56 protein-coding genes and 1 pseudogene (2 of these 57 running past the window's edge) are annotated in these 56,526 nt (G+C 59.6%); 24 read left to right on the top strand and 33 right to left on the bottom strand.

All coding sequences use genetic code 11. The features are described from left to right. The 3 genes in view from HU739_RS00635 to HU739_RS00625 are tightly spaced (at most 3 nt apart) and all read right to left on the bottom strand, a layout consistent with a single transcriptional unit that may run on beyond the window. On the bottom strand, positions 1-189 hold the 5' end (the start) of the coding sequence (locus HU739_RS00635) for a response regulator transcription factor (RefSeq protein ID WP_186552606.1). The gene continues 480 nt to the left of window position 1, outside the view; 189 of the gene's 669 nt are visible here — the first part of the coding sequence; it begins with the start codon at positions 187-189; the stop codon falls past the left edge of the window. A gap of 3 nt (positions 190-192) precedes the next feature. Then, positions 193-504, bottom strand: a complete 312-nt coding sequence (locus HU739_RS00630) for a PepSY domain-containing protein (protein ID WP_186552605.1) — start codon at positions 502-504, stop codon at positions 193-195. Beyond that, the gene (locus HU739_RS00625) at positions 504-812 is read right to left on the bottom strand and encodes a PepSY domain-containing protein (RefSeq protein WP_186552604.1); all 309 of its coding nucleotides are present in this window, start codon (positions 810-812) and stop codon (positions 504-506) included. The genes HU739_RS00630 and HU739_RS00625 overlap by 1 nt, the downstream gene beginning before the upstream one ends. Positions 813-1,076: 264 nt before the next feature. Between HU739_RS00625 and HU739_RS00620 the strand changes: the two genes are divergently transcribed. The 5 genes and pseudogenes from HU739_RS00620 to codA all read left to right on the top strand — a co-directional run bounded on the left by HU739_RS00620 (position 1,077) and on the right by codA (position 5,791). Beyond that, positions 1,077-2,156: a patatin-like phospholipase family protein gene (locus HU739_RS00620; RefSeq protein WP_186552603.1), complete on the top strand. Its 1,080-nt coding sequence runs from the start codon at positions 1,077-1,079 to the stop codon at positions 2,154-2,156. Between the two features lie 85 nt (positions 2,157-2,241). After that, the gene (gene queD, locus HU739_RS00615) at positions 2,242-2,598 is read left to right on the top strand and encodes a 6-carboxytetrahydropterin synthase QueD (protein WP_123451058.1); all 357 of its coding nucleotides are present in this window, start codon (positions 2,242-2,244) and stop codon (positions 2,596-2,598) included. A gap of 211 nt (positions 2,599-2,809) precedes the next feature. Further along, positions 2,810-2,926, top strand: a pseudogene (locus tag HU739_RS00610) (alpha/beta fold hydrolase); the annotation flags it as partial. A 331-nt stretch (positions 2,927-3,257) separates the two neighbouring features. Continuing rightward, positions 3,258-4,529: a cytosine permease gene (gene codB, locus HU739_RS00605; RefSeq protein WP_186552602.1), complete on the top strand. Its 1,272-nt coding sequence runs from the start codon at positions 3,258-3,260 to the stop codon at positions 4,527-4,529. Between the two features lie 14 nt (positions 4,530-4,543). Continuing rightward, a complete protein-coding gene (codA, locus tag HU739_RS00600) occupies positions 4,544-5,791 on the top strand; it encodes a cytosine deaminase (protein WP_186552601.1) in 1,248 nt (415 codons plus the stop codon). Positions 5,792-5,936: 145 nt separating this feature from the next. Here the strand turns inward: codA and HU739_RS00595 are convergent, their stop codons facing one another. After that, complete coding sequence (locus HU739_RS00595; protein ID WP_186552600.1) at positions 5,937-6,917, bottom strand: diaminopimelate epimerase; 981 nt, start codon at positions 6,915-6,917, stop codon at positions 5,937-5,939. Between the two features lie 245 nt (positions 6,918-7,162). Between HU739_RS00595 and HU739_RS00590 the strand changes: the two genes are divergently transcribed. Continuing rightward, positions 7,163-8,314, top strand: a complete 1,152-nt coding sequence (locus HU739_RS00590) for an MFS transporter (protein ID WP_130909827.1) — start codon at positions 7,163-7,165, stop codon at positions 8,312-8,314. Positions 8,315-8,419: 105 nt separating this feature from the next. Here the strand turns inward: HU739_RS00590 and HU739_RS00585 are convergent, their stop codons facing one another. The 4 genes from HU739_RS00585 to HU739_RS00570 all read right to left on the bottom strand — a co-directional run bounded on the left by HU739_RS00585 (position 8,420) and on the right by HU739_RS00570 (position 13,139). Next, positions 8,420-10,846, bottom strand: a complete 2,427-nt coding sequence (locus HU739_RS00585) for a TonB-dependent siderophore receptor (RefSeq protein ID WP_186550503.1) — start codon at positions 10,844-10,846, stop codon at positions 8,420-8,422. 98 nt (positions 10,847-10,944) lie between these two features. Beyond that, positions 10,945-11,928 (bottom strand): FecR family protein, encoded by a 984-nt coding sequence (locus tag HU739_RS00580; RefSeq protein WP_186550501.1) that lies wholly within the window; start codon positions 11,926-11,928, stop codon positions 10,945-10,947. A 40-nt stretch (positions 11,929-11,968) separates the two neighbouring features. Then, a complete protein-coding gene (locus HU739_RS00575; protein WP_186550499.1) occupies positions 11,969-12,460 on the bottom strand; it encodes a sigma-70 family RNA polymerase sigma factor in 492 nt (163 codons plus the stop codon). A 238-nt stretch (positions 12,461-12,698) separates the two neighbouring features. Beyond that, positions 12,699-13,139 (bottom strand): carboxymuconolactone decarboxylase family protein, encoded by a 441-nt coding sequence (locus tag HU739_RS00570; protein ID WP_186550497.1) that lies wholly within the window; start codon positions 13,137-13,139, stop codon positions 12,699-12,701. Positions 13,140-13,332: 193 nt separating this feature from the next. Between HU739_RS00570 and HU739_RS00565 the strand changes: the two genes are divergently transcribed. Beyond that, positions 13,333-13,674, top strand: a complete 342-nt coding sequence (locus HU739_RS00565; RefSeq protein ID WP_186550495.1) for a hypothetical protein — start codon at positions 13,333-13,335, stop codon at positions 13,672-13,674. Between the two features lie 157 nt (positions 13,675-13,831). On the opposite strand, the gene HU739_RS00560 is transcribed toward HU739_RS00565, so the two are convergent. From HU739_RS00560 to HU739_RS00550, 3 genes are all read right to left on the bottom strand, one after another. Further along, entirely contained in the window at positions 13,832-15,400 is a 1,569-nt protein-coding gene (locus tag HU739_RS00560; RefSeq protein ID WP_186550493.1) for a sensor domain-containing diguanylate cyclase, read from the bottom strand. 182 nt (positions 15,401-15,582) lie between these two features. After that, positions 15,583-16,350, bottom strand: coding sequence for an aldolase (locus HU739_RS00555; RefSeq protein ID WP_186550490.1), 768 nt, complete (start codon positions 16,348-16,350; stop codon positions 15,583-15,585). 11 nt (positions 16,351-16,361) lie between these two features. Beyond that, positions 16,362-17,069, bottom strand: a complete 708-nt coding sequence (locus HU739_RS00550; protein WP_186550488.1) for a haloacid dehalogenase type II — start codon at positions 17,067-17,069, stop codon at positions 16,362-16,364. A 109-nt stretch (positions 17,070-17,178) separates the two neighbouring features. On the opposite strand from HU739_RS00550, the gene HU739_RS00545 reads away from it, so the two are divergent. Beyond that, positions 17,179-18,036 carry a LysR substrate-binding domain-containing protein gene (locus HU739_RS00545; RefSeq protein WP_186550486.1) on the top strand — a complete coding sequence of 286 codons (858 nt, stop codon included), beginning with the start codon at positions 17,179-17,181 and terminating at the stop codon, positions 18,034-18,036. 16 nt (positions 18,037-18,052) lie between these two features. Here the strand turns inward: HU739_RS00545 and HU739_RS00540 are convergent, their stop codons facing one another. Both HU739_RS00540 and HU739_RS00535 read right to left on the bottom strand, forming a co-directional pair. Next, a complete protein-coding gene (locus HU739_RS00540) occupies positions 18,053-18,379 on the bottom strand; it encodes a hypothetical protein (protein WP_186550484.1) in 327 nt (108 codons plus the stop codon). A 406-nt stretch (positions 18,380-18,785) separates the two neighbouring features. Then, positions 18,786-19,448, bottom strand: a complete 663-nt coding sequence (locus HU739_RS00535) for a ribonuclease T2 (RefSeq protein ID WP_186550482.1) — start codon at positions 19,446-19,448, stop codon at positions 18,786-18,788. A gap of 164 nt (positions 19,449-19,612) precedes the next feature. Here HU739_RS00535 and HU739_RS00530 point away from each other — a divergent pair, with 164 nt between their 5' ends. From HU739_RS00530 to HU739_RS00505, 6 genes are all read left to right on the top strand, one after another. Continuing rightward, positions 19,613-20,095 carry a hypothetical protein gene (locus tag HU739_RS00530; protein WP_186550480.1) on the top strand — a complete coding sequence of 161 codons (483 nt, stop codon included), beginning with the start codon at positions 19,613-19,615 and terminating at the stop codon, positions 20,093-20,095. Positions 20,096-20,197: 102 nt separating this feature from the next. After that, a complete protein-coding gene (locus tag HU739_RS00525) occupies positions 20,198-21,910 on the top strand; it encodes a copper resistance system multicopper oxidase (RefSeq protein ID WP_186550478.1) in 1,713 nt (570 codons plus the stop codon). Between the two features lie 11 nt (positions 21,911-21,921). Further along, entirely contained in the window at positions 21,922-22,791 is an 870-nt protein-coding gene (locus HU739_RS00520) for a copper resistance protein B (RefSeq protein WP_186550476.1), read from the top strand. A gap of 30 nt (positions 22,792-22,821) precedes the next feature. Further along, on the top strand, positions 22,822-23,196 hold the full coding sequence (copC, locus tag HU739_RS00515; protein WP_186550474.1) for a copper homeostasis periplasmic binding protein CopC: 375 nt from the start codon (positions 22,822-22,824) through the stop codon (positions 23,194-23,196). 3 nt (positions 23,197-23,199) lie between these two features. Then, positions 23,200-24,057 (top strand): copper homeostasis membrane protein CopD, encoded by an 858-nt coding sequence (gene copD, locus HU739_RS00510; protein ID WP_186550472.1) that lies wholly within the window; start codon positions 23,200-23,202, stop codon positions 24,055-24,057. Between the two features lie 58 nt (positions 24,058-24,115). Next, entirely contained in the window at positions 24,116-24,907 is a 792-nt protein-coding gene (locus HU739_RS00505) for a transporter substrate-binding domain-containing protein (protein ID WP_186550470.1), read from the top strand. Positions 24,908-24,910: 3 nt separating this feature from the next. Here HU739_RS00505 and HU739_RS00500 read toward each other — a convergent pair whose 3' ends face one another. Continuing rightward, positions 24,911-25,123 carry a hypothetical protein gene (locus HU739_RS00500; protein WP_186550468.1) on the bottom strand — a complete coding sequence of 71 codons (213 nt, stop codon included), beginning with the start codon at positions 25,121-25,123 and terminating at the stop codon, positions 24,911-24,913. 226 nt (positions 25,124-25,349) lie between these two features. Between HU739_RS00500 and dusA the strand changes: the two genes are divergently transcribed. Continuing rightward, on the top strand, positions 25,350-26,336 hold the full coding sequence (gene dusA / locus HU739_RS00495; protein ID WP_186550466.1) for a tRNA dihydrouridine(20/20a) synthase DusA: 987 nt from the start codon (positions 25,350-25,352) through the stop codon (positions 26,334-26,336). Positions 26,337-26,384: 48 nt separating this feature from the next. On the opposite strand, the gene HU739_RS00490 is transcribed toward dusA, so the two are convergent. Further along, positions 26,385-27,218: an undecaprenyl-diphosphate phosphatase gene (locus tag HU739_RS00490; RefSeq protein ID WP_186550464.1), complete on the bottom strand. Its 834-nt coding sequence runs from the start codon at positions 27,216-27,218 to the stop codon at positions 26,385-26,387. A gap of 488 nt (positions 27,219-27,706) precedes the next feature. Between HU739_RS00490 and HU739_RS00485 the strand changes: the two genes are divergently transcribed. The 3 genes from HU739_RS00485 to HU739_RS00475 all read left to right on the top strand — a co-directional run bounded on the left by HU739_RS00485 (position 27,707) and on the right by HU739_RS00475 (position 31,170). Further along, positions 27,707-28,447, top strand: coding sequence for a winged helix-turn-helix domain-containing protein (locus tag HU739_RS00485; protein ID WP_186550462.1), 741 nt, complete (start codon positions 27,707-27,709; stop codon positions 28,445-28,447). Between the two features lie 279 nt (positions 28,448-28,726). Beyond that, entirely contained in the window at positions 28,727-29,386 is a 660-nt protein-coding gene (locus HU739_RS00480) for a winged helix-turn-helix domain-containing protein (RefSeq protein ID WP_186550460.1), read from the top strand. Positions 29,387-29,775: 389 nt separating this feature from the next. Beyond that, entirely contained in the window at positions 29,776-31,170 is a 1,395-nt protein-coding gene (locus HU739_RS00475) for an undecaprenyl-phosphate glucose phosphotransferase (RefSeq protein WP_186550458.1), read from the top strand. Between the two features lie 612 nt (positions 31,171-31,782). On the opposite strand, the gene HU739_RS00470 is transcribed toward HU739_RS00475, so the two are convergent. The 6 genes from HU739_RS00470 to galE form a co-directional block, all read right to left on the bottom strand. Further along, positions 31,783-33,861 (bottom strand): YjbH domain-containing protein, encoded by a 2,079-nt coding sequence (locus tag HU739_RS00470; protein ID WP_186550456.1) that lies wholly within the window; start codon positions 33,859-33,861, stop codon positions 31,783-31,785. Continuing rightward, complete coding sequence (locus tag HU739_RS00465; RefSeq protein WP_407681939.1) at positions 33,858-34,619, bottom strand: capsule biosynthesis GfcC family protein; 762 nt, start codon at positions 34,617-34,619, stop codon at positions 33,858-33,860. The genes HU739_RS00470 and HU739_RS00465 overlap by 4 nt, the downstream gene beginning before the upstream one ends. Then, positions 34,616-35,281, bottom strand: a complete 666-nt coding sequence (locus tag HU739_RS00460) for a YjbF family lipoprotein (protein ID WP_186550454.1) — start codon at positions 35,279-35,281, stop codon at positions 34,616-34,618. The genes HU739_RS00465 and HU739_RS00460 overlap by 4 nt, the downstream gene beginning before the upstream one ends. Before the next feature lie 12 nt (positions 35,282-35,293). Beyond that, positions 35,294-36,409, bottom strand: a complete 1,116-nt coding sequence (locus HU739_RS00455; RefSeq protein WP_186550452.1) for a polysaccharide biosynthesis/export family protein — start codon at positions 36,407-36,409, stop codon at positions 35,294-35,296. A 90-nt stretch (positions 36,410-36,499) separates the two neighbouring features. Further along, positions 36,500-36,736: a hypothetical protein gene (locus HU739_RS00450; RefSeq protein ID WP_016775457.1), complete on the bottom strand. Its 237-nt coding sequence runs from the start codon at positions 36,734-36,736 to the stop codon at positions 36,500-36,502. Between the two features lie 231 nt (positions 36,737-36,967). Next, the gene (galE, locus tag HU739_RS00445) at positions 36,968-37,984 is read right to left on the bottom strand and encodes a UDP-glucose 4-epimerase GalE (RefSeq protein WP_186550450.1); all 1,017 of its coding nucleotides are present in this window, start codon (positions 37,982-37,984) and stop codon (positions 36,968-36,970) included. A 390-nt stretch (positions 37,985-38,374) separates the two neighbouring features. Between galE and galU the strand changes: the two genes are divergently transcribed. Next, the gene (gene galU, locus HU739_RS00440; protein ID WP_042560129.1) at positions 38,375-39,208 is read left to right on the top strand and encodes a UTP--glucose-1-phosphate uridylyltransferase GalU; all 834 of its coding nucleotides are present in this window, start codon (positions 38,375-38,377) and stop codon (positions 39,206-39,208) included. 31 nt (positions 39,209-39,239) lie between these two features. Then, positions 39,240-39,653 (top strand): phosphohexomutase domain-containing protein, encoded by a 414-nt coding sequence (locus tag HU739_RS00435; protein WP_186550447.1) that lies wholly within the window; start codon positions 39,240-39,242, stop codon positions 39,651-39,653. Between the two features lie 122 nt (positions 39,654-39,775). On the opposite strand, the gene HU739_RS00430 is transcribed toward HU739_RS00435, so the two are convergent. From HU739_RS00430 to HU739_RS00395, 8 genes are all read right to left on the bottom strand, one after another. Then, positions 39,776-40,906 carry an SGNH/GDSL hydrolase family protein gene (locus HU739_RS00430; protein WP_186550445.1) on the bottom strand — a complete coding sequence of 377 codons (1,131 nt, stop codon included), beginning with the start codon at positions 40,904-40,906 and terminating at the stop codon, positions 39,776-39,778. Positions 40,907-41,083: 177 nt separating this feature from the next. After that, positions 41,084-42,130, bottom strand: a complete 1,047-nt coding sequence (locus HU739_RS00425) for an acyltransferase family protein (protein WP_186550442.1) — start codon at positions 42,128-42,130, stop codon at positions 41,084-41,086. A gap of 12 nt (positions 42,131-42,142) precedes the next feature. Further along, the gene (locus tag HU739_RS00420; protein WP_186550440.1) at positions 42,143-43,246 is read right to left on the bottom strand and encodes a hypothetical protein; all 1,104 of its coding nucleotides are present in this window, start codon (positions 43,244-43,246) and stop codon (positions 42,143-42,145) included. Next, positions 43,237-44,469 (bottom strand): MATE family efflux transporter, encoded by a 1,233-nt coding sequence (locus HU739_RS00415; protein ID WP_186550438.1) that lies wholly within the window; start codon positions 44,467-44,469, stop codon positions 43,237-43,239. Before HU739_RS00415 ends, HU739_RS00420 begins: the two co-directional genes overlap by 10 nt. Further along, positions 44,466-45,578, bottom strand: coding sequence for a polysaccharide pyruvyl transferase family protein (locus HU739_RS00410; protein WP_186550436.1), 1,113 nt, complete (start codon positions 45,576-45,578; stop codon positions 44,466-44,468). Before HU739_RS00410 ends, HU739_RS00415 begins: the two co-directional genes overlap by 4 nt. Before the next feature lie 15 nt (positions 45,579-45,593). Then, positions 45,594-46,676 (bottom strand): glycosyltransferase, encoded by a 1,083-nt coding sequence (locus tag HU739_RS00405; protein WP_186550434.1) that lies wholly within the window; start codon positions 46,674-46,676, stop codon positions 45,594-45,596. 42 nt (positions 46,677-46,718) lie between these two features. Next, the gene (locus HU739_RS00400; RefSeq protein ID WP_186550432.1) at positions 46,719-48,941 is read right to left on the bottom strand and encodes a polysaccharide biosynthesis tyrosine autokinase; all 2,223 of its coding nucleotides are present in this window, start codon (positions 48,939-48,941) and stop codon (positions 46,719-46,721) included. A gap of 39 nt (positions 48,942-48,980) precedes the next feature. Then, positions 48,981-49,421, bottom strand: coding sequence for a low molecular weight protein-tyrosine-phosphatase (locus tag HU739_RS00395; protein WP_186550430.1), 441 nt, complete (start codon positions 49,419-49,421; stop codon positions 48,981-48,983). 288 nt (positions 49,422-49,709) lie between these two features. Here HU739_RS00395 and HU739_RS00390 point away from each other — a divergent pair, with 288 nt between their 5' ends. Together HU739_RS00390 and tal are read left to right on the top strand one after the other, a co-directional pair. Then, positions 49,710-50,666, top strand: coding sequence for a cellulase family glycosylhydrolase (locus HU739_RS00390; RefSeq protein WP_186550428.1), 957 nt, complete (start codon positions 49,710-49,712; stop codon positions 50,664-50,666). A gap of 203 nt (positions 50,667-50,869) precedes the next feature. Further along, positions 50,870-51,796 (top strand): transaldolase, encoded by a 927-nt coding sequence (tal, locus tag HU739_RS00385; protein WP_186550426.1) that lies wholly within the window; start codon positions 50,870-50,872, stop codon positions 51,794-51,796. Positions 51,797-52,005: 209 nt separating this feature from the next. On the opposite strand, the gene rssC is transcribed toward tal, so the two are convergent. The 3 genes from rssC to HU739_RS00370 all read right to left on the bottom strand — a co-directional run bounded on the left by rssC (position 52,006) and on the right by HU739_RS00370 (position 54,704). Further along, positions 52,006-52,488 carry an anti-sigma factor antagonist RssC gene (gene rssC / locus HU739_RS00380; RefSeq protein WP_003226553.1) on the bottom strand — a complete coding sequence of 161 codons (483 nt, stop codon included), beginning with the start codon at positions 52,486-52,488 and terminating at the stop codon, positions 52,006-52,008. Then, positions 52,488-53,669: a two-component system response regulator RssB gene (rssB, locus tag HU739_RS00375; RefSeq protein ID WP_186550424.1), complete on the bottom strand. Its 1,182-nt coding sequence runs from the start codon at positions 53,667-53,669 to the stop codon at positions 52,488-52,490. Before rssB ends, rssC begins: the two co-directional genes overlap by 1 nt. Positions 53,670-54,014: 345 nt before the next feature. Beyond that, positions 54,015-54,704 carry an MlaA family lipoprotein gene (locus HU739_RS00370; RefSeq protein WP_186550422.1) on the bottom strand — a complete coding sequence of 230 codons (690 nt, stop codon included), beginning with the start codon at positions 54,702-54,704 and terminating at the stop codon, positions 54,015-54,017. A 199-nt stretch (positions 54,705-54,903) separates the two neighbouring features. Between HU739_RS00370 and HU739_RS00365 the strand changes: the two genes are divergently transcribed. Together HU739_RS00365 and HU739_RS00360 are read left to right on the top strand one after the other, a co-directional pair. Beyond that, positions 54,904-55,524, top strand: coding sequence for an HAD family phosphatase (locus HU739_RS00365; protein ID WP_186550420.1), 621 nt, complete (start codon positions 54,904-54,906; stop codon positions 55,522-55,524). 108 nt (positions 55,525-55,632) lie between these two features. Continuing rightward, positions 55,633-55,896, top strand: coding sequence for a DUF4404 family protein (locus HU739_RS00360; protein ID WP_186550418.1), 264 nt, complete (start codon positions 55,633-55,635; stop codon positions 55,894-55,896). A gap of 164 nt (positions 55,897-56,060) precedes the next feature. Here the strand turns inward: HU739_RS00360 and queF are convergent, their stop codons facing one another. Next, a protein-coding gene (queF, locus tag HU739_RS00355; RefSeq protein ID WP_186550416.1) for an NADPH-dependent 7-cyano-7-deazaguanine reductase QueF crosses the window boundary here: on the bottom strand, positions 56,061-56,526 show its 3' portion. 365 nt of this gene lie beyond the right edge of the window; the window shows 466 of its 831 coding nt (coding positions 366-831); its start codon lies off the right edge, out of view; the stop codon is at positions 56,061-56,063.

Below are 56,526 nucleotides of genomic sequence, written 5' to 3'. Positions count from 1 at the left end.
GAGCACGTCGAGACCCGGCACCCCGGGCAGACCGAGGTCGAGGATGATCAGATCATAGGGTTCAGTGCTGCCCTGATACACCGCGTCACGGCCGTCCGCCAGCCAGTCCACTGCGTAGCCTTGGCGTTGCAGGCCGGCGAGCAATTCGTCGGCCAGCGGTACGTGGTCTTCCACCAGAAGCAAACGCATCGATCAATCTTCCTTGTCTTTGACTAATTCGCCGGTATCGGCCTTCAGGTGCAGTTCGCGGGCCACGCCTTCGAGCGTCAGCAATTCGACTTCGTAAATGTACACGTCGTGTTTTTCTTCCAGCTCGACTTCCAGCAGTTTGGCGCCGGGGTAGCGGTCCATGGCCTGTTGCAGCACTTGCTCCAGCGGCAGGATTACGCCCTGACGGCGAAGGTCCAGCGCCTCGTCCTGGTCGAGGTCGCGGGCCATGGCTGTGGTGCAAAACAACACCAGCGCCAACGCCGTCAGGCGGGTGGCGCGCATATTAAGCTTCATTACGTATCCTGATGATCCTTGAGCACTTCACCATCGGCGGCGTTCAATTCCAGGTCCCACTTGACCTCTTTCGGATCAAGTAACTCGATTTGGTAGATGTACTTGCCGTACTGTTTTTCCAGTTCGGTATCGGTGATTCGGGATTCCGGGTGTTTGGCCAGCGCGGCGGCGTTGAGCTTCTCGAAGGGCAGGATAATACCAGCGTCTTGCAGGCGCCGGGCTTCATCAGGCCCCAGATCGCGCGCGTGAACCAGGCTGGCGGTGAAGCCGATGATCGAGGCAGTGGTCAGGGCAGTCAGGGTGTTCATGGGTGTCTCCGAATTCTTATATGTTGCTTACGGTAAGCACCTTAGCGGGAGCAACTTAACTGAAACTGAATGGCCATCATTGTGCCCTCTTCACCACCAGTCCACAGCCTGAAGCAAAACCCTGTAGGAGTGAGCCTGCTCGCGATAGCGGAGTGTCAGCCAACACATATGGCGCTGATACACCGCTATCGCGAGCAGGCTCACTCCTACAAGGGTTTGCAACATCAGCTTATAATCGCCAGCTTGCTAACGATCGAGACCGGTATGACCGCCATCCATATCAAGTTCCCAGCCCTCACCCTCAAGGCCGGCCCGCGGGCCATGGCGCGGATTCGTGCCCAAGGTTTGAACGCCGCGGATGTCGGCACCCTGCCCGGCGCCGCTGGTGGACCGAAGGCGTTGGGGATTCAGGGGCTGGACCTGGCGCTGTTCGGCGAATGGCTGCCGAGCGCGCCACGCGAGCGGTCGCTGATTGGTGCGTCGGTCGGCTCCTGGCGCTTCGCCAGTGCCTGCCTGCCGGACGCCGCCGAAGGTCTGCGCCGGCTCGGTCATCTTTACGCCGAGCAGCATTTCAACAAGGGCCTGACCATGGCCGAGATCAGCCAGAGCTCGCAGCGCATGCTCAACGATCTGCTCGACGGCCGCGATGCGAGCATCCTCGAAAACATCCATTACCGCTTGAACATCATGGTGGTGAAAAGCCAGGGGCGACTGGCCGAGGATCATCGCGGCCGGCTCGGTCTGGCGCTGGGTTCGGTGATCGCCGACAACCTGCGTGGGCGCGCCCGCCTGTCGCGCCACTTCGAACGGCTGATCATCCACGATCCGCGCCTGGCGCCACCGCTTGATGCGTTGACCGATTTTCCGTCGCGCTTCGTTACCCTCAATGCCGGCAACCTGCGTCAGGCCCTGCTGGCGTCGGGGTCGATTCCGATGGTCATGGAAGGTGTGCGTGACTTGCCCGGCGCTGGCGCGGGCACGTTCCGTGACGGCGGCCTGCTCGACTATCACCTCGACCTGCCCTACAGCGGCGACGGCATCGTGCTCTATCCGCACTTCACCGACCGGGTGATTCCTGGCTGGTTCGACAAGACCCTGCCGTGGCGCCGCGCTTCGGTGCAGCGCTTGCAAGACGTGCTGCTGCTTGCGCCGTCGAAGGAATATCTGGCGCGTCTGCCCTACGGCAAACTGCCGGATCGCAACGACTTCAAACGTTTCATGGGCGATGCCCCGAGCCGGCAGAAATACTGGCACACGGCAATGGACGAAAGCCGCCGGCTGGGTGACGAGTTTCTCGAACTGACAGCCAACGGTCGCCTCGCCGATCGGTTGCTGACCCTTTAGTCAGCACGGCCAGATACAAGCTGATAAACTCGCCGCCTGCCCGAATCGCTGCGGCGAACGCCATCTGAACAGAGCCGAAAATACTGTGGAAATCTTCAAGGAATTTACTTTCGAATCCGCCCACCGCCTGCCGCACGTCCCGGACGGCCACAAGTGCGGGCGCCTGCACGGTCACTCGTTCAAGGTGGCCATCCACCTGAGCGGCGACCTTGATCCGCACACTGGCTGGATTCGTGACTTCTCCGAGATCAAGGCGATTTTCAAGCCACTGTACGAGCGTCTCGACCACAACTACCTCAATGACATCCCCGGTCTGGAAAACCCGACCAGTGAAGTGCTGGCCAAATTCATCTGGAAAGAACTGAAGCCGCTGCTGCCGGAACTCAGCGCGATCCGCATTCATGAGACCTGTACCAGCGGCTGCATTTATCGCGGGGAATAAGCCGATCCGCAGCCCCATACAAAACCTTGTGGGAGCGGGCTTGCTCGCGAAGGCAATGCATCAGTCGACATTTTTTTCCTGACACACCGCCTTCGCGAGCAAGCCCGCTCCCACAGGGACAGGCGGCGTGTCAGCCAACGAACAAACAGCCTTCACGGCTGTTTTTTTACGCCTATGCTTCTTGGCTCAAACCCGCCAAGAGGACAGGCCCATGACGGACTGGCTGATGGATCAGGTCTTTGACTTCAACGGGCATCAGGTGCGCTATGCCGTGCGCGGCGACGGCCCGCCGCTGGTGTTCGTGCATGGCACACCGTTTTCGTCTTACAACAATTCCACGCCATCCCGAATGCCGGCCACCTCGTCCAAGGAGGACGCCCCCGAAGCGATCGTCGCCGCATTGCTGCGCTTTCTTTAAACCAACACAAACCTCCTGTGGGAGCGGGCTTGCTCGCGAAGGCATTCTTTCAAACAGTACATCTGTTGACTGACACACTGCTTTCGCGAGCAAGCCCGCTCCCACATTGGGCTTCGGTGAAGTCAGGTGCACCATTTCGCGCCGAGGATCACAGCCTTTTCTATCCATACCGCGCATTGCCGTTGTTTGGCACGACCGCTGCAACCCTCCCGCGTCTTCTCCCTTCCAGCAAGGACTCCCCATGACGCAGAACGCCCCCGGCAACGATTACCCCCTCAGCGAAGTCCCGATGCACGCACGCAAAGGCCTGGCCTCGACGGCGATGGTGTTACTGGGCTTCACGTTTTTCACCGCGACCATGTTTGCCGGCGGCAAGCTCGGGGTCGCCTTCGGTTTTGCCGAGATGATGGCGGTGATCATCGTCGGCAACCTGCTGCTCGGCCTGTACGCCGCGGGCCTGGGTTACATCGCGTTCAAGAGTGGCCTCAACTCGGTGTTGATGGGGCGCTTTTGCTTTGGCGAAGTCGGCAGCAAGCTCAGCGACCTGATCCTCGGTTTCACCCAGATCGGCTGGTACGCCTGGGGCACGGCAACGGCTGCCGTGGTCATTGGCAAATACTTTGATTTGAATGAAGCCACGGTGCTGGGCCTGATGGTGCTGTTCGGTCTGGGCTTCTGTGCCACCGCCTACATCGGTTATCGCGGGCTGGAGATTCTGTCGTACATCGCGGTGCCGGCGATGATGTTGTTGCTGATGCTGTCGATGTGGGTGGCGACGGCGAAGGTCGGCGGCTTCGAAGGCTTGCTCAGCGTGGTGCCAACGGGTTCGCTGGATTGGTCGACCGCGATCACCCTGGTGTTCGGCACCTTCGTCAGCGGCGCGACGCAAGCGACCAACTGGACGCGATTCTCGCGTTCGGCGCGGGTGGCGGTGCTGGCCAGCCTGATCGGCTTTTTCATCGGCAACGGCCTGATGGTGCTGATCGGCGCGTACGGCGCGATCGTTTATCAGCAACCGGACGTGGTTGAAGTGCTGCTGTTGCAGGGTTTCGCCATGGCCGCGATGGCCATGCTCTTGCTGAACATCTGGAGCACTCAGGACAACACCATCTACAACTTCGCCGTCGCCGGCTGCAACCTGCTGCGTACCGGTCGGCGCAAGACCGTGACCCTCGGCGGCGCGGTGATCGGCACACTGCTCGCGCTGCTGGGCATGTACGACATGCTGGTGCCGTATCTGATTCTGCTCGGCACGGTGATTCCGCCGATTGGCGGGGTGATCATGGCTGACTTCTTCTATCGCTGGCGCGGGCACTATCCGCGTCTGGCCGACGCACGGTTGCCCGCGTTCAACTGGCCGGGGCTGGCGGCCTACGGCGTGGGCACTGTCGCTGCGTTCAGCTCGCCGTGGGTCGCGCCGCTGGTAGGGATTGCCGCTGCCGCGCTAACGTATGTCATCGTCACCGGTATGCTCGGCGCCCGTCGCGTCAGCGCACCACTACAAGACTTATAAAAAGGATTCGCCTGATGCACATCATCAACGCCCGACTGCGCAACCAGGAAGGCCTGCACGAATTGCACCTGCAAGACGGCCTGATTCACAGCATCGCCCGCCAGACCGAAGCGCCCACCCTCGGCCCGAATGACCTCGACGCCGGCGGCAACCTGGTGGTGCCGCCCTTCGTCGAACCGCATATCCACCTCGACGCCACCCTGACTGCCGGCGAGCCGCGCTGGAACATGAGCGGCACGCTGTTCGAAGGCATCGAGTGCTGGGGTGAACGCAAGGTCACCATCACCGAGGAAGACACCAAGACGCGCGCCAAGAAGACCATTCAGGCGCTGGCTGCCCACGGCATTCAGCATGTGCGCACCCACGTCGACGTCACCGACCCGCAACTGACCGCACTCAAGGCCATGCTCGAAGTGCGCGAGGAAAGCCGTCACCTGATCGACCTGCAAATCGTCGCGTTCCCGCAGGAAGGCATCGAGTCGTTCCGCAACGGTCGCGAGCTGATGGAAGAAGCGATCCGCATGGGCGCCGACGTGGTCGGCGGCATTCCGCATTTCGAGTACACCCGCGATCAGGGCGTCAGCTCGGTGAAGTTTCTGATGGACCTGGCCGAGCGCACCGGATGCCTGGTCGACGTGCACTGCGACGAGACCGACGACCCGCATTCGCGCTTTCTCGAAGTGCTCGCCGAAGAAGCGCGCAGCCGCGACATGGGCGCGCGCGTCACCGCCAGCCACACCACGGCGATGGGCTCTTACGACAACGCCTACTGCGCCAAACTGTTCCGCCTGCTCGGCCACTCCGGCATCAGTTTTGTCTCCTGCCCGACCGAGAGCATTCACTTGCAGGGGCGCTTTGACAACTTCCCGAAACGCCGGGGCGTCACCCGCGTCAACGAGTTGCTGGAGGCCGGCATGAACGTGTGTTTCGGCCAGGATTCAATCGTTGACCCGTGGTATCCGCTGGGCAACGGCAACATCCTGCGCGTACTCGAAGCCGGCTTGCACATTTGCCACATGCTCGGTTATCGCAACCTGCAAAGTGCGCTCGATCTGGTCACCGACAACAGCGCCAAGGCCATGCACCTGGGCGAACGTTATGGACTGGAACAGGGCCGCCCGGCAAATCTGCTGATTCTCTCGGCGGACAGCGATTACGAAGTGATCCGCAGCCAGGGCTTGCCGTTGTATTCGATTCGTGACGGTAAAGTGCTGATGAAGCGGCAGATGCCGGTGGTGGAGTTCAGTGGCGGCTTGAGCTGAGTCGAACGCAATATTGCGTACACCACAAAGCCCCCTGTAGGAGCGAGCCTGCTCGCGATAGCGTTCTATCAGTCAACAGTAATGTGGCTGACACACCGCCATCGCGAGCAGGCTCACTCCTACATTTGGATCGATGGTGGACGATTCAACCCATCAGCCGCGCCGTGCCGAACAATCTGACGCGCAGCAACTCCCCTTCCGAAACCTCAAGCAAAATCGGTGCGGTGCCACCGGGCATGACCACTTGCACTTCCCCCATCTCGACCCAGCCAACCCGCCACGCCGCACACGCCACCGCACTGGCACTGGTGCCGGATGACGCGGTCGGCCCTTCGCCGCGCTCGAATACCCGGGCGAGGATTTTCTGCGGCGACGCCAGCGCGGCCCATTGCAGATTGACACCCGCCGGGCAGGGATTACCGGCACCGGTGGGCACGGCATAGGCAATCTCGGTCAGCCTGTCGTTCAGAGGTGATTCAAGCATCTGCTCGTTGCTCGGCAAAGCGCCGGCATCGCTGAGCAGCGTTACGCAGTGAGGATTGCCGATGCGTACGAATTGACTATGCGTCCAGTCGGGATCGAGTTGTGCCAAGGGCTGAACATGGCTGACGTTCCGACTATTGAACTGAATGCTCCCAACCGCCCGCGCACCGACGGCATCCGGCCCGAATCCGGGTTGGCCGAGATCCAGCCAGAAGCCCTGCACGCCTTCTACATCAGCCGGTTTCACCGAGGTCTCCACTGCTGCGCCTTTGTCATGATTAACGCACAACACTGCGCCTCCCTCCGGCATCAACCCCTGCTCGGCCAACGCCTGAGAGAAAATCGTCAAGCCGTTGCCACTGCGCTCGGCGAGGGAGCCGTCGGTGTTGACGATCAGCACATCGAATGGCGCCGATGTCTGGAACGGGCCGATCAGCAGGCCATCGCTGCGGTGAGGTTTGCTGTTCGCCGGGCGTTGGCCTTGGGGCCAGTGGCAGCACAGGGCGATCGCTGCTGCGCTCCACTTCTGCCGAGACGAGGCGCACTGGGCAGCGCTTGTCGGCAGATCAATGCCGGCCTGGCGCAAGGCTTCGGGAGAAACCACTGCGTAGATATTGCCGCGTGCGTCGTAGAACCTTGTCATGCCCTATTCCCGTCTTTCATGCTGGCGAAAATCCCACTGTAAACCGCAATCTCCTGTAGGAGTGAGCCTGCTCGCGATGGCGGCGTGTCAGGTTTATAAAATATCGACTGGAATACCGCCATCGCGAGCAGGCTCACTCCTACAGGTTACGATGTCGGCTGCACGCCCTCGAACAGACTGCGATCGAACCTCGACGCAGTCAGAATGTCACTCGGGATGCCGTTGTTTTTTTGCCAAGGATCGATATGACCAGCCTCAACCCCCAAGACACTTTTGTCCCCGGACGCCTGCAACAGATGTCCACGCGCATCGCCTTTTTCATCGCCGGCCTCGGTATCGCCGCGTGGGCGCCGCTGGTGCCGTACGCCAAGGCACGCGCCGGGCTGGATGAAGGCACGCTGGGGTTATTGCTGCTGTGCCTGGGCGTCGGTTCGATTCTGGCGATGCCGCTGGCGGGGATTCTTGCCACGCGCTTCGGTTGCCGGCGCGTGGCCACCGGCGGCACGTTGCTGATCTGCGCCGCGTTGCCCTTGCTGGCGACGGTGTCGTCGATTCCGGCGCTGATCGCCACGCTGTTCATGTTTGGCGCAGGCCTGGGCACGGTGGATTCGACGGTGAACTTGCAAGCGGTCATCGTCGAGCGCGCCAGTGGCAAGCACATGATGTCGGGTTTTCACGGTCTGTTCAGCCTGGGCGGAATCGTCGGCGCGGCCGGCGTCAGCGCCCTGCTCGGCCTCGGCCTGACACCGCTTGCGGCGATGCTGGTGGTGGTCGTATTGCTGATCGGCGCCCTGCTCAAGTGCGTGCCGCACATGTTGCCTTACGGCAGCGAAAGCTCCGGCCCGGCCTTCGCCATTCCCCACGGCATCGTGCTGTTTATCGGTGGCATGTGCTTTATCGTCTTCCTCACCGAAGGCGCGGCGCTGGACTGGAGCGCGGTGTTTCTGGCACAGGAGCGCGGGATCGACACGGCGTATGCAGGATTGGGTTACGCAGCGTTTGCCTTGACCATGACGGTCGGGCGTCTGCTCGGTGATCGCATCGTGCGCAAGCTCGGTGCTACGCGGATCATTCTGTTTGGCGGCCTGCTGGCAGCGGCGGGATTGTTTCTGGCGACGTTCGCGCCGAGCTGGCAAGCGGCGCTGGTCGGCTACGCGCTGGTCGGTGCCGGCTGTTCGAACATCGTGCCGGTGCTGTACACGGCGGTGGGCAAGCAGACGGTGATGCCGGAAAGCATCGCAGTGCCGGCGATTACCACACTGGGGTATGCCGGGATTCTCGCGGGGCCAGCGGTGATCGGTTTTGTCGCCCATGCCAGCAGCCTGAGTTTTGCCTTTGGGCTGATGGCGGTGTTGCTGGTGGCTGTCGCGATTGGCGGCAAAGTCCTTAAAGTCTGATCTGTGGCGAGGGAGCTTGCTCCCGCTGGGTTGCGCAGCGCCCCCCGCTTTGGGGCCTGCTGCGCAGTCCAGCGGGAGCAAGCTCCCTCGCCACAGTGGCAGCGGCTAGAAACCGACGCTGGCCTGCACAAAGAACGTGCGCGGCGCACCGACATACATCCCCGAGTTGTTGTCACTGGAGCGAGTGAAGTACTGCTTGTCGAAGACGTTCTTCACCCCGGCACCGAGCTTGAGGTTCGACAGCTGCGCGCCGAAGTCATAGCCGCCGCGCACGTTCCAGGTCACGTAGCCTGGAATGTCACCGTACTGCCCGTCCGCCGTGCCTTCGGTGATGTAATTGCCGTTGAAGCTGCCGTCGGCGTTCACGCCGGTGCCGGGTGAGCGCTGTTTCGATTGGGCAAAACCATCAATGTTGTAGGTCCAGCGGTTGATGTCGTAACGCAGGCCCACGGTCGCCACCTGCCGCGAGTAGAACGGCAGATCGCGGCCCTTGAAGCCGGGAATCTCGCCTTCATAGGTGGCGCGGGTGTAGGTGAATCCGGCGTTGGCGGTCAGGCCATCGAGGCGTGGATCGAGCGCGGCCATGTCGTAATGCACCGATGCTTCGAGGCCCTGGTGCTTGGTCGCGCCGAGGTTGGTCCAGCCGACATCGTTACTGATGTATTGCAGCTCGTCATCGAAGTCGATGTAGAACAGCGTCACTTCCCCGCCCCAGACGTCATCGTTATAGCGCGTACCGATTTCGTAGGTCTTGGCCTTCTCCGGCTGCAGACCGTTGGCGGTGCTGTCACCCGAACCGCCCTGGCCGAGCTGGAAATACTGCAGGCTGCCAAACGAAGTTTCGTAGTTGGCGAACAGTTTCCAGGCATCGGACAGGTGATACATCACGCTCAGCGCCGGCAGCGGCTCGTTGCTTTCGATGCTGCGGTTTTTCTCCGGCACCGGCCGCCCGGCGGTGTCGAGCACGGCGCGGTCATGCCAGTCGGTGCTGATGTGTTCGAAGCGGATACCCGGAGTGATCGTCCACTGGCCGACGTCGATCTTGTTGTCGACATACACCGAATTGGCCTCGGTGCCGCCGGTGCGGTCCTGGAACACATGACCGTCGGACGTCGGCCTGACCACCGGCTGATTGTTGACCAGCGCCAGACGGCTCGATTCTTCGTGCATCGCCTCTTTCAGATAACGATAACCAACGCTGACTTCTTGAGTGGTCGGGCCGACATCGAACACCCGCGATACCCGAGGTTCGATGCCCAGGGTGTAATACGAACGCGGGTACGAGCTGAGGGTTTTCTGATCGCGCGCAGCGATGGTGCTGCCACGGAAGCTGTCGGTGTAATAGGTGAGGATCTCTGCCTGGGTGCGCTCGTCGATCTGCCGAATCCACTTGAACGACACGTCTTTGCGCCGACCCGTGAACTGGTCATAGTCGCGCACCGATTCATACGGTTTGTCGTCGTACTGCTTCTGCGTCAGACCGCCGGGCATGTCGGCGCTGGCGTCGTAGTAGTGGAAGTTGAGGCTGAAGTCGTCCTGATCGGTCGGCGCCCAGTGGGTCTTGAGCAGCACGTCGTCGATGTCATTGCCGTTATTGCGCTCGCGATAACCGTGACCGTTGACGCCCGAATACAGCAACGCCACGCCCATGCCGTTGTCGGCCGTGCCGCCGAGGAACGCGGTGTCGATGTGCTTCCAGCCGCCGTACTGGGTGGTCTCCAGAGTCGTGCCGATTTCACCGGTGGTTTTTTCCGGAATCGCGCGGGTCACGAAGTTGATCACGCCCCCGACGTTTTGCGGCCCGTAACGCACCGAGCCGGCGCCGCGCACGACATCGATGCTGTCGAGGTTGCCCGATGAAATCGGCGCCATCGACAGCTGCGGCTGGCCGTACGGGGCGAAAGCGGCCGGTACGCCGTCGATCAGCACGGTGGAGCGCGGCGACAGTCGCGAGGTCAGGCCGCGCACGCCGACATTGAGGGAAATGTCACTGCCACCAGTGCCGTTAGAGTCTTGCACCTGCACGCCGGGTACACGCTTGAGCACGTCACTGACGTTCATCGCGCCTTGCTCGACCATCGCTTCGCGGCGAATCACGGTACGGGCGCCAGGGTGGTTCTGCACCACGGCGGCGTCGGCGTCACCGAGCCAGTCACCGACGACCTTGATGTCGGTCACGCCCAGTTCCAGCGGGCCATTGCTGGCGGCGGACGGCGCTGCAGGGGCGAGCGTCACCGAGCCTTCGTTGATCTGATAATCGAGGCCGCTGCCCTGCAACAGCTGACGCAGCGCCTGCTCCGGCGAGACATTCCCCTCGACCGCCGGGGCCTGCTTGCCGGCCACCAGCTCCGGGCTGAAAAACACTTGCAGCGACGTCTGCTGACCGAGTTCGCTGAGCGCCTGGCCCAGCGGCTGGGCGCGGATATGGATGGCCTCGGCGGCAACGGCCAGCGGCATCGCAGCATTGACCGCCAGCGCGAGGGCGAGCGGCAACCAGGGAGATTTTTTATTGTGGGTTGTGGTGTTTTTCACGTCGTACGGAGTCCTGTGGATCGCAAGAGTGTGCGGCTGTTAATGCAAACCAGTTGCAGTTGAACAGGAAGACGATGAACTCGAAAAAAACCTGAATGCTATTTTGAAATTATTTCCTGGCTGCCATCAGCGAGGGTCCGAACGGCCACTGGCAGGATGCTCGGCAAGACTTTGAGCAAGGCGTCGGTGTCGTCGGATCTGAACACACTGGTCAGGCGCAGGCTGGCCACGTTCGGGTTGGCGACCGTCAGCGGCTTTTCGCGATAACGCGACACTTCGGCGGCCACTTCGCTGAGGCTGGCGTTGTTGAACACCAGTTTGCCGTTGCGCCATGCCGTCAGTTCTGCCGGGTTGACCGCATAGGCTGCAGCGACTTTGCCTTGGCCGTCGACGTAGGTGCCCAAGCCGGCGGTCAGGCTGATGAACGCTCCGTCCGGGGCATTGCGCCCCTGCACTTCCACCGTGCCCTGCTCTACCGCCACGCGGGTTTGCGCAGCATCGCGGCGCACATCGAAGCGCGTGCCGGTGACCGTGACCTTGCCACTGCCGGCCTCGACCACAAACGGACGGGCGCTGTCATGCTCGACGCTGAACATCGCCTCGCCTGCGCTCAACTCGATAAGCCGACGATTGTGCTCGTAACGCACCTGCACTCGGCTGCGGCTGTTCAAGTCGATCACCGAGCCATCCGGCAATACCACGTGTTTGCGCTCGCCCAGTGCCGTGGCGAACTCGGCGCGGTAACCGCCCGGATCATGCAAACCACTGAACAGGCCAAGCCCCAGCGCAACGGCCAACACACTCGCAGCGACGGCATAACGCAGCAGCGGTCGCCGCTGACGGCGGGGTGGCGGGGTTTCGGCAAGCGCGTTGAGGCGTGAGGCCGGCAGCAGATCCGCCGCCGTCCACAGGCCCTGTAACAACTGGAATTCTTCGCGGTGTTGCGGGTGCTCATTCAGCCAGGCGTCGAAGCGTTGCTGTTCTTCGGCGCTGACCGCCGGCTCCTGCAATCGCACGAACCAGCTCGCTGCCTCGTCGCGTACCGTCGCTTGCCCACAGGCGCAATCACCCGTCTCCCTCATGGAATGTCCTGTCCGGCTGAAGATGAAAAGGTCCGAGCGTTCATGACTGCAACCCGTCGAGACGCTCGCGCAGATGCCGCAGGGTGCGGATCATATACTTTTCGACCATGTTCTTGGACAGCCCCAGGCGCTCGGCGATTTCCGCCTGCGTCAGGCCCTCGATCTTCTGCCAGACAAAAATCTTCCGGCAGTTGAGCGGCAGCTCGCTGAGCGCGCGCTCGATGGAATCGGCCAGCTGGATCGCGTGCATGTAATGCTCCGGGTCGCCCGCTGACGACGCATTTTCATCCACCACGCCCGATTCCATGGCACCACGTCGATCCTCCCGCCGATAACCGTCAACCGCTATATTGCGCGCGGTCTGGTGCAGATACGCCCGAGGTTGTTGCACCGCCGCCGAATCCGACTCAAGCACCCGCACAAAGGTGTCGTGCGCCAGATCCTCGGCTTGCGCGCGATTGCGCAGGCGGCGAGTCCAGGTGCCGATCAACTCTTCGTAATGCTCGAAAAAGCCGGGGCTGCGGGGACGCATGGGGTATGAGCGGCAAGCTGAGGAAAGGGGCGTGAATAGTAATGCTTCGTATTAATACAAAGCAATGCACGCTGCGACGGTGTACTGATGCGCAAGGCGCAACCACCGACGACGCCGAGTGCACAAGCACCCTGAAGATCTCTCTGTAGGAGCTGCCGAAGGCTGCGATCTTTGACTTTTAAAAGACAAGATCAAAAGATCGCAGCCTTCGGCAGCTCCTACAGGGGATGTAGGCAGCTTAGGCCTGGGGCAGTTTACGGAAGCCCACCGCCAGACGATTCCAGCCGTTAATGGTGTTGATCGCCACGGTCAGATCGACCATTTCCCTGGGCGTGAACTGCGCGGCGACGACGGCGTAATCTTCGTCCGGGGCATGGGTCAGGCTCAGTTGCGTCAGCGATTCGGTCCACAGCAGCGCGGCGCGTTCACGATCGCTGAAAAACGGCGCTTCGCGCCATGCCGTGACCGCGAACAAGCGGCGCGGGGTTTCGCCGTCCTTGAGCGCATCGCTGGTGTGCATGTCGATGCAAAATGCGCAGCCGTTGATTTGCGAGGCGCGCAGCTTGACCAGCTCGATCAGGCTTTTTTCCAGTGGCAATTTCGAGACAGCGGTTTCCAGCGCCATCATCGCTTTCAGGGCATCAGGGGACGCGGTGTAGAAATCGGTACGAGGCTGCATCTGTGGCTCCGGGGTTGCGAATGAATGTGCGGCTACGTTAGCCCCGGGCCGTGGTTCGGCAAATAGCCAATTGTGCGCAAGAACAGTAGGCCACCGGCATCGGCATCGCCATCGACCACTCGTCACTCACCCGGCACCAAGGGCTCAGCACGCCAGACCAACATCAGGTAATCCCTTTATCAGGAGATGCTCCATGACTATGCGCACACTCACTTCGTTCTTGCTCGCCGGTCTGCTCGCTGCGGGTTCGGCAGCAACCTTCGCCGCCAATGACAGCACCGACGCCACCGGCACCAAGTCCGGCGCCACCAGCGGCTCGACCATGCCGCCGGACAATACGCCGGGTTCGCCGTCCGGTGGCAGCGGGTCTGGCGGCTCGAATAACGGCAGCAAATCGGGCACAGGCTCAGGCACTGGCATGGGCACCGGGACAGGCACCAATGGCGGCGCCAGCAGTTCCGGCTCGGGCGCGGGCGGCGGCACCGGTTCGGCCGGCGGTGGCACAGGCGGTGCGGGTGGCGGCACGGGCGGCTGAACGAACAAGAGCCATCCCAAGTAGCCTGTAAACGAAGAAATCTACTGTGGGAGCGGGCTTGCTCGCGAATGCGGTGGGTCAGTCGAATCTGAATTGACTGACCCACCGCCTTCGCGAGCAAGCCCGCTCCCACAGTTGGAATGTGTTGTTTCCAAGATCAGCGATCCGAGCGCATCAGCGCGGCAAAACCTTCCTCCGGCGAGAACACCGCCGCCCTGTCGCGGCCGGCGTTTTTTGCCTCATACAACGCCGCATCCGCGCGCCGGATAAACGTCTCCAGGCTGTCGTTACCGTTCGGGATAAATGAATAACAGCCCAGACTCACAGTGAGATAACCGATGGGCGAACCACTGTGGACGATGTGTTTATCGATCACGCTGCGCCGAATCTGCCCTGCAATCGCCAGCGCGCCGTTGATGTCGGTGTCCGGCAACAGCACGGCAAACTCTTCACCGCCGTAACGCACCGCCAGGTCCGACTTGCGCTGGCAACACGTCTTGACCACCTGCGCCACTTGCGCCAGGCATTGATCGCCGGCGACATGCCCGTAGGCATCGTTGTAGCGCTTGAAAAAATCGATATCGAGCATGATCAGGCTGACCGGACTGACCTGCCGTGCACAGCGGGCAAATTCGATTTCCAGCGAGCGCTCGAACAAGCGCCGATTGGCCAGGCCAGTGAGGCTGTCATGGGTCGCGATCTGCTCCAGCGCCCGTTGCGCCTTGCGCAGGTTTTTTTCAATGCGCTCACCGTTGCGCACTTGATGGATGAACACCCAACCGAACAGCCCCACCCCGAGGATCACCAACGCAACGATCACGCTGGACTGAAACGCGCGCTCCGACCAGCCCTGCAGAATCGTCTCGCGCGAAGTCGCCGCGGACACCACCAGCGGATACGACGCCAGTTGCCGATAGCCATACAACCGGGTAACGCCGTCGACCACCGAGTCGAGCATTGCCGTGCCCGCCGTCGCGTTCGGTAGAAGGGTCTGGTAGATCTCACCGTGGGCCACCGAGGTGCCGATCAGCGATTCGTCGAAAGGCCTTCGGGCAAGCAAGGTGCCGTCGGTCAAGGCGAGAAACATGATGCCGCTGTCGTCCAGGCTGAAACTTTTGAAAAACCGGTCGAAGTAGGACATCCGGATACCGGCCAGCAGCACGCCCTGAAAATTGCCGACGCGGTCGTTGATGCGCCTGGACACCGGGATGATCCACTCGCCGTTCTCGCGACTGCGAATCGCTGGACCGATGTGGGCCACGGTCGAGACATTCTGCTGATGGAACTTGAAATATTCGCGATCGGCCACGCCGTTGCCACGGGGCAGATCGGCGAGGGAGGTGATGACCCATTGCCCCTCGCGGTCGAAAAGAAACAGGCCGTGCAGTTGCTCCAGCTGCTGCGCGCGACGGGCGAAAACCCTCTGTAGACGCGGTCTCTGCGCGGCGCCGTAACCATCGTCCTGAATCCAGTCGACCAGACTGGTCAGCACCAGGTCCGCCGCCATGATCGTGTCCTCGGCCTGCTGCGCCATCGCCCGCGTCAGGTTGCTCGATGCCACTTGCGCCACCGCCAGGTCCTGACGCCGCGACTGCTCCAGTTGCAGGTACAACAGACCACACAGGCACAGGCTCACGGCAACGATAAACAGCACCGCCGCTTTGCGCAGGGGCAGGCGCTTGAGCGCGCCGGGGGCCTGATGCGGATCTTGAGGGGAGATAGGCAAAAGCATGTCCTGGGCAGGTACGACAGGGGCGCGAGCCCGAAACCCTTATGTTTGTGAGCGTAGCCCACCGGGGTGTACGGGGCAAACGCCCGCCTCCCGCCCAGTTATATCGGCGCCTCCCCCGTTTGGATGATCGCTTTTTGCCGATTTATTTTTTGCTGCTGCTTTGACGCCATTGCGTTTTACTGGGCCAGACGACGCATCGCGCTGCGTAGATGTGCCTGGGCACTCTGCGCATCGCTCGCGCGCATTTGCTCGCAGGCACGTTGCGCGATCGCGTGGGGCACCGGTTTCAATTCGCGCTGCGTGGCCATGGCCAGCAGTTGCACCTGCGCGGCGCGTTCCAGGTAATAGAGATCATCCCAAGCCTGGGCGATAGTGGGCGCGGCGACGATCACTCCGTGGTTTTTCAGGAACAGGATATCGGCATCGCCCATGACCCCGGCGATGCGGTCGCCCTCGGACTCATCCAGCGCCAGGCCGTTGTAATCTTCATCCACCGCTGTGCGCCCATAAAATTTCAGCGCGGTTTGCCCCAGCCACAACAGCGGCGGTCCTTGCAGCAGGCACAACGCGGTGGCGTGCGGCATGTGCGTGTGGAAGGCGACTTTCACCCGCGGCAGCTGTTTATGCAGACGCGCATGGATATAGAACGCTGTCGCCTCGGGTTCGCCCGCGCCGTCGACCACGTGGCCATCGAAGTCGCAGACCAGCAGATTCTGTGCGGTCACTTCGGCAAATGCGTAGCCGTACGGGTTGACCAGAAACAACTCGTCATGCCCCGGCAGCATCGCCGAAAAATGATTGCAAATGCCCTCCTCCAGTCCATGCAACGCCGCCAGCTGAAAGCACGCGGCGAGTTCGTGACGGGCGGTGACGATTGCCTCGGTCTCAAGGTTGAGTGTCGATATCGACCGGGGCCGAACACTGCCGCTCAAGGTGTGCGCCATGGCAATTCTCCTTACATCCAGCCGAGGGATTTGAACAGGGGCAGCACGTGATCAAGCGCGCTCAGCGTTGCGTCGGGACGATAGTCCGGCAACAACTGACGACCGGTGCCGCGATCGATCCAGACGCAGCGAAAGCCCATGTCCCGCGCTGCCGTGTGATCGAGCATGGGGCTGGCGCAGACGTGCACTGTTTCATCGCGCGTCACGCCCAATTGCTCATGAGCGTAGTCGAACAGCCGGGGCGCGGGCTTGTAGGCGCCGGCCTGTTGCGCAGTGATGACCCGGTCGATATGGCCGCCGAGCTGCGCGACGTTACCGGCAATGATCGCGTCATCCGTGTTGGAGACGATACACAGTTTGAAGCCCATGGCTTTGAGCTGCGCGAGGGTCTCGATCACTTCGGCAAACGGCGGCATCTTCGGAATCGCGGCGGCCAGGCGCTGACTGTCTTCGGCCAGGCTCGGCAAACCCAGTTCTTCCAGGGCCAATTGCAGAGCGAGACTGCTCAGCTCGCGAAACGAACGATGCGGCGGGGTTTGTTCGAGACGGTGTTCGTGACGGTCGTACACTTCAATCAATTGGTTCGCGTCGACGTGGTGCTCGCCCTTCTCGCTGAGGATTTCCCCGACGACGGCCTTCAGGCCCTCATCCCATTGGATCAGCGTGCCGTAACAATCGAAGGTCAGCCATTCGGGGCGTGGCGTGTTGGTCAGGGTCATTGGTCGGTTCCTCGGTGGTGAGGGTTTCAGCTTATGAGCGACCGGTGATAGTGTGAAATTAAATAAACAGACGAACGTCAGTTACAAAACAAATATCGAGAACACCGCCATGCTGGACCTGGAATTGCTGAAAACCTTTGTTTGCGTGGTCGACGAAGGCAGCTTCACCCGCGCCGCCGAACGGGTACACCGCACCCAATCGACGGTCAGCCAGCAGGTGCGAAAACTGGAGGATCTGGTCGGCCATGCTTTGCTGCTGCGCGACCGCACCGGGCTGAACGTCGCCGTCACCGAACATGGCGAACTGCTGATCCACTACGCCCGCCGCTTGCTCGCGCTGTCCGCCGAAGCCACGCAAGCGCTGGCCAGCGAGGTCGACCTGGAGGTGCTGCGCATCGGCATGCCGGAGGACTTCGACGCCCGGCGCATGGCGCTGATCCTCGCCGGTTTCACCCGCAGCCATCCACAGGCACGCCTGGAAACCCTCAGCGGCATGAGCCTCGACTTGCGCCAACGCCTCGATGCCGGTGACATCGACATCGCCCTGATCAAACGCGAACCCGACAGCGGCCCGGCGTGGGCGACCTGGCCGGAACGATTGGTGTGGGTCAAAGGCGCCGAGTTCGATACGTCGAGCGGTGTACTGCCGTTGGCGCTGTTTCCGCAAGGCTGCCTGTATCGGCAGCGAGCGATTCGCCTGCTCGATGTAGCCCAGCGACCCTGGCGGGTAGCGTTCGGCAGCCATAGCCTGACCGGGATTCAAGCGGCGGTGGCATCGGGATTGGGGATTTCAGTGCTGCCGGTCTCGGCGGTGTTGCCGGAGCATCAGCTGTGTACGGACTTGCCTGAGTTGGCGCCGACGGAACTGGCGTTGGTCAGCCGCGAGGGAGTGCTGAGCGCGTTGCAGCGTGGGTTGGTGGAGTTTTTGCGTGGGGAATTGGGGGTGGATGCGGGGGGATTTGCCTGAGATCCCCCTTGGTGGGTTATTCGGGTTTGTTGATTTCCCGCAGCAGGTCGGCGGTGGGGATGTTCATGGTGTTTGAGTAGTAGGGTTTGTAGCCGTAGGCGGTGATGACGACTTTGCAGGGGACGCTTTTTCTTTGGGATAGCAGAGCGTTGAGTTCCGGTACCGAGAGATTGTCCTGCGTGCTGCCGTTATCTGGGGTTTGGCGCAGAAAGGCACTTGTTACATAGTTGAATCTCCCCCGTGCTTTGTTCGACGCATCCTCATCGATCACACCGTATGCGGAATACCTGAACCGGTTAGTAATCGAAAAATCCTGGTCATCACGCAGTGCGCATTCCAGCATTGTCGAAGCGGCACCTACCCTCTTACCCCTGTTGAATAAATCCAATAGATCGACGTCAGAGCCATAATACACAGCGTAAAGGGAGCTATTTCCCTCCCTTTCTACGCTAAGAAAGTTAAGGTTCGCGGCAGGAACACTGTGATCCTTGGCGCAAGAGGCACAGAAGACATCAGGAGTATTGCCAACAACTTCTTCATATCAGCAGGTTGTTGATCTCATCAAACATAATGCGGTGGGATCGGTGACGCGGGCAGCGGATTTTCCGCTCATGAACAGCTCCTTGCGGTGTGACGTGAAGATCCTTTAGGGCGCGCAGCATGCGTGAATTTGCAGGCGCTTCAAACCTTCAGGCAAACAAAACAGGCGCTCAGATGAGCGCCTGTTTTGATTGACCGTTACCTATATCTCACCGCGCCGGGGGCACCCGGATGTCCCCCGCCCGGCATTGATTCTTCACGCCTTTGCCGCACGCGCCGAACTGCAAATCCTTGTCCATGCACACCCGCACTTCCGACAGCTGCGGGCCGCTGCAAATCACCGCGATGCCGTCTGCCGGGATGCCCGGATTGGCCTTGCGGAACAGATCGGCAATTTCTTGCGCCTCGAAGTAGTACGAAGAACTGAACGGTTGCAGTTCTGCCGGCACGTTCACCGCCGCAACGGCCTGGTCGGATTTGTCCAGATAGCCCATCGCGCCGAGGCCACTGCAGGTGCCGTGCTTGGACCATTCGTGATCAAGCAGTTTTTTCGTTGGAAACAGCGTCAGCCCCTTGTTGGTCTCGGCGGCTGATAAACGGGTCAGCGGCGGGCAGGATTGCGGCCAGCCGCCGCCGGCATATTGTGGCCACAGGCCGTGCAGGACGAAGCCGTAGCCTTTGCCGGTGCACTGCGCATCGTCTTTGTGAGTGAGGCAGAAAGTCGGCGACCAGGACAGCGCCAACAGGTAGTAGTCGAACACCCCCGCCACCGATTCCGCCTGCACTCTGGATTGCGATTGACGCGCCGAACTGATGCCGATGCTACCGATCGTCAGCGCGATCACTGTCAAAATTGTAAACAGCTTTTTCATGTACCCATTCCTTGGGACGCCAGCGTCCGTGGTTGTCGTTGCCGGCCAGACTTGGCCAGTGCTGATTTCGACACGCTTGTATTGCAAGCGCATGACGCAAGGCAAGGCTCTGCGCCGTGCGAAGGTCTACGCTGAACAGGCAGACATCCAACAAGGGAACCGAAATGAGTAAAGCAGACGAACTCGCCGCCAAACTCAAACAAACCCGGCACACCCAGGCCGACGACAGTACCTGCGCTGCGCTTGAGATCGATTGCTGGCCTGCTCAGGTGTACGACTTGTACCACCGCATCGAGGCATGGCTACAGCCAGTCACCGAGGTAGGACTGAAGATTCGGCGAATTCCTACGCACGTTTGCGAGACTTCACCGGATGGCGAATCCCATGATTACGCCATCGATCAGTTGGTGATCGAAGCCAACCACCATAGCCTGACCTTTGATCCGATCGCGCGGTTTACCGAGGACGGCTGCGGCCGAGTGCAGATCAATGTGCCAGAGCGCGATCAGTCGTTGCTGCGCACGGTGGATGAACATGGCGAAAGTCACTGGTGGTTGCAGACCGTTGAAACCGGGCAGGAGCTGGATGCGATTGCCCTGACGGAAAACAACTTGCTGCAGGTGGTACAGCAAGGACTGGGTCTGTAAGGGCAGTCGCGAAACTGACAAAACTGTAATCCACCCCTCAGCCAACTGAAAGCTGGCACTGGTTAGCCTCCCCGTCATGGGTCAAACAAGGACTTCCAGCGCATGTCTTCCACCACGTCTCGCCGCACCTTCGTCAAAGGCCTTGCTGCCGGCAGCCTGCTCGGCGGCCTCGGCCTGTGGCGCACGCCAGTCTGGGCGCTGAACGGCGCCGGGCCGCTCAACGAGCTGAGCGGTAATCAGTTCGAGCTGTTTATCGGCGAAACCGCGGTCAACTTCAGCGGTTCCCCGCGTACCGCCATGACCATCAACGGTAGCCTGCCCGGCCCGCTGCTGCGCTGGCGCGAAGGTGACACCGTCACGCTGCGGGTGCGCAATCGGCTCTCGGCCAGCACCTCGATTCACTGGCACGGCATTCTGTTGCCGGCAAACATGGACGGTGTGCCGGGCCTGAGTTTCCATGGCATCGAACCGGGCGGCGTGTACGTCTATCAGTTCAAGGTTCGCCAACACGGCACCTACTGGTACCACAGCCATTCCGGGCTTCAGGAACAGGCCGGTGTCTACGGACCGCTGGTGATCGAGGCCAAGGAACCGGAGCCCTTCCAGTACGACCGCGACTGCGTGGTGATGCTCAGTGACTGGACCGACGAAGACCCGGCCAGCCTGATGAAGACTCTGAAAAAACAGTCCGACTACTACAACTTCCACAAACGCACCGTCGGCGACTTCATCAATGATGTCGGGGAAAAAGGCTGGGGCGCCACCGTCGCCGATCGCAAAATGTGGGCGCAAATGAACATGAACCCCACCGACATCGCCGACGTCAGTGGCGCCACGTACACCTTCCTGATGAACGGCCAGGCGCCCGATGACAACTTTACCTGCCTGTTCCGCCCTGGCGAAAAACTGCGCCTGCGCCTGATCAACGGCTCGGCGATGACCTACTTCGACGTGCGCATTCCGGGGCTGAAAATGACTGTGGTGGCCGCCGATGGCTTGCACGTCAATCCGGTCAGCGTCGATGAATTGCGCATCGCGGTAGCCGAGACTTACGACGTCATCGTCGAGCCTGATGGTGACGCCCACACCGTGTTCGCCCAAGCCATGGACCGCAGCGGTTATGCGCGCGGCACCCTCGCCACACGCGGCGGATTATCCGCGCCGGTGCCCGCGCTCGACCCGCGTCCCCTGGTCAGCATGGACGACATGGGCATGGACGACATGGGCATGGGCGGCATGGACCACAGCGGCATGGACATGAGCGCCATGGACCACTCGGCCATGGGGCCGATGCAATCGCATCCGGCCAGCGAGACAGACAATCCGCTGGTGGACATGCAAGCCATGACCACCGCGCCAAAACTCGACGATCCCGGCCTTGGCCTGCGCAACAACGGCCGTCGCGTGCTGACGTACGCCGACCTGCGCAGCCCCTTCGAAGACCCGGACGGCCGCGACCCGGGCCGCACCCTCGAGTTGCACCTGACCGGGCACATGGAGAAATTCGCCTGGTCGTTCAACGGCATCAAATTCTCCGACGCCGAACCGTTGCTGCTCAAGTACGGCGAGCGTATCCGTCTGGTGCTGGTCAACGACACGATGATGACCCACCCCATTCACTTGCATGGCATGTGGAGCGACCTGGAAGACGAGAACGGCAATTTCCAGGTGCGCAAACACACCATCGACATGCCGCCCGGCAGCCGCCGCAGCTACCGCGTCACTGCCGATGCCCTCGGCCGCTGGGCCTATCACTGCCATCTGCTGTATCACATGGAAATGGGGATGTTTCGCGAAGTGCGGGTGGAAGAATGAAGGGACCGACCATGACTCGATTCAGCGCGTTTTCCCTGCTGCTCATCGGCGCCCCAGCTCTGGCCGCCAGCGACATGCACGGCATGGACCACAGCCAGATGCCCGGCATGGACCATTCGGCCATGCAAAGCATGGACGACGGCATGATGCAGCCCGCCGCGCCCGCCGAAAGCCGGACGCCGATCCCGCCACTGACCGACGCCGACCGCGCTGCCGTGTTCACCAGCCCCGGCGGCCATCAGGTGCATGACCGCGTCATCAACAGCTATTTCCTCGCCGACAAACTCGAATGGCAGGACGCCGACGACGGCAGCGCTTTGGCCTGGGATCTGTCCGGCTGGATCGGCGGTGACATCGACCGGCTGTGGCTGCGTTCCGAAGGCGAGCGCAGCAACGGCAAGACCGAAGACGCGGAAATTCAGGCGCTCTGGGGCCATGCGATCTCGCCGTGGTGGGACGTGGTCAGCGGCGTGCGTCAGGACTTCAAACCCGGCGCCCCGCAAACCTGGGCCGCGTTCGGCGTGCAGGGCATGGCGTTGTACAACTTCGAGGCCGAAGCCACGGCCTTTCTCGGCGAGGGCGGCCAGAGTGCGATGCGCCTGGAAGGCGATTACGACATCTTGCTGACGAACCGGCTGATCCTGCAACCGACCGCCGAACTCAACGTCTACGGCAAAAACGATCCGCAGCGAGGCATTGGCTCCGGGCTGTCCAACACCGAGGCGGGCCTGCGTTTGCGCTATGAAATCCGCCGCGAATTTGCGCCTTATATCGGCGTGACGTGGAACCGCACCTACGGCAACACCGCCGACTACGCCCGCGACGAAGGCGAGGATCGCAGTGAAGCGCGCCTCGTCCTGGGCGTGCGGATGTGGTTCTGATTTCCCTCTAAAAACAAACCGGAGACTTGCATGCGCACCTTGATCACCCACCTCCTGCTTGCCAGCGGATTGCTCCTGAGCAGCCTCGCCCAGGCCCACCCGAAACTGCTGTCATCGACCCCTGCCGAAGGCGCGGATGGCGCCGCCCCCGGCAAGATCGAGCTGCGCTTCTCGGAAAACCTCGTCACGCAGTTTTCCGGCGCCAAACTGGTCATGACTGAGATGCCCGGCATGGCCCACCCGCCGATGCCGATGAAAGCCAAAGTCAGTGCCGGCAGCGACCCGAAAACCATGCTGATCACTCCGCTCGCGCCATTGCCTGCCGGGACCTACCAGGTGCAGTGGCGCGCGGTGTCATCCGACACGCATCCAATCACCGGCAACGTCACGTTCAAAGTGAAGTGAGCGATGGATGAACTGGCCAACATCGTCCTGCGGTTCGCGCTGTATGTAGATTTGCTGCTGTTGTTCGGCCTGCCCTTGTTCGGGCTGTACAACGTTAATGCGGCGCTGCGGTTTCAACCGCTGTTGCGTGGGATGGCGTTGGTCGGGTCACTGCTGTCAGTCGCAGGGCTGGTGCTGATGACCCGCGCCATGAGCGGCGAAACGCAGCTCGCGGCACTCTGGCCGCATCTGCGAATGATGCTCCTGGAAACGGATGTCGGGCTGGCGTGGGCGCTGCGGATGACGGCGCTGATCATCGTGCTGTTTCGGCCGAGTGGGTGGATTGCCTCGATCGCCAGTGCAGTCGCCCTCGCCTCGCTGGCCTGGAGCGGACACGGCGCGATGGATGAAGGGGCGTTGCGATTCTGGCATTTCCTCAGCGACATTCTGCACCTGCTCGCGGCTGGGGCATGGCTGGGCGCGATGCTGGCGTTGCTGTTGATGGCGCGGCTGGTCGATGACACCCATATTCGGCGGCTGGCCGAGGCGGTCAAGCGCTTCGAATGGATGGGCGCAGTGATCGTGCTGACCCTGACGATCAGCGGCGTGGTGAACTACTTATTCATCGTCGGCCCGCGGCTATTGCCTGGCAGTTATGGGCTGCTGCTGGCGATCAAGGTTCTGCTGTTTATGGCAATGCTGATGCTCGCCGCGTTGAATCGCTTTCACCTTGGACCGTTGCTGGAGCGCTCGTTACGCGACGGTCAACACCTCATCGCAGCGACCGCGTTGAAGCGCAGTCTGGTGGTGGAGCTGGTCACGGCCCTGCTGGTCGTGGCATTGGTGGCGTGGCTGGGTACATTGAGTCCGGAGCCGGGATGACACCCGGGAAGGGCTTTCACTACACTGGGCCACCTTCCCTCTCAGAAGTCCGATCTCCATGACAACACCAAAAAGCACGATGATCGCCTGCGCTCTGCTGACCCTGGCCACCGGCGTCCACGCCGAGCCAAGCGCCAGCCACCTCGACCGCATCCAGCAACAAGGCCAACTGCGCGTCTGCACCACGGGCGACTACAAGCCCTACACCTTCAAGCGCACCGACGGTGATTTCGAAGGCATCGACATCAGCATGGCCCGCTCATTGGCCGACAGCCTCGGCGTCAAAGTCCAATGGGTGCAAACCACCTGGAAAACCCTGATGCCCGATATGCAGGCCGGCAAATGCGACATCGGCATGGGCGGCATCTCGGTCACGCTGGAACGGCAGAAAAAAGCCTACTTCAGCAACACCCTCGACACCGACGGCAAAATACCGCTGGTGCGCTGCGCCGACCAATCCAAGTACCAGACCATCGACCAGATCAACCGGCCGGACGTACGCCTGGTCGAACCCGCCGGCGGCACCAACGAAGCCTTCGTCCACGCCTTCCTGCCCAAGGCACAACTGGCCCTGCACGACAACGTAACGATTTTCCAGCAACTGCTCGACAACAAGGCCGACGTCATGATCACCGACGCCTCGGAAGCGCTGTATCAGCAGAAGCTAAAACCCGGCTTGTGCGCGGTCAATCCGCATCAGTACATGCAATACGGCGAAAAGGCTTACTTGCTGCCGCGCGATGACATCAGCTGGAAACTGTATGTCGATCAGTGGCTGCATTTGAGTAAGGTGACCGGAAAATATCAGCAGACCCTGGGTGAGTGGATTGCCGTGCCTGCGGCGCAGTAAAGGCTAATCGTCGTGCAGCATGCCGGAGCTGTATTGACTCAGGCTGCTGCCGATACTGTTGCCGCCGAAGTTCAACGTATTGGCATTACGGCCTTCAGACGACTGGCAATCTGCGGCGAAACAACTGGTCGTGGTCAGGCCTGCCCCGCCTGAACAAGCACTCAGCACCGATACGGTTGCAGTAATCAACAGCACCCTGACGACATGAATGTTCATCGCACGATTCCCCTCTGGATGAAAAACGACGGTCTTGTCCGAGCATCCTGCGCCCGTACCGCGTGCGCCAATATGAAATTTGCTTGGCCGACAGCACCGGTTCAGCATCTTGGGCGCTGAGGGCGACTGCCATAGAGAACGCAGAAATAGCGCTGAGCGGATCTTTGCCCGACCGCATTCCTGATAAACTCCCGCGCCTTCGCCTCGTTGATTCAGATTCCCCAAAATGCCTCTACAACCCGCGCCACTGTCCCGCCGCTTTTCTGTTGCTCCGATGATGGATTGGACCGACCGCCATTGCCGGTACTTCCTGCGTCTCCTGTCGAAAAATGCTCTGCTCTACACCGAAATGGTCACCACCGGCGCGCTCCTTAACGGCGATCACGAACGCTTCCTTCGCCACAACGACGCCGAGCACCCGCTCGCTTTGCAGTTGGGCGGTAGCGTCCCGCTGGATCTCGCTGCTTGCGCCCGCATGGCGCAGGAGCACGGTTACGACGAGGTCAACCTGAACGTCGGCTGTCCAAGCGATCGCGTGCAGAACAACATGATCGGTGCGTGCCTGATGGGGCATCCGCAGTTGGTGGCTGATTGTGTGAAGGCGATGCGCGATGCGGTTTCGATTCCGGTGACGGTGAAGCATCGGATCGGGATCAACGGGCGCGACAGTTATGCCGAGCTGTGCGATTTCGTCGGTACGGTGCGGGATGCCGGGTGTACGAGTTTTACCGTGCATGCGCGGATCGCGATTCTGGAGGGCTTGTCGCCGAAGGAGAACCGCGACATTCCGCCATTGCGCTATGACGTGGCGGCGCAATTGAAGGCTGATTTTCCGCAACTGGAGATTGTGTTGAATGGTGGGATCAAGACGCTGGAAGCCTGCCATGAGCATTTGCAGACGTTCGACGGTGTAATGTTGGGGCGTGAGGCTTATCACAATCCGTATTTGCTGGCGGAGGTCGATCAGCAGTTGTTCGGCAGTCCGGCGCCGGTGATCAGCCGCGCCGAGGCGTTGGCGCAGCTGCGTCCTTATATAGCCGAGCATTTGCTGGCGGGTGGTGCGATGCATCACATCACTCGACATGTGCTGGGCCTGGGCACCGGGTTCCCGGGGGCGCGTAAATTCCGTCAGTTGTTGTCGGTGGATATCCACAAGGCCAAGGATCCGCTGGCGCTGCTGGATCAGGCGGCGGCGTTGCTCGAAGGGCGCTGATGCCCTCCCGTCATTCAGTCAGGCGGCTTGGGCCGCCTGGCTTGCACCTCAAGCCGCAGCAGCCGCCGTCCAGTTCACCCAGCCAAACAGCCACGTCGCCAGAATCAGCAAGCCAAACCCGATGCGATACCACGCGAACGCGGCATAGCTGTGGTTGGCAATGAACTTGAGCAGGCCGCGCACGGCAATCATTGCGAAGATAAACGCGGTGACGAAGCCCAGAGCGAAAACCGGCAGGTCGTTGGGCTGGAACAGGTCGCGGTATTTGTAGCCGGAGTACACGGCGGCGCCGACCATGGTTGGCATGGCGAGGAAGAACGAGAACTCGGTAGCGGCTTTGCGCGACAGACCGAAAAGCAGGCCGCCAATAATGGTTGAGCCGGAGCGCGATGTGCCGGGAATCATCGCCAGGCATTGTACGAAACCGATCTTCAGCGCGTCGGACCAACGCATGTCGTCGACGTGCTCGACGCTTACGACATGGCTGCGCTGCTCGGCCCACAGCATGACGATGCCGCCCACGACCAATGCCACGGCAACGGTGATCGGGTTGAACAGGTATTCGTGGATCGTGTCAGCGAACAACACGCCCAGGATAACTGCCGGAAAAAAGGCGATCAGCAAGTTAATCGTGAACCGTTGTGCGCTGCGCTCGGTCGGCAAGCCTTTGACGATCTCGAAGATCTTCGGACGAAATTCCCAGACAACCGCAAGAATGGCCCCCAACTGAATAATGATGTTGAACGCCATCGCGCGTTCGCCGCCGAACTCAAGCAAGTCAGCGACAATAATCTGGTGACCGGTGCTTGAGATGGGCAAGAACTCGGTCAGGCCTTCTACCGCACCTAATATCAACACCTGGAAAAGGGTCCAGAAATCCATTAATCCTCCGTCAGAGCGCTCAGGGCGAGCGACCGGGCAATAACACTCAGGGTTTGAGCATCTAAAGTCATGCAAGTAGTTCTTTTGGCCCGGAAGAATAGGTCTTATGAAATGCCACACTCAAGCCATGTTAATAATCGTCGGCCGACGAACTACTCAGAAAAAATTTATATCTTTGTAGTAAAAATATTTCAGCAAAGATATAAAGCGTGACCTGGTTCACATTCTTCCCGGATGGCCATTCAGTGGCAAAAGGACATAGACAAAGCCATCGCAATAGACTCAGAATAGTGGCACCATTGCATATCGCCATCATCTAGGCAGTAGTTCACAGCTTCGCGGAAATCAACTAAAAGCTTGAAAAGCTTAATTATTGTTAGAAAACTCGCGAGCCACGTCTAATTTCCGCGTAAATGTTACCAATTGTCAGTCACAGATGAGAACCGGTGCTTTAACATCCCGATGTCAGCACTAATTCGAGTCAAAGCATGATGCTCTCAGGGAACTTAGCGACTAGAAGCCCGCGCCCGACAAATGACGAACCTGGTGTTCTCACTTTGGGTCGTACCCGTGGCGTGGCTGAACATTTTAGAGCGCTAGTCGCCCCGCACGTGCGAATCGATATACCGCTTGAAGCCAGCGAATACACAGGCAACTTCAACCAGAGTGAATACCTGGGTTCGTATCGCGCCATCTTCCTAGTCATCGATAGCCCGCAGGCCCTTGAAGACAATCTTGCACTGGTCGAAAGCCTGCGTAGCGACAACTTGAAACCGCTGATCTGCGCCGTCATAACGGGCCGTGGCGCCTTCAACAAGATCAAATATTATCTGGCCGGCGCGGATGCTTGTATCAAGCTCAATACCCTTTCAGACGACAGTGCCGACTTGCTGGCAGAGTTCTTCAATAGCGAAGAATGGCAACGTGACATCAACTTGACGCTCGACCCGACGCGTATCTGCCTGATGAGCACCAGCAAGAAACTCGACATCTCGTTTGCCGAAATGAAGATCCTCGAAGCCTTTGCGCAGACGGGTAATCACATACTGAGCCACGATGAAATAGCCGGCATCATGGGCCTCAACACCAATTTCTACGATCCTCGAGCGCTGGAAAAATCAATCAGTCGCTTGCGTGGAAAAATCAAGGAGATGTATGGTACAAACGCGATTCAGAGCATCCGCGGCTACGGCTATCGCCTGATGCGGGGCCTGATATCGACTGCCTGACTCACGGGCAGCCAATCCTTTTTGCATACGAACGAAGGATCGTCTGATGCAACTCTATAGCTCCAGTTCTGCTCCACGCCTGTCAGAAATCATGCTTTTGAATGAGCGCGACAACACGACCCATAACAATAAAACTCCATAACATAGCAGCAGTTCGAGTGGAATTTATCGAGGGCCATCATTCGGCCCAACCCTGCCTATCGATTACTTCCGAGGAAGTCATTGCTCGCCTGCCGATTTATCTTTTAGCCAATTTTGGTATGTATTTAGGAGAGAGACATGGAAACGAGTACAACCCTCCCAAGAAAATATTTTGTTGTCGTGGCGCACAGCTCAACGTCGCAGCGTGAACTGGAGAGCATCTTGTCCAGTGAACGTTTCAACTCGTTTGGCACATCGCAGGCACAAATGTTTGTTGAAGGTGTTGCTTCGCCCTCTTCCGCCCCAACGGTCATGGAGTTCAGTTACCCAAGCCTCAGTCGAAAAAATGTTGCACGCAGCATCGAACATGATACCCAGCGCATACTGGCCACGCTTGAATCCGAATGGCGGGCCGCGCAAACAGGCAATCCCTTTCACAACATCCCGGCATTGACTGGACATAACAACGCAATGCCAACCGCCATTGAAAGCGATGTATCCGGCAGCGAAACCTGGCATCTGGACAATGCTCAAGGTGCATTGGTCAAAGACAGTGTCGAGATCAGCCTGACTGGTCTAGAGACAGCTCTGGTCAGAAAGATGCTGACTCACGAAGATCGAGTTGTCAGTCGCGACGACCTGATTCTGAGTATCGGCCGCGAACCAGAGCAATACCGCGGGCTTGAGATGTGCTTGAGCCGATTGCAGGACAAGTTTAAGAGCGCCAGTAACGGCGAACGGCTGTTTCGTGCTGTAAGAAACCGCGGATATTGCCTCATCCAGGATATCGTCGCGTAATCACCTTCGACACTCCGAATAAAGCAAACAGATATAAAGTGCGACTACAACAACAAGAAGAGCACTCTGTTGGCTTCACCTCCCCTGACTATCCAGCGACCTGCCTCCACCCCTCCAACAGTAACAAATACAACCGTCTTTATTCACCCCCCGTTACACGACCTTTTCTAACAGCTCAGCTATTTAATTATTAAAAAGTTGGCACTGTGCCATCTTGTTAGAACTCGTCAGACACCCTTCCCGTCAATAAATTAGTCTATTGACTGACGACAGTTCGACATATCGACGTTGTTACCTCAGGACACTCGCTAGAACAAAAACAATAAGTCTGCATAACAAGTCGGTTTTCAACTGTTGAAACCTGAATGGACGTCTTTTGGGGATATCGTATGGATCTTTCTCTCAGTATCAATCGAAGCACGGGCCTCAAGGGACTGACCTTTTGGGGCCAATGGGCGCTGGCACAGGGCTTTGTGGTAACGCTGTTGTTCATACTCGCCGAGCAGCACACCGGGACGGTCGCGTTCTACTACCGTATGTGCGCAACGCTGGCGGTTCTGGCATCGGTGCCGGCTTACACGTTTAGCGGCGTTTATCGTAAACGTGATAATTACCTGACCGGGCTGGGTCGGCTGTTCATGGGTTGGTCGATGACCATGGCGGCACTCGCGTGCATCGCCTTTGTCTGCCAGGCCGATGAGTTGTTTTCGCGTCAGGTGATTCTGAGCTGGGCGGTCTACGGCTTCCTCGGTCAGGCGTTTCTTTACGCTCCGCTGCATGCGTTTTCCAAGTACTACCAGCGTTCGCGGAAAAGCGAGCACAGGACCCTGATCGTCGGTACCGGCGAACTGGCCCTGGGCTTGGCGAGGAAACTCAGCCAGTTGGAAAACCTGCCGCTGATCGGTCTGGTCAGCAACGGTGACACACCGCTTCTCGCATCGGATGCACCGCGTGTCGTGGGTGCGCAGGACGAGTTGCTGGAACTGATCGAAGCGCACGACATCCGTCGCTTGTACATCACACTGCCGCTGTGCGAAGCGGCGAAAATCGAAGCGATGTATGTCGATTTGCTGGGCGCCAACGTCGATGTGGTGTGGGTCCCGGACTTGAACAGCCTGACCCTGCTCAATCACTCGGTGAAAGTAGTAGACGGTCTGCCGGCGATCTATCTCAATGAGAGTCCGCTGACCAGCCGTCCGACCGCGGCGTTGAGCAAAAGCCTCGTGGAGAAGACGGTGGCGTTCCTGGCGATCATCGCGCTGAGTCCGATACTGCTGCTGATCGCCCTGGCGGTGAAGATCAACTCGCCCGGCCCGGTGTTCTTCAAGCAGGATCGGCATGGCTGGAACGGCAAGGTGATCAAGGTCTGGAAGTTTCGCTCGATGCGTGTTCACGATGACCGCGAAGTGAAACAAGCCAGCCGTAATGACTCGCGTATCACCGCTGTCGGCCGCTTCATCCGCCGCACGTCGCTGGACGAGTTGCCGCAACTGTTCAACGTGCTGCAAGGGCACATGGCTTTGGTCGGCCCGCGCCCTCATGCGGTTGCACACAACAACTATTACTCGGGGAAAATCCTCGCGTACATGGCGCGCCACCGGATTAAACCGGGCATCACCGGGCTTGCGCAAATCAGCGGTTGCCGTGGTGAGACTGACACCCTGGACAAAATGCAGAAGCGCGTCGAGATTGACCTGCAGTACATCAACAGCTGGTCGTTGTGGCTGGATCTGAAGATTCTGGTGAAGACGCCATTTACCTTGCTGTCGAAGGATATTTACTGAGGCGCAGTGCTTCGGGTCGCAAGGGGACGAAAGTCCCCTTTTTTGTGGGCGGGATTTGGGTAAACCGGTCCCGAGTACAGGTACGAACCCTGTGGGAGTGAGCCTGCTCACGAAAGCGGTGGGTCAGGCGATGGAGATGCTGAATGTGTTGGCGCCTTCGCGAGCAGGCTCGCTCCCACCGGGATTCAGGTCATAACCAGGATCTGCGGTGTGACGCAAGACCCTGTGGGAGCTGGCTTGCCAGCGAAAGCGGTGGGTCAGGCAATGGCGATGTTGGATGTGCCAATGCCTTCGCGAGCAAGCCCGCTCCCACAGGGTTTTGGGGTTGAGCAGGGATTTTCGCTGAGACAGATAGCCAATGTGGGAGTGAGCTTGCTCACGAAAGCGGTGGGTCAGGCGATGGAGATGTTGGATGTGCCGGCGCCTTCGTGAGCAAGCCCACTCCCACAGGTTTTGGGGCTGGATCCAGAGTTGCGGCGTGACGCAGACCCTGTGGGAGCTGGCTTGCCAGCGAAAGCGGTGTGTCAGGCATCAAGATGTCAGCTGACCGGACGCTATCGCGAGCAGGCTCACTCCTGCAATGGTTTTGTGTCGGGCTTGGGAGGCCGGCGCTTACTCAGTAATCTTCTCGAAGTTGCGATAGAACATATCCCCTTCCCGGCTATCGGTCATCGAGTGCAGTTGATAGCTGCGATTGAGCCTCGCGCCGCCGTCACGGGTCAGCGGGGCCCAGACCAGGTTGGCGCGGCGCATGGTCGACATGCTCATCATCTCGTCGAACGGGATCGACAGGTAGAGGCCTTTGTCGAAGCTACCTTCGCCATATTCGGCGCTGCTGGCCGTGGTGATCGTCGCCCATGCCCCCACACGCACGCCGTTGAAGAACTCCCGCGAAATGTCCACGGTCGTGCCCCAGTCGCCGGCCAGGTAGCGGCCAACGCTGACCGCAGCCAGCGTGTCGAACGGCAGGTCGGTGTAGCCAGTGATGTGCCCGGTCACCACCGAGTAGTCGCGCAAGGCAAATCCCTGATCGAAATCGCGCTGACGTACCCAGTTGATGTCCGCCCCCAGCGACCAGCGTTCGCCGGTCGGACGGAACAACACTTCAGCGCCGACACCGGCAAACATCGACTCCAGATAACCGCCGTAGACCATGCCGTACAGGTCTTTATCCAACTGCTCGGCGTGGCTGACCTGAAATAACGGCATGGTGGTATTGGAGGTGGTCAGGTACTGACGCAAGTCCGTGCGCACACGGGGCAAACCGCTCGGCGCGTCATAGCTGAATTTGTCGAAGTTGTTCGCCAGGTTCGCGCTGAGCAAGCCGCTCCACCAGGTGTTGCGATTGAAGCGATATTCGGCATCAGCATCGGCACTGAATTGATAGAGCAAGCCGTCCGGGCCGCCGACGTTCTGTTTGAAGCCCAAGCCCACGCCATAACTGAAATGCTGCGGCGCTTCGGTGTAGAGGGTTTTTTCGTTGTGCGGCATCGCCGGGTTGATCTCGGTGGTGCGGTGCAGCGACAGCAGCGGCTCTTCGTTGTTGACCACCTCGCGAAAGGTCTGGCGCGGCACGCTGGTTTCTTCCAGCGGCAGGTCGTAGCGCTTGTTGACCACAGTGAACCAGTCGATGTCGTCGTTGACGCTGTTATCAAGAATCCGGCTCGCCCGCCCGACGGCCTTGGACGAATGGAAATAACGCTGCTGCTCGCCATAGACGATCAGCTCGGAATCACGCTGGCTGATGCGCTCGACCTTGTAACCGGCATTCTGCTGCAAGCGTTTGGACACGTCGGCCCAGTCGACCTGCTCCATGGTCTTGGTCGGCGCTTTCGCCGGCAGCGGTTCCGGCGTGGGGTCGTAGGTTTTGGCGGGCGCCTGGCGGCTGACGAAGTTGGTGTGGAAAGTCACACCGAACATCGCGGTGTTGCCACGCTCCCAAGCCGCACTGAGATCGATCGAATCGGTCACCTTGAACACCGCGCCGAGGTTGATCGGCGAGTCCTGCTTGATCTCGTTGTCCTTCGGTTCGTTTTTGTAATCGTTGCCGTCAAATTCAAGCTTCAGGCTCAGGCGATCCCAGGGCGTCTGGTAACTCACGCCGCCGAAGAACGACGGCCGGCCACGAAAATACGAACCGGCATTGACGTCACCGGTGCCTTCGGTTTCCGGGCGGGTCTTGAAGCGCTCGCTGGCAAAGCCCAACGGGTTATCGAAGTCGCCACGGTTGCCGATGTAGCCCCAGGCGATGCCCGCGCTGAAATCGAAATTGTCGTAGCGCTTGTTGGCGACGAAAAACTCACTGGAAAACAAACCGGTACCACCGATATCTCGGAAGCCCAGCGCCACTTCCGGCGCCCAGTGACTTTCTTCCCACAGCCGGACTTTGGCATCAACCGCCTTGTCCTTATAGCTTTGGCTGCCGCTCAGGGCCTCCGAGCCGTAAGGCCGGTTGGTGATCGCGGTGTAGCGAAACGAGCCTTCGAGCCAGTCCAGCGGCTGCAACGACACGCTGTAGCGACTGTAAGGGTCGGTGCGGTTGGCGTTGACGCTCAACTCGCCGGCCGGGGCCATGCGTGCGGTCGGCGTCTGCAGCAGACCGGCGCCACCGAAGTCATTCTGGGTAATGCGCGGCTCGGCATGAGCCAGACCGCAAGGCAATAACAACACAGCTGCAAAACGTAACTTCAACGAACCACCTCGGCCAGCTGCGTGGCAATGAATTCGGCCAACTGCTGATTCAGTTCAGGAAGAGGCGGATCTAGATCATCATTTTTAAGCGGCACCAGAATCCGGCTGCCGGCCACGGGAAAGTGCCCGCTTTCGCGATTCCAGTGGGCGATGCCGACGCGCCGTGAAACGCCGTTGGGCTGAATCAGCCACAGGTAGTCGGCTTCGGCGTCGGCCAGAATCGTGCAGCCCTGCAGATATTCACGGGCCTCCTGCAACGGCTGATACGGCAGGTGGCAAGGCTCGGCGACAGCGCCCAACACTTCGACCTCGTCAACGCGTTTGGGGTAGATCAGGCGATCGCCATCGTCGAGACGAATGTTGCGGGCGAAACCGACTTCCAGCGCTACCGGATCAAGGTCGGCGATCTGCCGCCCGGTGACCGGCATTTGCCGCACTTGCTCGGCAATCTGCTGCGCCAGCGCCGCCCTGCTCGGCCGGTCGAACAGCGTGGCCATGCGCTGCAACACGTCGAGATCAAACAACACGCCGACCTTGAGCCGCGTCTGCTGTTCGACCAGCGACTTGCGCAGCAACACGCCTGCCAGCCAATACCCTTCGGCATTGGGCACAGCCTCGCTGATCACATCGAGCAAGCGCCCGCCGGGTGGCAACTCGATCGCCCCGGGGTTGGCGACATCGCCGGAAACGGTGACGGCTGCGTGACCCGTGCCGCTCAGCAGCATCAGGCACAACGATAAATAACCGAGGCGCTTCACGGCAGATGCCTGCGATCAGGCGTCAGTTGTACGATTTTCACGCGCAGTTGCGAGGTCAATTGCTGCTCGCTCTGCACGATGAAACCGTCACGCGGATCGACCCAGTAACGATTGGTCGCGCGCAGGCCGATGGCCGGGGCGTCAATCTGCTCGTCGATACGCAGCACGGTATAGGCCTTGTCGAGGATCTCCAGGGTTTCGCTGGCGCGGCGGGAGAAGCGGCTGTTGACGATGACGCCGACTTCCTGGCCCTTGTACAGGTCGATCCAGCGCCGTGTGGCAAAGCCGTCGGCGACGTGGTGCAGACCGTGTTTGAACGGCGCGTCATCGGCCAGCCGCGTGCCGTCCAGATCACCTTCCAGGCCCAGGCCGATACTGCGTACGGCGAGGCCGTTACGCAGTAGCAACACCTGTTTGCCGGACGCGACCCAGAACTGCAGGTCCTCACGTTCGCGTACCAGCGCCAGTACCCCGGAGCCGGACGGCGTGGTCAGTTTCAATTGCGGATAGTTGACCCCGGCCACTTCGGCGGGGCTCACCTCTACTTCGTCCGGACCGACGGCCGCTGCCTTGAGGTTGTTCAAGGACGCGCTCATCAACGGATTACAGCCGCACAGCAATAAGGCCGCCATCAGGCAGACGCCCGCTTTCAAAGTCTTCACAGTCGGGCGGCCTTATTTGCTGTTGTTACTGTATTCGCTCCAGTTCTTCGCAGCGGAAGCCCCGGTACCGACAATCGACGCCGACGGCACCAACTGGCTGATGAAGCGGTTCCAGCGCGTCACGTTGGCCGGGCCGACATACACAACGTCCTGCGGGCGAACCTGGAAGTGCGAGGCGAGTGCCATGGCGGTCGGCGATTCGGCTTCGAGCTGGTAGATCTTCGCCGGTTCGACATCAAGGTTTTCCACCCCGCGAATGACGTACACGGCGTTGCCGTTGGAGGTGGTCTGGCTCAAACCGCCGACCGAACCGAGCACATCGGAAAGGTTCATCGTCGCCGTCTTGAAACTCAGGGCACGTGGCTGGTTGACCTCGCCCATGACGTAGATACGTTTGTTGTCGTTGTACGGCAGATACAGCTGATCGCCGCCCTTGAGGAAGACGTTCTGCAACTCGGAATCCTGCTGGTTGAGCGAGTCCAGATTCAGCGGATAGACACGCCCGTTACGCGTCAGCAACAACCCGGACAAGTCGGCATTGTTGGTGTCGATTCCGGCGGAACCAAGCGCCTCGACCACGCTCAGCGGGTTGGTTGAAATCGCCTGCGGGCCGGCTTTGGTGACCGCACCGGTGACCACGACTTTCTGGCTGGCAAAACGCAACACCGCGACATCCACCTGCGGCTCGGCGATGAACGCCGACAGCCGTTGCTCGATGTCCGAACGCAGTTGCTGGATGGTCCGGCCAGCGGCCTGGACTTCCTTGATGAACGGGTAGTAGAGCGTGCCATCGGAGCGCACCAGGCGGCCGTTGGCATCGATCTGTTGCTGCGCGCCGGACGGGGCGGTCAGCTCGGGGTGGTCCCAGACCGTGATGTACAACACATCGTTGTTGCCGATGCGGTATTCGGCCGGGGTCGCCAGCAATTCCGGCGGCAACGTCTCACGCTTTTGCGTGGCGCGATTCATGGAAATCAGCTTGGGCGTGATCGGAATCAGCTCGACCCGGCTGCTTTCACTGGCGCCCTGGCGGGTGATGCTGCCGGTGCTCAGGTATTGACCGGGGGAAAACATGCAACCTTGCAAAGCGAGACTTGCCAACATTAAAAGATAAACACTACGAGTCATAATGGCACTACGCTATTCAAGGGCGAATCCAAAAACAAAGTCACCCGACTTGCGTCGGGCGACCCTGTACTGCACTAACAAATGTTCCTGTTAGTTATGCGTGCCGGTTGTACCGGTGGTACCCGTCGTACCGGTGGTACCGCCATTGGCACTGCCACCGCTGTTGGACGCCGCTACAGCACTGGCAACCATTGCAGTACTGGCAGCGGGCGCTTGAGAAGCCGCCACACTGCCACCTACATTGGTTACCGCTGTCAGCGGCGCTTCAGCGGCGGCAGCCCAGTTGCTCAACATCGTCAACAGGGCAACTGCCATCACTTTTTTCATAACAACTCCTTTCTAACATTCGACCTGTTAAAAAACCGGCCTGAGTTAGAGTTGGTAGCGTTCAAGTCCGCCATAAGCGCGAACAAGATCCGTTGTTCTTTCACAGTCTTACCCAACTGATAAAAGTCGAACGGCAGGTTTATATCTACGGACTTGTAAAAGGCATTGCCAGTGTAATTTCCCGACGTTATCTAACAACCTGACTGAAAATAACATTGGGCTAATTGGCCATCATCCCGCGTAACCGTTGGGATGGTTCGACTGCCAGCGCCAGGTATCAGTGACCATGTCCTGCAAACTGCGCGTGGCTTTCCAGCCAAGCTCTTTCGCCGCTTTCGAGGCATCGGCAAAGCTCTCGGCAATGTCACCGGCACGGCGCGGCATCATGCGATACGGCACCGGCCGGCCGCAGGCCTGTTCGAAGGCATGCAGCACTTGCAACACGCTATAGCCGTCGCCCGTGCCAAGATTCCAAGTGTGGATACCGCTGCGCTCGCTGATCGATTGCAGGGCTTTCAAATGCCCGTCGGCCAAATCGACGACGTGGATGTAATCGCGCACGCCGGTGCCATCGACCGTCGGGTAGTCGTTGCCGAAGATCGACAGTTCGCGCAGGCTGCCGACTGCGACCTGGCTGATATACGGCACGAGGTTATTGGGAATGCCGTTGGGGTCTTCACCCATGTGTCCGCTGGCGTGGGCGCCGATCGGGTTGAAGTAGCGCAGCAGCGCAATGCTCCAGCGCGGCTCGGCCAGGCTCAGGTCGCGCAGCACGTTCTCGACGATCAGCTTGGACTGACCGTAGGGATTGGTCGGATTACCCGTGGGAAAATCCTCGCGGATCGGCATCTGCGCAGGCTCACCGTACACCGTCGCCGATGAACTGAAGACCAGGCGAAACACCCCCGCCGCCGCCATCGCCTGGCACAGCGTGATGCTGCCGCCGACGTTGGTTTCGTAGTAGTCGAGCGGCTTGCGCACGCTCTCGCCGACCGCCTTGAGCCCGGCGAAATGCAGCACCGCGTCAATCCGGTGCTCGCGAAAAATCCGATCAAGCAGCGCACGGTCGCAGACATCGCCGCGGATCATCCACGCGCTCTTGCCGCAGATGGCTTCGATGGCGTGCAGTGCCGCATCGCTGCTGTTGCAAAGATTATCCAGAACAACAACTTCATAACCTGCTTCGAGCAGTGCAAGTGTGGTGTGCGAGCCGATATAGCCGGCGCCCCCGGTGACCAGAATTTTCATAGCGCGGTCCGTCATTGATAAGTACCCGGTAGCGTGTCAAGCCTCATGCAGTGAATGTGTGTGGCAGTCCACATAAACAAGGCGACAACAACCTTTAACAAAATTAGTTCAACCACTGGTAATAAATATTTTTCCGGGTCAAACTCTGTTGGCGGATACTTATTAGCACTCCCTGCGCACTTACCACTATTAGCAGATGCCGACTAAAAATAACTAATAATGCTCTGACCGACATCGCATAACATTGCAGCATTTAACCGCCACTGCGCATTGCCATTAACAACCTGGCTACTGTATTAAAGTAGCCCTTCAATCATCATTGATAACTTGCAGCCGGTTCTTTCGGCTTGCAACCGTCGCCTGTGTTCCATGACTGTCCAGGATGTTTTTATGATTCGTAAATGTTTGTTCCCCGCTGCCGGTTATGGCACGCGTTTTCTGCCGGCCACCAAAGCCATGCCGAAAGAGATGCTGCCGATCGTCAACAAGCCATTGATCGAATACGCCGTTGAAGAAGCGCGGGACGCCGGTCTGCAACACATGGCCATCGTCACCGGTCGCGGCAAGCGTGCGCTGGAAGACCATTTCGACATCAGCTACGAACTCGAACACCAGATCCGCGGCACTGAAAAAGAGAAATTTCTTGCCGGCACCCGTGAGCTGATCGACACCTGCACCTTTTCGTATACCCGCCAAGTGGAAATGAAGGGCCTGGGCCACGCCATTCTCAGCGGCCGCCCGTTGATCGGTGACGAACCCTTCGCCGTGGTGCTGGCCGATGACCTCTGCCTGAACCTGGAAGGCGATGGCGTGCTGACCCAGATGATCCAGCTGTACAAGAAATTCCGCTGCTCGATCGTTGCCATCCAGGAAGTCCCGGCGGACCAGACCCACAAGTACGGGGTGATCGCCGGCGAGCTGATTTCCGACGGTATTTACCGGGTCAACAACATGGTGGAAAAACCGGCACCGCAAGACGCACCGTCGAACCTGGCGATCATTGGTCGCTACATCCTGACGCCAGACATTTTCGACCTGATCGCCGACACCCAACCGGGCAAGGGCGGCGAGATCCAGATCACCGACGCGCTGATGAAACAGGCGCAGAACGGTTGCGTGCTGGCCTACAAATTCAAGGGCCTGCGCTTTGACTGCGGCGACGCCGAGGGTTATCTGCAAGCGACCAATTTCTGCTACGAGAACGTGTACCTCAAGGGCCGCTGAGACGGCTTTCACTCACAACAGGCGGACAACCATGAACATTGCACAACATTCGACAGAGATTGAACGTGAGGTAGACAACCTCGGGGTGATGAGCTGGTTGTCCCGCCATCAACCGTTGCCCAGCGCCAATGAATCCTGGCTGGGCACGATTCTGCTGGTGGAGCGCATCGGCGTGTTTCCCGCGTCCGGCGATATCCGCCGACCGATGCGCGATCCCTATCCCCTGCTCGCTCATTTGAAGCAACTGTATGGCGAGCAGGCGCTGGAAATGGATGACCGCGATGGGCTGAAAGTGATTTTCAGCGACTGGCGCTTTCGCGTGCGCCTGTGCTGTAACGACCCGGCGATTATCATCAACGTGGAAACCCGTTGTGATACGCGGTTAATGCCGCAGAAGCTCGACGAACTGCTCGATCAAATCGATAACTTCGCCCCTGCGAAATGATCGTTCCCACGCTCCGCGTGGGAATGCATCCTGTGACGCTCTGCGTCACGCTTCGATGGGACGCGGAGCGTCCCGGGCGGCATTCCCATGCAGAGCGTGGGAACGATCACCGTGCCCCCACATCAGCGTAGGGCAGCGCCGCACTCAGGATTGCCACCCATAATCCAGCCATAAAAATAATCGGCAATCACCTTGCCGCCCGTGGCCGGCAGCGGATGAATCTTGTCCGGGCCGATCATTGCCGCAGCGTAGCGTTTAACGTCGGGGCCGAAAGCGCACTGCAGATTGGCGAAGCCCAAATGCTGCTCGCGCGCCCAGGGTTCGAGTACCTGCGCATACGCCGACATCGGATAGGCGCTGGAGCGCGTGGTGTCCTGACGCATGATCAGGTTAATGCTCGCCGCAGGCTGAATCTCGCGCAGCATGCTCACCAGGCCCTGAACGTTTTGTAGGTACTGCACAGGCTTGACGCCAAAACCCTGGTCGTTGCCGCCGAGCATGATCAGGTAAACGTCGGCCGGAATCTTTGCCACGACTGCTTTCCACTGCGTCTGCCACTGTGGATCCTTGTGGTAGAAGTCAGCTGACGCAGCCCCGGACGCTGCCAGTTTCGACACCCGTACACCCTGCTGATCGTTACTCATCCACAGGCCGAACAACGTCGGTGCGCCCTGCACCACTTCCATTTTGAACGACCAGTCTGCCGCCGACGGTGCGTCGGGCAGCGCGACTTCCTGAACGCCCGAGCCTTCAAGCTGCAAGGGCCGCCAGTCTTGCGAGGGTGTCCAGCGATAGCGGATTTCGTGAGGCTCACCGTTGCCCAGATAGAGCAATTTCGCCTGGGTGACGGTGGTGTCGATCGCGGGTGTCGGACTGGCGTCAATCTGCAGCCATGCACCGGGCTTGCCCGTCACTGTGCGACTGTCAGGACTGGCCTGGCCGAGGTCGGAAACTTTCCAGCCACCACCGAAGTATTTGTCGCTGCTGCGGGTGTATTTGAAGTGCGAGCCGCCCAGCGCCGCGCCGTGGTTGAAGCCGACGTAACCGGGGCCGGCGAAGCCCACTTCGCCGGCCACTCGCTGCACCAGTTTGTTCAGGTAGAAATCCTGCCCGGCGGTGTAGCTGTCGCCGATCACCGAGACCGACAAGACCTTGCCGGCCTTACCCTCGCGCCACTGCGCAAACCGCTCGCGGGCATCGCCCACCTCGATGACCGAGGCGGCGACTGGTTGAGGGGCGTCTACTGGCAACATTCGATATTTCCTTTGTCTGTGATGCCCTCTGTCGGGACGTCTGTCGTACACAAATCAACTGTAGGAGTGAGCCTGCTCGCGATAGCGGTCTATCAGATAAAAATTTATTGACTGATCCACCGCTATCGCGAGCAGGCTCACTCCTACAGGGGTTTTGTGTACAGCATGGAACAGTGTTCAGCTGTTTTGCGTCTGCACAACAGGTGTCACGATTGTTGGCGGTTTCTGCTTCGCCGCGCGCTCTCCGAGGAACAACACGGAGGTGAAATTGAACCGACTGAACACCATCGCCAACACCACTGGCCCGAGCAAGCCACAACTCCAGCCGCCCAGCACCAACAGGCTTTCATCCTTCACGCCCAGGCGCCCGAGCACAAACCGCGACGTCGCGGCGAACAGCACATGAAACAGAAAAATCGCATAAGAATAACCGCCCAGCCAGGTGAGCGCCCTGGAACGCATGTCGCTGGACAACAAGGCGAAGCACGACACACAACCCACAATCAGCCCGACCACACTGCGACGGTCGACAATCAACTCGCGATCCATCGCCGCCACGTACAGCAGCGTCAGCGAGATCACCACAAACAGCAGTGGCCCGCTGACTTTGAACGTGCGTTTCAAGCGCTCGACGTTTTCCTGGCCGATCATCCCCGCGACAAAAAATGGCAGCAGGTAAATCGCGCCGTTGATGCCGAACGCATCCAGCGGCAACGGCGGCAGCAAAAACAACACAGCTGCAAATGCAAACAGCCCATACAGCCGCGTCGCCGAACGCAGCAGGCCGCGCCACTCCAGCAGGCCGACGAACATGAAGATGATGAACACCGCCTGCAAAAACCAGAAGTGGTTGATCGGCACCCAGAACGACAACAGCGCATCGATCACGCCGACGTCTTTGTTCACCCCCGGCCCCACCGCTTGCAATACCGAAAACGGCACACCGACGCAAAACAGCGGCACGATCAAGCGCCGCACCTTGCCGCTGAAAAACGCCGAAAAATCATTGCCGCGAATCTTGTAGATCGAATAGATGTACCCGGAAATGAAGGTGAACAGCGGCATGCGCACATACACCATCGAATCGGCGAGCACCCGAAACGGCGAGCCGATGTCGATCTTCAAGCCGCCGCCCAGCGGTCCGATGACGTGATAGAGCACCAGCAGCAGGCACGCCAGGCCGCGCAGGGTTTCGATTTCCAGGGATTTTTTCTTGCTCGACATAGAGCACCTGCCTTAAGTGAGAATTCGTGATTCGACCTGCGCCGGTTTGTTCGCGCGCAGCATCAATCCCAGGCCAACGAACAACACCGGCACCACCATCGAGAAGTGCCGGGCGAAGGAGCCGAAGTCTGGCTCGAACAAGCCCTGCACCAGCAGAAACGCCAACGGAATCGCGATCAGTTCCTTGGGTTTGGTCTGGATCGGCGCGCCCTTGTAATCGGTCGAAGTGATGACTTTGAACAGCAGCAGCGCGGTCATGATCATCAGCGCAACGAAGATCACCTGCCCCGGCCCGGACAGCAGAATCAGCTCCACCGGGAACGACAGGCGAAAGAAAATGATCATCGAGTCCAGCGCCTGCGAGACGAAGTCGCTGCCGCTGAGCCACGAGACGATCAGCGACTTGGAGCCCTCCTCGCCCGCCGTGCGCAGCTCGTTGTTGCTGGCGCGAATCGACGACACCGGAAAGCCCAGCGCCACCTGAATCGCCATCGCCACCGCCAGGTAAAACAGGAACAGCATCAGAAAGAAGGTGAAGCGCGACACGTATTTTTTCATCACGCAGACGCCGACCCACGACAGCGAAAACAGAATCCAGTAAGGGCGGATCAACACGCCGTAAATGACCGCTGAGAGGAAAAAGCCGCCGCGATATTTGCGCGTCAACGAGCTGAGCAAAATGCTCAGCACCGCCACCGAAACGATAATTTCCTTGGTCAGGTTCTCGAGGAAAAACGAACGCACAACGCCCCACAGGCACAGGGTGCCGAAGATCGTCAGCGGCATGCGCCGAAAGACAATCACCGGAATCGCCGTGAGGAAGAAATTGCAGAACATGCCGTAGGCCCAGGCATTGGTCAGGTTGATCCCGGTGGGCCGCAGCAGGAACGCCGAACACTCGTAGGACGAGCGATCCGGCGAGAATGGGTTCCAGAAATTGCAGTTGTCGGCGCGCGCGTAGGACGACCACAAGGTCATCGCGTCCGGGCCCGGATCGCGGGGTACCAGCAGCGGCATTGCCACCGACAGAAACAGCCCGGTGAACAGGATCAGGAACGAAATGGACGAATCGAGTCTGCGCCCACGAAACTCGATGCACGGCAGCTTCAGGCCCATGACAGCGCGGCCTTCTTCGCGCCGGTGACGCGAGTCAACAGGGCAATCACGGCCAGTTGCACGACGATCGCAAAGACATTGCCCCACGCCGCGCCATAGATCGAGTAATGCTTGATCAGCAGGTAGCTGACCGGCACCGAAATCATCAGGCAGAGGGCCGCGCTGGCCAGCGATACCCGGCTGTTTTTCGAAGCGATCAAGCCGCCCCAGACGATGTCGCCAATTGCGCGCAAGGCGAAGGAAAAGATCAGCACGCCGAGGATTGCGTTGTCCGGACGCGGGACGCTGGTGGCGACATAATCGAGCACCACGTTGAAGAACAGATAAATCGCCACCGCCACCGCAGCCGAGACGACCAACGAGCGCATCACCCACTTGTTGATAAAGAGTTGCTTGACCGTGAACGCCTGCTGATCAGCCTGGAAACGCTTGGCCAACACCGGAATGCCGACCACCGCCACCACCGCATACGACAACGCCTGCAAAGTGTTCGCTGCCGACCACGCATAGACGTATTTGCCGAGGCTGGCGTAGGGTTCCAGATCGATGATCAGAAAGCGCTCGGCGTACTGACTCAGGGCAATCAGCCCGGTGCCGAGATAGAACGGCAACCCGGCTTTCCACACGGTCGCGGTGTCCAGCGCCACCGCTTCGCGGCCTTTGTGTACCTTCACCACAATCAGGTAACCGACCGCGATCACCAACACGTTGGCGACCACCCACAGCCACAACACACTGGCGATGCCCGCGACCCAACCGAGCATCATCCCGCCCACCGCCAACAGCGCCCAGAGGCCAGTCTTGATGAAGAACAGCAAGGCCCCTGCCGTGGCTTTTTGCGCAGAGAACACGAATGAGTTGATCTCGAACGACAGGTGCTCGGTGAGCAACACCAGGGTCACGCAAAGGATTAGCAACGCCGCCGCTTCCACCTGCTGGAACAGCGAATACACCAGCACCGTCGCCACCGACAGCAGCAGCCCCACCGCCAGGTACAGCAGCAGGACTTTGTCGACCACACGACGGGAACTGCCACCCACGCTGATCAGCCGGTTGATCTCGGAACTGAAACCCACACTGTAAAACTTCGAAGCGATCAGCGACGCCGCGACCACCACGCCGTAAAAACCCAGCGCCTCATAACCGAGGTAATGAGTGATCGCCAGCACCAGCAAGAACTTCGCGCCCAAGGCTCCGCCGCGAAGCAACAGCCGAAATATCATCGAATGACACCCTTGATGATCTCGTCCATGGCCACGGTCTTCGCCTCGATTTCGCGGCAGGTGTCGGTCAGGCGCTGGCCGAAATCAGACAATGCGTTGGGCTTGTAAACCGTGTTGATGATGGTGTCGACATCGATGTCGCCGCCATTGATCACCCAGTCTTCCACGCCCATGTCCTGATACGCGCCAAAGCCCTTGCGCTCGTAGCTGATGTGATACGCCGGCACGCCGGAGAGCAGCGATTCGATCGCACCGTGCAAGCGCACGGAAATCACCAGATCCGGTTGGTATTTGGCGATGGTCGCCTTCAGTGACAGCAGGTCTTCGGTAATACCCAACTCGCGATAGAACGCCCCGTCATCGTTGCCGCGCACAGCACTCTGCACGGCGCAGACCACTTTGCTTTTGTTCTTCAGGCGCTGCAGTAACAGCTTGAGATTGGCGACATAAGCGAGCTTCTTTTCCTTGCTCCACTCCGGCGGCTTGCGCAGTACCACGCAGACCGTGGCCGGCGAGGCGGCGCAGCGGGTGAATTTCGGTTGCGCGAGGATCTTGCTCGCCAGCGACTGCACCGCCAGATCCGGCGCGCGATAGACATTTTCATAGGCGTCGAAGATCGCCGAAGAACGGTTGTCGCGCACAAACACAGCGTCGGCACCGGCGTAGTGTTCAACGATCTTGCTGCTCTCGCCGTGGAACGGACCGATGCTTTGCGGCAAGTACACCGACGGCACTTTGCTGAGAATCGCCGTCTCCAGTTGCTTGGCGTGACCGAGCTTTAACTTGATGTGTTCGAAAGCGCTTTTGGAGCGCATGTAGCCGCCGCCGACACCCACGATCAGGTCGGTTTTTTTCAGCAGTTCGGCGAGCCCGGCATAGGACTGATTGAGGAACACCGCTTGCTTGACCCGGCCCAGTCCCTTGGCCGCCATCACTGGCGCGTCGAAGCGCGGGTGCGGCAAGTAGCTGAAGGAGTCCGGATCGGAGGCCACGACATTGATCGAAGTGTCCTCACCAAAATTGCGCTGCACCAGGGCAATCGCCAGATCGACGAGCAAGCCGTCACCAGAGTTGGACGCACTGTAGCCATGCAAAATCGTTACGTTCATAAGCTTGAGTTCTACTTAATAAGTGGGAGCGCGATACAAGTCGTAGGTCTGGCGGATCATCAGCGCGGCACTGAAGCGCTCGCGCACGATGCTGCGACCTTCGTTGCCGAGATCGAGCAGGCGTGGCTTCTGGATGATCGTCAGCACATCGGCCAGCGCCTGGTGGTCACCGGACGGAAAGACATAGCCGGACACTTCGTTGGTGACCAGTTCAGGCAGCGAGGTGCAGTTGCTGGCAATCACCGGCAAGCCCATGGCCATGCCTTCGAGCGGGACCATGGCAAAGCCTTCCCAGCGACTGGGCACGATCAGCGCGTCGGCTTTTTGATACAGCGCCTGCACTTCGCCCGGCGTGACCCACGGCAAGTATTCAACCGAGTCCATGGGTGGACATTCGACCGAGTCCTCGTTGACCGCACTGCCGACCACCGTCAATTTCAGGTCGTTGCGGTTGACCTTGGCGTAGGCCTTGAGCAGCACGTCGAAACCTTTCTGGTAGTCGAGGCGGCCGACGAACAGCAGATGAATCGGCTCGCTGCCGGTGGCTTTCGGCGCGTCATCCTTGTGATGAATGCCGTTGTAGATCAGCTTCATGCGCTTGCGCTCGATGCCGAACCGTGCGGCTTTATCCAGCTCGTACTGGCTGACGCAGATGATCACGTCGGTGACTTTTTGCAGCACCCGCTCGATCCACGCATACGCTTTCTGCTTGATCGGCGAGCTTTCCATCAGGAATGAAAACGCGTGCGGGCAGTAGACGATTTTCGGTTTGCGCCAGGGTCGTAACAGCACGCACACGCAACGGCCGATCACCCCGGAAAACGTGCTGTGCAAATGCACCACATCGGGCTTTTCCTTGAGCATCACCTGGGTCAGGCGCCAGGCAAAACGCAACAGCGACGGCACATTGCGGCCACTGCGTGGAAAAGTGCGGATCTGTTGCGGCGCGATGCCGTGCAGCTCCCTGGCCTGGTCCTCGGGGACCAGATAAACCATTTCATACTTCGCCGCGTCACCTTCCGGCGAGGCCGAAATGGTGCGGATGACCGTCGCGACACCACCTTTGATCGTCTCTGCCACGTGCAATATTTTTTTCACAACTCACCCACTTCAAACAGGAAAAAAAACAATCGCTGACAGTCAGGCCTTGTCGGACGCGTATTCGTAGTTGTAATAGCCGTTGCCGCCGTAATAGCTGGCCGCACGCTTCTCGACGCCGTTGAACACCGCGCCTTTCAACTCGATGCCGTTTTGCGCGAAGCGGCGAATGGTCAGCTCGATCTCTTTGGCCGGGTTCACGCCGAAACGGGTGACGATCAGGCTGATGCCGGCTTCGCGGCCGACGATGGCGGCGTCGGTCACCGCCAGCAGCGGCGGCGTGTCGATGATCACCAGGTCGTAGAGGTCGCTGAGTTGCGCCAGCAGCTCGCGGAAGTTGGCGTGCATCAACAGCTCGGACGGATTGGGCGGGACCTGCCCACGGCTGATGAAGTGCAGGTTGTCGACTTCGACCTTATTGATCGCCTGCTCAAGGGTGCAGCGCTTGACCAGCAGGTCGGACAGACCGTTGGCAATCGGCGTGTCGAGGGTCTTGTGCAAATGACCTTTGCGCATGTCGGCATCGATCAGCACCACGCGCTGACCACTGAGGGCCATGACCGCGGCGAGGTTGGACGAGACGAAGGTCTTGCCGACCTGTGGGCTCGGCCCGGAAATCATGATGCGGTTGTTGGTCGAATCCAGCCCGGCGAAGTGCAGGCAGGTGCGCAGGCTGCGAATCGATTCGATCGACAGATCCGTCGGGTTGCGCAGGGCCAGCAGGTACGCCGGCTTGTCCACACCATCGCGCGCGCGGCCCTTTTTGCTGTCCTCTTCTTCCTGCAAGGCGCTGTACGGAATCGACGCGTACACCGGCAAGCCCAACTGCTCGATGGCCTCGGGACCTTCCAGGCCACGGCTGAGGGATTTGCGCAGCAACACCAGGGCAACGCCGACAAAAGCACCGAGGAATGTGGCGATCAGCACGATCAGCGGTTTTTTCGGTTTGATCGGGCTGGTCAGGTCGACGTCGGCGGTATCGACCAGACGGACGTTGCCGACGGCGCCGGCCCGGACGATGTCCAGCTCCTGGGATTTGTTCAGCAATTGCGTGTAGATCTGCGAGGCCACTTCGACGTCGCGGGTCAGGTTGAGCAATTCCTGTTGAGTGGCCGGCAGGTCCTGAACCTTGCCTTCAAGGGATTTCTGCTGCTGGGTCAACTCGCCAATCTGCGTCATCAACGCGCGGTAGGCCGGGTGCTGTTTGGTGAACTTGCGATCGAGTTCCGCCTGCTGCATTTTCAGCTCGGAAATCCGCGTTTCAAGCGCCACGGACTGACCGAGCACCGATTGCGTTTCCAGCGAGATGTTCACGGTCTTGCCGTGGGTCTGGTAGGCGTTCAAGGCATCGCTGGCCTTGGCCAGATCGCGTTTGACCTGGGGCAGTTGGCTTTGCAGAAACGCCAGGCTCTGCGCCGCTTCCGCCGAGGTGCGACGCACGTTCTGCTCGACGTACAAAGCGGCAATCTTGTTAAGGATTTTCACTGCTTCGGCGGCGTCCGAGCTGGCCAGCGCCAGACGAATGATCCCCGATTCCTTGCCTTGCTCGGAAATGTCCAGCGCGTCCTGATAACCCTGAATGGTCACGATCCGCGGATTGCGCACCACCTGAAAACGTGTGCCGGGATTGGCCGCCAACTGAGCGATCTGCCCTTCTACACCGTCGTTGGCAAACGCCTCACCCGCCACGCCCTCGACGAGCAGGTTGTCGTTTTCATCGAACAGCTGGAAGCGCTGCTGCTCGCCGGCGATCAGCGCGAGTTTCTTGCCGAGCAGGTCTTTCGGCAGTTCGAGCCGGCTGAACTCCAGGCGCTCACCGCCCCAGGCGTAGCTGTTCAGGCCCAAACGCGGCGGCGCGACGCTGGTCTCACTGTCGCCGCGATAGCGACGCGAAAGAAAGCCGCCGATCAACGGGAACGTGTTGGGCGTGACGTCGATGTCCAGGCGCAAATCGTCAACGGTTTTACCGATCACCGCGCGAGACTTGATGATGCCGATTTCGGTCACCGACGGCGATTGCCCACCGAGCATGCTGTTGAGGTCGGAAAAACCGAGCATGTCGTTCTTTTTCGGTTCGACCTGCACCAGTGCATTCGCCAGGTAGACCGGGGTGGCCAGAACCGCATAGGCGACGCCGGTGACCATGAAGGCACCGGTGAGCGCGCCGATCAGCCATTTCTGGTCAATCAGACTGCCAAAGATGCCCATCAGATCAATACTGTCTTGATCGTTGTCACGGTTGCCGATTACGGACGGTAACTGCATAAGTCTGTTCTTACCATTCACTGTTCTGAAGAATATTGGTCAATGCCCGAGACGCTTTGCCCATGAACTAACAGCATCTTTAATCAATGCGTGGGCATGAATAAAAGCGGCCTTGCCTTGACGATACGGGTCATGTATTTCGCGCTCGCTCTGCCATTTACCGAGCAAAAACACTTTGCCCCTGGCGTGCGAGGCAATCTTCAGCACTTGATCGACATGCTTCTTTTCCATGACCAGAATCAGATCCGAGTCATTGACGATGTCCGAAGTCAGTTGCCGCGCCTTGAACGCTTCGGCGCAATGCCCGTGGTCTTCGAGCACCTGCCGCGCCGAAGGCTCAACGCCCTCGCCCACACGTGCGGAGAGGCCGGCGGAGGACACCGTGATGGCCGACGGGCCCAGCGCGTTGCGCAGCAGTAGTTCAGCCGTCGGACTTCGGCATATATTGCCCACGCAGACAACGAGGATCTTTTTGAACAAGTCTTGCTTTCCTGTGTAATATCAAACAGCCAACATGCCGCAAAAGTTAATGAACCCTCGCGACTTTCCTGCACTCAGAAATAGCTTCGCCCTGTTAGTACAGGACATTAAGTACCACAGCGTTTTAAGCCGCCCCAACCACAATTAGCGGACTAAAAATAACTGTGATTTTCAGCTGCGTTTTTCCTGACAAAAAATAACATTCACGCACTAAGTGCCATCACCCTTATCGAAAATTGAGTAACGGGATCATTATTCGTAGTTGTCATTCTCTCCGGGAGAGCAGACATGAAATCAGCACATCTGAATAAACTCGGCGCCCTCGCCCTGATGGCGCTCGGTGCAACCAGCCAGGTTCACGCCAGTGAGCTGTTCCCTAACCTTCCAGCAAAAACCATCGGTGTTCAGGTCAAAATCCAGAGCTTCACCGCCGCCGATGCCGCCCAAATCAAGGCAGCCGGCTTCAGCTTCGTGCGCTTCGGCGTGTGGAGCGACAGCCTGACCGCCCAGACCTACCAGAAGCAGGTCAGCGATGCTTTCGCCGCCGCCGCCTCAGCCGGGTTACCCGTGCTGCTGACCATGCGCGCAATCAAGGCACTGCCCGCGACTTCGCCCACTGAACTGGACGCAGCCGGCGGTAAGTTTGCCAACGCCGTGAGCGGACTGGAAAAGTCCTACAGCGCGCAATTGGTGGCAATCGAGATCTGGAATGAGCCAGACCTGGCAACCTACTGGCCAACGGGCAACTTCGACACCACCTTCGTGCCCTTCATGGCGGGTATGTGTAAAGCGCTGGAAGCTCAGCCTCAGCTGGCGCCGCGAGTCGGTTTCGGCTTTGCCCGGGCACCGAGCGCCGGCTCGGCCTCGACCGTTGCGCTGAAACGCATCGTCAGCGAACACCCTAAATGCCTGAACGCCGTCTCCTACCACCCGTATGGCATGACGGCCACCCAGATCAGCAACGCACAGACGTTCATCCAGCAGAATTTCAATCTGCCGGGCGTCATCAGTGAGTGGGGGGTTTCCGCGCTCGCGTCCAACGGTGGCCCCGAAGGGCAAGCGACCAGGATCAACGCATTTATCACGGACGTTAAACGGCTGAATATCCCGTTGACCTCTATCTACGAATGGAGAAACAGCGCCACGGGCAGTAACGAACGCGAGCAGAATTTTGGCTTGCTGACTTCCGACGGTCAGGCGAAACCGGCACGGCTGTCGGTCGAGCCGCTGTTAAACGCCGAGTAGCGCCTTGGGCGACCGACCTGTTCACAGGTCGGTCGCTTTGAACCTGTGGGCGGTTTTGGCATCGTATTCATCGACACCGCGCCCCGCCTTTCAAACAATCGTTTTCAGGTTGTTGCCGCAGGGGCCATCGATACACGTACACACCCTTGAGTGGCTGTCAGCGCTCGGGTAATGTCATCAGACCCATAGGATAGAGCACGCCCATGACTTCCAAGCTGGAACAACTCAAACAGTTCACTACCGTCGTTGCCGACACCGGCGACTTCGAAGCGATCGCCCGGGTCAAGCCGGTCGACGCCACCACCAACCCTTCCCTGCTGCTCAAGGCCGCAGCGATCCCTGGCTATGCCGAGCTGCTGAACGCTTGCGTCAGCGATTGCCGCGGCGATGTCGGCCTGGCCAGCGATCGTTTTGGCGTCGCGGTCGGTCAGGAAATTCTCAAGGTGATTCCGGGCCGTATCTCCACCGAAGTGGATGCGCGCCTGTCGTTCGACCAGGATGCCATCCTCAAACGTGCGCATCGCCTGATCGAGCTGTACGACAAGGCCGGCATCGGCCGCGATCGCGTACTGATCAAGATCGCCTCGACCTGGGAAGGCATCCGCGCTGCCGAGATCCTCGAGAAGGAAGGCATCCAGACCAACCTGACCCTGCTGTTCTCCTTCGCACAGGCCGCCGCGTGCGCCGATGCCGGGGTGTTCCTGATTTCGCCGTTCGTGGGGCGCATCTACGACTGGTACAAGAAGGCCAACGGCAACGACTACACCGGTGCCGATGATCCTGGCGTACAGTCGGTAACGCGCATCTACAACTACTACAAGGCCAATGACTACAAGACCGTGGTCATGGGCGCCAGCTTCCGCAACCTCAACCAGATCGAGCAACTGGCCGGCTGCGACCGCCTGACCATCAGCCCGGACCTGATCGACAAGCTGGCTGCCGACACCGGCAAGCTGGAGCGCAAACTGGCGCCGGGCAATGCCGGCGAAGCCCGTCTGAGCCTCAACGAAGCGCAATTCCGCTGGTTGTCCAACGAAGACGCGATGGCCACCGAGAAACTGGCTGAGGGCATTCGTCAATTCGCGCGTGATCAGGAGAAGCTTGAGGCGCTGTTGCAGGCCAAGCTGTGATTTGAGTATGTGAAATGCAAAAAGGGCGAACCTGTGAGGGTTCGCCCTTTTTTATGTCTGCTGAATATGTGTTGTTCTTATGGGCGCTTTCGCGACCAGGCTCACTCCTACAGGGGAACTGTGGAGTGATCGAGATTGTGTGTCGATAGAACCTGTAGGAGTGAGCCTGCTCGCGATGAGGCCAGCCCATGCACCATCAATTCAGCGGATCAATGCCGCTCCAGCGCATTCACCAGATCATGAAACGCTTCACGATTGGAGTCGTTCAGGCCCATGAGGATCTTGTGCGCTTCGAGCACCTTGATCCGCACCACTTCTTCCGACTGGTCCTGGTCCGGCAGGTCATCGAGGCACTCCGGGCAAGGCACCGGGTGGTTGACGATGTTGAACACCTGCTCGAAACCCATCGATTGCAGCAGACGGGTGATGTCTTCGTGGGTGGTGACGACGGTCGGCAACAGGCCGACCTTCTGGCGCGACAGGATCGACAGTTTGGCCAGCAGGCCCAACGTCGTGCTGTCAATGCTGCGGGTTTCGGTCAAATCGATCACGATCGCGTTGAAATTCAGCGCCGTGAAGATTTTCTCGATAGTCGCATCCAACGCCGAACACAGGGTCAGGCGAACTTCACCGACGAACTTCAGGACGAAGGTGCCGTCCTGCTCGGCGAACTGGATTCTACCGGTACTCATTAAAGATTCCTGCTCAACACCAACAGGGCGATATCATCCGGCATCTCCCCTAGCGTGGCCAATCCAAACACTTGCCGCAGACCATCCAGGCTGCCGCCCGCCAACTTCACCCGCTCGGGCAAAGCAGCTTCTTTTTCTTTGAGCGTAGCTTCTGGCAAAAGATCCAGAATGCCATCCGACATCAGCGTCAGGCTGAACGACGGCGGCAGCTCAAGCACGTGATCTTCGTAGGTGGCTTCATTGAAGAGGCCCACCGGCAGACCACGTCCTTCGAGGTAACGAACGCTGTCTGGCGTGTACAACACTGGCAACGGCAGATGCCCGCCGATGCTATAGGTCAACAAACCGGTCTCCTCGTCGATGACTCCACCGACCATTGTGACGTGTTTACCCAGCTTACAGCTGATCAGCCCCCGGTTGATATGACCGAGCACTTCCGACGGCTTGAATTCAGGCAGTGTACCGCTGCGCCTGGATTCGAACAGCAACCGCGTGGTCATGAACTTCAGCAGCACTGTCACGAAGGCTGAAGACGCGCCATGGCCCGAGACATCCGCCAGGTAAAACGCAACCCGGCGCTCGTCGACACGGAAATAGTCGACAAAATCCCCCGACAGATACAGCGACGGGATGATCTGGTGGGCGAAGCTGAATTCGTCAATGCGCCACGGGCTTTCGGGCAGCATGTTCATCTGCACCTGCCGACCGGCGTTCTGGTCTTCCTGGAGCAGGTTCAGGCTGGCTTCCAGTTCACGGTTGGCCTTTTCCAGCTTCTCGCGATAGCGCTGGTTTTCCAGCAACAGCCGCGCACGATCCAGGGCCCGGCGCACGGAATGCTCGAGCACGGCCAGATCTTCGAGAGGCTTGATCAGGTAATCCGCCGCACCCAGGCGCAGGGCCTCGACCGCGTCGTTCATCACGCCGGCACCCGACACCACGATCACCGGCGTTTGCGGCGACAGCTCGGTGACCTGGCGGATGAGTTCGAGTCCGCCCATCTGCGGCATGCGCAGATCGCAGATGACCAGGTCGGGCTGGTCTTGCTCGAATACCTGAAGGCCCTGTTGACCGTTGCCGGCCTGCAGGACGCTGAAACCACTGTCTTCCAAATAGGCCGCGAGACTCGCGCGCACTACTTCGTCATCATCGATTATCAGCAGCGTGGCACTGGTTTTTGGCATGTGGGCAAACGGCGCCAGAATTAGGTTGGCGTAGTTGGCGGAGCATTGGCCCCTGCGCAGACTACTGGATTCGCTTTCTAGCCTCTCTGGCACAGCGGTTTGGAGCATCGGCTCCAAACGCGGTTACACCAGAGGTGCCCTTCTAAGGCGCAGACGGTACTCCCATCCGCGGGGCGTTTCAAGCGTACGCCGATGGTCGCTTCGCGACTTTGTTTGTCAAAGCACCGAGAGTTATAAGAACGGCGCGCAGCGTAACCCGATGGAAGGTCCCACAGGCTCTGAGCGATGCGCTGGCACCGACAAAAAAGGCGACCCGAGGGTCGCCTTCCTGTGCAACGGCCGAAATCAGAAATCGTCTTCGACCTGACCGTCCTTCACCTTGAACTCGCGGTTCTGCAAGTAGGCGTTGCGGATAAAGGTGTACTTGTCACCGCTGATCAGCTTCTCGCTCGACAGCAGGCCGGCGCGAGTGTCGACAATGTTCAGGCCGAAAATCGAGTTACGCGTCGGCACGTGGTCGATGTAACGGTACGGGCCGGTGAAGCCGTCGACGTACTTGGACGGCGCGTCACGCAGGGTACTCGGGCCCATCAGCGGCAGCATTACGTATGGGCCACTGCCCACGCCCCAGTAACCGAGGGTCTGGCCGAAATCTTCGTCGCTGCGATTGAGGCCCATGTGGGTGCCAACGTCGAAGAAGCCGAGCAGGCCGAACGTGGTGTTGAAAATCAGTCGTGCGGTATCGACGCCAGCGGCAGCCGGTTTGGCCTGCAGGAGGTTGTTCGCCAGGTTGGTGACGTCACCGACGTTGCGGAACATGTTGTGAATGCCGTCTTCGACAAATTGCGGTGTGACGTATTGATAGCCCTGCGCCAACGGCTTCAGCGCGTAGGTATCAAGGAAATCGTTGAACTGGAAAATCGGCCGGTTAACGCTTTCCCAAGGGTCTTCTTCTGTTGCCGCCTGACTGGCAAACGGCGCCAGCAACAGGCCGGCACATACACTTAGCTGAGCGAGCGGATGGCTCCAGCGCATAGAAAAACTCCTTGGATTTGATACTGGCGAAGGCTTCGGAGCCTAAGCGTTAAGGCCGCTAGTATAAGCGTAAAAGGCAATTTGGGCAGTGCAGCGATGCAGCAGACTGTAGGAATATTCGCGCATTTTCCTGCGCCTGATTGTCATCCAACTGTCATCGACCGCCCCTAGCCTTAGGGTTTATTTCAGGGACGTTGCCATGACTCACGCCGAAACCTTGCCCGTCGCCGCGCCCAGCCTGACCGCCGTACTGTTCGGGCTCAGCGGCTGTCTGGTGGATTTCGGTGGTGGCGCGCGACGCCAAAGCATCGCGCTGCCCGAGCACGCTGTTCCCACCCCGGGCGCTCTGGAAAGCTTACGCAGTTTGCAGCGCCAGCAGATTCCCTGTGCGTGGCTGGACGAATTGTCCCCTGCCCTCGCGCAACCTTTGTCAGCCGCCCTGCCGGCTTGGATCAAACCCGCGCAACATTCGGCAACAATCAATCCGTGGCCCGCCCCGAACGCGTGCTGGCAGGCCTTGATGGATTTGAAGGTCGACAGCCTGGACGGTTGCGTACTGGTCAGCGGCGAACCCCGGCTGTTGCAAGCAGGCCTCAACGCCGGGCTGTGGACCATCGGCCTCGCCTCCTGCGGCTCGCTGTGCGGCCTGACACCGGAGGAATGGCAGGCCCTGGATCACAAAGAACGTGAGCAGTTGCGTGGCAAGGCCACCGTGCAGTTATTTGCGCTGGGCGTGCATTCGGTGATCGACCATTTGGGTGAACTCGACACCTGCCTGGCCGACATCAGCCTGCGCCGCCTCAAAGGCGAAAAGCCCTGATCAGGATCATGCAGGTTAAGCGAGAGTGGATTAATCTAAAGGTCAGCCACCGACCTTTGGCGCGCGGCTGCGGTCAATGCCAGTGCCTATTGATAAAAGGAAACCACCATGCCCGCTCAAGAACTGCAAAAACAGCTCGACACCCTGCGCGAGCAGTTGGAACAGAATCCGCCGCTGTCGGAAGTCGAGCGTCAGGATCTGCATGCGCTGATGGCAGATATCGAATCGAGAATTGAGCTGGAAAATGCCACTCAAGACGCGAGTATCGTCGATGGCGTGAACCTGGCGGTCGAACGTTTCGAGGTCGAACACCCGGCGATCGCCGGCACCCTGCGCAATATCATGAACACTCTGGGCAGCATGGGCATCTGATGCCCCACGCACAAAAAAGCCCTGCCAGCGATGGCAGGGCTTTTTCATTTCTACAGCCTGAAACGCAATCCCCTGTAGGAGTGAGCCTGCTCGCGATAGCTGCTTTACATTCACCATTGATGCTGACTGTTACACCGCAATCGCGAGCAGGCTCACTCCTACATTTATTGACGCACCAGACGATGGTTTGGCAACTGCATATCTTCTGTACTGCGATACGGGTTGATATCCAGCCCACCACGGCGAACGTAACGTGCAAACACCGTCAGTTTCTCAGGCTTCAACAACCGCTGCAGATCAAGGAAAATCCGCTCCACGCACTGCTCATGGAAATCCGAGTGTTGGCGGAAGCTGACGATGTATGCCAGCAGGCTGGCGTGATCCAGCGCCGCACCACGATATTGCACCACCACGCTGCCCCAGTCCGGCTGACTGGTCACCGGGCAGTTGGATTTGAGCAGATGGCTGTGCACGCTCTCTTCAACGATCCGTGAATCATCGCAACGCAACAGCTCAGGACGCGGATGCTCGTAGTTGCTGACGCTGATATCCAGATCGTCGATGCACACGCCCGGCAACGCCACGACGCCTTCGGCTTCCACGTCCTTCAGACTGCGAACCCGCACGCCC

Source organism: Pseudomonas hamedanensis (genome assembly GCF_014268595.2).
Taxonomy (GTDB): Bacteria; Pseudomonadota; Gammaproteobacteria; order Pseudomonadales; family Pseudomonadaceae; genus Aquipseudomonas; species Aquipseudomonas hamedanensis.
Note: the sequence above shows the minus strand (reverse complement) of the source record. Positions and strands in the feature narration are given on the sequence as shown.

Excerpts from the sequence above, each read along its gene's own strand:
- HU739_RS00630 (WP_186552605.1), bottom strand. The coding sequence starts at position 504 with ATGAAGCTTAATATGCGCGCCACCCGCCTGACGGCGTTGGCGCTGGTG.
- HU739_RS00625 (WP_186552604.1), bottom strand. The coding sequence starts at position 812 with ATGAACACCCTGACTGCCCTGACCACTGCCTCGATCATCGGCTTCACC.
- HU739_RS00620 (WP_186552603.1), top strand. The coding sequence starts at position 1,077 with ATGACCGCCATCCATATCAAGTTCCCAGCCCTCACCCTCAAGGCCGGC.
- codB (WP_186552602.1), top strand. The coding sequence starts at position 3,258 with ATGACGCAGAACGCCCCCGGCAACGATTACCCCCTCAGCGAAGTCCCG.
- codA (WP_186552601.1), top strand. The coding sequence starts at position 4,544 with ATGCACATCATCAACGCCCGACTGCGCAACCAGGAAGGCCTGCACGAA.
- HU739_RS00595 (WP_186552600.1), bottom strand. The coding sequence starts at position 6,917 with ATGACAAGGTTCTACGACGCACGCGGCAATATCTACGCAGTGGTTTCT.
- HU739_RS00590 (WP_130909827.1), top strand. The coding sequence starts at position 7,163 with ATGACCAGCCTCAACCCCCAAGACACTTTTGTCCCCGGACGCCTGCAA.
- HU739_RS00580 (WP_186550501.1), bottom strand. The coding sequence starts at position 11,928 with ATGAGGGAGACGGGTGATTGCGCCTGTGGGCAAGCGACGGTACGCGAC.
- HU739_RS00575 (WP_186550499.1), bottom strand. The coding sequence starts at position 12,460 with ATGCGTCCCCGCAGCCCCGGCTTTTTCGAGCATTACGAAGAGTTGATC.
- HU739_RS00570 (WP_186550497.1), bottom strand. The coding sequence starts at position 13,139 with ATGCAGCCTCGTACCGATTTCTACACCGCGTCCCCTGATGCCCTGAAA.
- HU739_RS00565 (WP_186550495.1), top strand. The coding sequence starts at position 13,333 with ATGACTATGCGCACACTCACTTCGTTCTTGCTCGCCGGTCTGCTCGCT.
- HU739_RS00555 (WP_186550490.1), bottom strand. The coding sequence starts at position 16,350 with ATGGCGCACACCTTGAGCGGCAGTGTTCGGCCCCGGTCGATATCGACA.
- HU739_RS00550 (WP_186550488.1), bottom strand. The coding sequence starts at position 17,069 with ATGACCCTGACCAACACGCCACGCCCCGAATGGCTGACCTTCGATTGT.
- HU739_RS00545 (WP_186550486.1), top strand. The coding sequence starts at position 17,179 with ATGCTGGACCTGGAATTGCTGAAAACCTTTGTTTGCGTGGTCGACGAA.
- HU739_RS00540 (WP_186550484.1), bottom strand. The coding sequence starts at position 18,379 with ATGCTGGAATGCGCACTGCGTGATGACCAGGATTTTTCGATTACTAAC.
- HU739_RS00535 (WP_186550482.1), bottom strand. The coding sequence starts at position 19,448 with ATGAAAAAGCTGTTTACAATTTTGACAGTGATCGCGCTGACGATCGGT.
- HU739_RS00530 (WP_186550480.1), top strand. The coding sequence starts at position 19,613 with ATGAGTAAAGCAGACGAACTCGCCGCCAAACTCAAACAAACCCGGCAC.
- HU739_RS00525 (WP_186550478.1), top strand. The coding sequence starts at position 20,198 with ATGTCTTCCACCACGTCTCGCCGCACCTTCGTCAAAGGCCTTGCTGCC.
- HU739_RS00520 (WP_186550476.1), top strand. The coding sequence starts at position 21,922 with ATGACTCGATTCAGCGCGTTTTCCCTGCTGCTCATCGGCGCCCCAGCT.
- copC (WP_186550474.1), top strand. The coding sequence starts at position 22,822 with ATGCGCACCTTGATCACCCACCTCCTGCTTGCCAGCGGATTGCTCCTG.
- copD (WP_186550472.1), top strand. The coding sequence starts at position 23,200 with ATGGATGAACTGGCCAACATCGTCCTGCGGTTCGCGCTGTATGTAGAT.
- HU739_RS00505 (WP_186550470.1), top strand. The coding sequence starts at position 24,116 with ATGACAACACCAAAAAGCACGATGATCGCCTGCGCTCTGCTGACCCTG.
- HU739_RS00500 (WP_186550468.1), bottom strand. The coding sequence starts at position 25,123 with ATGAACATTCATGTCGTCAGGGTGCTGTTGATTACTGCAACCGTATCG.
- dusA (WP_186550466.1), top strand. The coding sequence starts at position 25,350 with ATGCCTCTACAACCCGCGCCACTGTCCCGCCGCTTTTCTGTTGCTCCG.
- HU739_RS00490 (WP_186550464.1), bottom strand. The coding sequence starts at position 27,218 with ATGGATTTCTGGACCCTTTTCCAGGTGTTGATATTAGGTGCGGTAGAA.
- HU739_RS00485 (WP_186550462.1), top strand. The coding sequence starts at position 27,707 with ATGATGCTCTCAGGGAACTTAGCGACTAGAAGCCCGCGCCCGACAAAT.
- HU739_RS00480 (WP_186550460.1), top strand. The coding sequence starts at position 28,727 with ATGGAAACGAGTACAACCCTCCCAAGAAAATATTTTGTTGTCGTGGCG.
- HU739_RS00475 (WP_186550458.1), top strand. The coding sequence starts at position 29,776 with ATGGATCTTTCTCTCAGTATCAATCGAAGCACGGGCCTCAAGGGACTG.
- HU739_RS00455 (WP_186550452.1), bottom strand. The coding sequence starts at position 36,409 with ATGACTCGTAGTGTTTATCTTTTAATGTTGGCAAGTCTCGCTTTGCAA.
- HU739_RS00450 (WP_016775457.1), bottom strand. The coding sequence starts at position 36,736 with ATGAAAAAAGTGATGGCAGTTGCCCTGTTGACGATGTTGAGCAACTGG.
- galE (WP_186550450.1), bottom strand. The coding sequence starts at position 37,984 with ATGAAAATTCTGGTCACCGGGGGCGCCGGCTATATCGGCTCGCACACC.
- galU (WP_042560129.1), top strand. The coding sequence starts at position 38,375 with ATGATTCGTAAATGTTTGTTCCCCGCTGCCGGTTATGGCACGCGTTTT.
- HU739_RS00435 (WP_186550447.1), top strand. The coding sequence starts at position 39,240 with ATGAACATTGCACAACATTCGACAGAGATTGAACGTGAGGTAGACAAC.
- HU739_RS00430 (WP_186550445.1), bottom strand. The coding sequence starts at position 40,906 with ATGTTGCCAGTAGACGCCCCTCAACCAGTCGCCGCCTCGGTCATCGAG.
- HU739_RS00425 (WP_186550442.1), bottom strand. The coding sequence starts at position 42,130 with ATGTCGAGCAAGAAAAAATCCCTGGAAATCGAAACCCTGCGCGGCCTG.
- HU739_RS00420 (WP_186550440.1), bottom strand. The coding sequence starts at position 43,246 with ATGGGCCTGAAGCTGCCGTGCATCGAGTTTCGTGGGCGCAGACTCGAT.
- HU739_RS00415 (WP_186550438.1), bottom strand. The coding sequence starts at position 44,469 with ATGATATTTCGGCTGTTGCTTCGCGGCGGAGCCTTGGGCGCGAAGTTC.
- HU739_RS00410 (WP_186550436.1), bottom strand. The coding sequence starts at position 45,578 with ATGAACGTAACGATTTTGCATGGCTACAGTGCGTCCAACTCTGGTGAC.
- HU739_RS00400 (WP_186550432.1), bottom strand. The coding sequence starts at position 48,941 with ATGCAGTTACCGTCCGTAATCGGCAACCGTGACAACGATCAAGACAGT.
- HU739_RS00390 (WP_186550428.1), top strand. The coding sequence starts at position 49,710 with ATGAAATCAGCACATCTGAATAAACTCGGCGCCCTCGCCCTGATGGCG.
- tal (WP_186550426.1), top strand. The coding sequence starts at position 50,870 with ATGACTTCCAAGCTGGAACAACTCAAACAGTTCACTACCGTCGTTGCC.
- rssC (WP_003226553.1), bottom strand. The coding sequence starts at position 52,488 with ATGAGTACCGGTAGAATCCAGTTCGCCGAGCAGGACGGCACCTTCGTC.
- rssB (WP_186550424.1), bottom strand. The coding sequence starts at position 53,669 with ATGCCAAAAACCAGTGCCACGCTGCTGATAATCGATGATGACGAAGTA.
- HU739_RS00370 (WP_186550422.1), bottom strand. The coding sequence starts at position 54,704 with ATGCGCTGGAGCCATCCGCTCGCTCAGCTAAGTGTATGTGCCGGCCTG.
- HU739_RS00365 (WP_186550420.1), top strand. The coding sequence starts at position 54,904 with ATGACTCACGCCGAAACCTTGCCCGTCGCCGCGCCCAGCCTGACCGCC.
- HU739_RS00360 (WP_186550418.1), top strand. The coding sequence starts at position 55,633 with ATGCCCGCTCAAGAACTGCAAAAACAGCTCGACACCCTGCGCGAGCAG.